We start from the raw sequence: 56,915 nt of genomic DNA on the forward strand, positions 1-56,915 counted from the left end.
AGCAATCCTTTTGGAGTCAGCGAGCGTTGCAGCCATTGCAAGAGCAGGTCGGCGAAGATGGCCAGGAGACTGACCAGCACGGCGCCGACGATCAGCATCGACATGTCGCTGCGGCTGATGGAAGCCAGAATAAGTACACCCAGGCCACCGGCGCCGATAGTGGCGGCGATGGTCATGACACCGATGTTCATCACCACGGCGGTGCGCACACCGGCGAGGATCACCGGCACGGCGATGGGCAACTCGACCATGCGCAGGCGCTGGCCGAAGGTCATGCCGATGCCGCGTGCGGCTTCGCGAATACCCGGTTCCACGCCGGTGAGGGCGAGGTAGGTGTTACGCATGATCGGCAGCAGGGAGTAGAGGAACACGGCGGTGATCGCCGGCATTGGCCCCAGGCCCTGGCCGAACTTGGAGTAGAACGGCAGCAGCAGGCCGAACAGGGCGATGGACGGCACGGTCAGCAGCACCGTGGCGCTCGCTTGCAGCGGGCCGGCGAGCGTCGGGAAACGCGTCATCAGGATGCCCAGGGGCACGCCGATCAGGATCGCGAGGATCACGGCGATGCCGACCAGGGTGATGTGCTGCCCGGTCAGTTGTAGAACTTGGGCCCAATCAAGATGGGAAAAGGCGTTCAGGAATTCCATGTCTTCTCCTCTTATTGATTGATCGGATGTTGGCGCAGGAAGTCGGCGGCAACCGCGGAAGGGCTTTCGTGGTCGACGTCGACCCGCGCGTTCAACTGGCGCATGGTTTCGTCGTCGAACAGATCGGCCAATGGCTTGAGGTCAGCGGCCAATTCCGGGTGGGCGTCGAGATACACCTGACGCACCACGGGGGCGGCGGTGTAGTCCGGGAAGTAATGCTTGTCGTCTGCCAGCAACTTCAATTTGAAGGCGTTCAGGCGACCGTCGGTGGTGTAGACCAGACCGGCAAATACCTGGCCATTACGCAGCGCGGTGTAGACCAGGCCGGCGTCCATCTGCCGGGTGTTTTTGCGGGTCAGGTTCATGTCGTACAGCTTGACCATGCCGGCCAGGCCGTCGGAGCGGTTGGCGAACTCGGTGTCCAGGGCCACCAGGCGGTTGCTCTTGGCGTCTTGCGCGACGGCCTGGGTCAGGTCGCTGATGCTGTTGATCTCGGGATGCTCAGCCGCAACTTTCTCCGGCAGCGCCAGGGCGTAGGTGTTGCTGAAGCGCGACGGCGAGAGCCAGACCAGGCCTTTTTTCGCGTCGAGTTCTTTCACCCTTGCGTAGGACTGTTCGCTGTCGAGTTTCTCGTCGACGTGGTTGTAGGCCACCAGCGACACGCCGGTGTATTCCCAGATCAGGTCCAGTTGCCCGCTTTCCTGGGCACTGCGCGCCAGGTTGCTGCCCAGGCCGCCGGTCACGCGGGTGTCATAGCCCTTGGTGCGCAGGTATTGGGAGGTGATTTCGGCCAGCAGGGTCTGTTCGGTGAACACCCGGGCGCCGATGCGGATCACGGGTTTTTCGGCGGCTTGCGCAATGCCTGCAAAGAGCAGGATGCAGCTCAGTATCAAGGTCAGTTTTTTCATGTCGGTTCCTTAAGACGCACGCAGCCCGCGTTCCAGCCAGAGGCGGCTGGCCAGGGTCACCAGGCCATCAAGCAGCAAGGCCAGCAGCGCGGTACACGCGGCGCCGAGCAGCAATTGCGGCTGGTTGTTCAGGGCGATGCCGGGGAAAATCAGGCTGCCCAGGCTGTTGGCGCCGATCAGGAAGGCCAGTGGCGCGGTCCCCACGTTGATCGCCAGGGCCACGCGCACACCACCGATGATGATCGCCACGGCGTTGGGCAATTCCACGCGAAACAGCACCTGGCGCGGCGTCATGCCGATGCCGGTGGCGGCTTCTTTCAGAGAACCTTGAACGTTTTTAAGGCCTTCGTAGGTGTTGCGCACGATGGGCAGGAGGGAGGCGAGGAACAGCGCGAAGATGGCCGGGCCACTGCCAATGCCGAGGACGCCGAGGGCGATGGCCAGTACGGCCAGGGGAGGGACGGTGTTGCCGATGTTGAAGATCTGCATGAAGCGTTCTGCGCGCCCGACCATATGAGGTCGGCTGAGCAGGATACCGGCGGGGATGCCCACAACGAGGGCCGCCAGCATGGAGACAAGAACGAGGATCAGGTGAGCTTGCAGGTAAAACAACAAATCGTCGCGGTACAGTTCGATCGTGTTGATGCCGATCCAGTGGACCAGCAGGGCCAAGAGGGCGACGACAACCGCTCCTCCTATCAGCCCTTTGCCATAGCGAATAGCCACAGGCGGACTCCTTTTTTCTTCTGTCGGCGTCCACATTTCCGAGCGGCAATGCCATTCCTGGCTGTCGGCAAATGTGGTCGCGAAATGCAGCTCGTCGATACCGGCAACGCGGTAAAAATCCGAGCCATGAGCGCAGCCTCGTCAGGCTAACTTGCTGATTTATCAGCCCCTGTTCCGAGTGCGGTAGCAGGGGAGTGGACGTCTCGACCTTTTAAAAGGTTCCATACTTGGCAGCATTTAGCCACCCCTAATCGGGTGAACGGTGGTCCGGCCCCTGGGGTTTGCGCTATACTCGCCGCCCTTTTTTGACTCACCTGCCAGGCGATTTCCCATGACCCACCAGGCCGCCGAAGTCGCGAAACGCCGCACTTTCGCCATTATTTCCCACCCCGATGCCGGTAAAACCACCATCACCGAGAAACTCTTGCTGATGGGCAAGGCAATCGCGGTGGCCGGCACGGTGAAATCCCGCAAATCCGACCGCCATGCCACCTCTGACTGGATGGAAATGGAAAAACAACGGGGTATTTCCATTACCACGTCGGTCATGCAGTTCCCGTATCGCGACCACATGGTCAACCTGCTCGACACCCCCGGCCACGAAGACTTCTCCGAAGACACCTACCGCACCCTGACCGCGGTGGACTCGGCGCTGATGGTCCTCGACGGCGGTAAAGGCGTCGAGCCACGTACCATTGCCTTGATGGACGTGTGCCGTCTGCGTGACACCCCAATCGTCAGCTTCATCAACAAACTCGACCGCGACATCCGCGACCCGATCGAACTGTTGGACGAAATCGAAGCCGTCCTGAAGATCAAGGCCGCGCCGATCACCTGGCCGATTGGTTGCTACCGCGACTTCAAGGGCGTGTACCACCTGGCCGACGACTACATCATTGTCTACACCGCCGGCCACGGTCACGAGCGCACCGAAACCAAGATCATCGAGAAACTCGACTCCGACGAAGCCCGCGCCCACCTGGGTGACGAGTACGACCGTTTTGTCGACCAGCTGGAACTGGTGCAGGGCGCCTGCCATGAGTTCAACCAGCAGGAATTCCTCGACGGCCAGTTGACTCCGGTGTTCTTCGGTACTGCCTTGGGTAACTTCGGTGTCGACCACGTGCTGGACGCTGTGGTGGACTGGGCCCCGCGCCCATTGGCCCGTGTCGCCAACGAACGCACCGTGGAGCCTGTGGAAGAGAAATTCACCGGCTTCGTGTTCAAGATCCAGGCGAACATGGACCCGAAACACCGCGACCGTATCGCCTTCATGCGCATCTGCTCCGGCAAATACGAAAAAGGCATGAAGATGCGCCACGTGCGCACCGGCAAGGACGTGCGCATCGGCGACGCCCTGACGTTCTTCTCCTCGGAGCGTGAACAGCTCGAAGAAGCCTACGCCGGCGACATCATCGGCCTGCACAACCACGGCACCATCCAGATCGGTGACACCTTCACCGAAGGCGAAGCCCTAGGCTTCACCGGTATCCCGCACTTCGCCCCGGAACTGTTCCGTCGCGTACGTCTGCGTGACCCGCTGAAATCCAAGCAACTGCGCCAGGGCCTGCAGCAACTGGCGGAAGAGGGCGCCACCCAGGTGTTCTTCCCGGAGCGCAGCAACGACATCATCCTCGGCGCCGTCGGTGTGCTGCAGTTCGATGTGGTCGCCAGCCGCTTGAAAGAGGAATACAAGGTGGAGTGCTCGTATGAGCCGATCACCGTGTACTCCGCGCGCTGGATCGATTGCAGCGATAAGAAGAAGTTGGAAGAGTTCTCCAACAAGGCTGTGGAAAACCTGGCGGTCGACGGTGGTGGTCATCTGACTTACCTGGCGCCGACCCGGGTGAACCTGGCGTTGATGGAAGAGCGCTGGCCGGATGTGAAATTCCGTGCGACCCGTGAGCACCATTAAGGTCTGAGCGGAAAAGAAAAGGGCGAAGCTATTATGGCTTCGCCCTTTTTTGTGGCGAGAGTGGCGTATCGGGTCTAGTTTTTTGGGTGCAGGATTTATCCACTGATTGAAAAGGAAAGCGCTGTGCCTAGTGTCAAACGCATCATCTGCTGGGTGCTGTTAGCCGGTCTGGGACTGTCCACGGTCCCGGCACTGGCGGGCGCTGGCGTTCCTCAATGGAAAGACACCGGCCCCGTCACCAAGAAAAAGCAGCAGGAAGTCAACTCCGGCAGTTGGAAACCCCAAGCCCAGCCCGCGCCGAAGGAAGACCAGGAAAACCCCTACAACGAGGGCGAGGACAGTGAAACCTATGACGACGGCGAAACCTGATGCCTGGCGCAAACCCGGCATCGGGACTAGCGTCAAGGCTGGCGGCGGTAAACGGCTGTCGCGTGGGATCTACCTACTGACTGGACGGAATCAACCATGAGTATTTTTCAACGCGTTGTGTTGTTGATAAAAGTGATGGTGTTGTTGTCGTTGGGGATGTCGTCGGCCTGGGCGCATAACCCGGTGCAGAGCGCTGTTGTGTCGTCGGGGCATAGCCAGGATCTGCAACTGGCCAAGTCCGAGGCGGAGCCTGGCGACAAGGGGCAGGGTGGCAGCGAGGACGACGATGACTCCACCACCGACGAGCCGGACAGCGATGATCCGGACGCTGAAGGCGACAGCCAGACGTAGGCTACGTCCACAAGCACATCCGCCCGGCTAGCCGGGCGGAGTACGTTATGCGTTCCAATCGCTTCGATCAGAACGATGTGGTCACCGACGCAAAGTAAGCGCGGCCGGGTTCGTTATAGGTCTGGGCACCGGCGTCGTCGGCGTTGCCTTTGCGGTACAGGCGCTTGTCCAGCAAGTTGTTGATGCCGACGCGTACGCTGAGGTTTTTGTTGAACTCGTAACCGCTGCTCAAGCCCATCAACCCGTACGGGTCGACATCCTGTTGGGCGCTGCGATCGTAGCTGCTGGCGCTGCGCGAGTTGAGCGTCGGCGATTCCTGCTTGCCGTAATAGGTGCCGCTGACCTGGAACGAGAGTTTGTCGGTGGCTTGCCAGTCCAGCGTGGTGTTGACGGTGTACTTGGGAATGATGCTCAGCGGCTCGCCGGTGTCCTTGTCCTTGGAATCGATCATGTAAGTCAGGTTGGTGTTCCAGTCCAGGTCGTTGCGCAGGCTCACGAACAGGTTGCCCTCGACCCCCTGCACCAGAGCCGGCCCGCTGTTTTCCCATTGCAGCACACGACGGCCATTGGCCAGGCGGAACGCCGCCTCGTTGCTGGCATTGATCTTGTTCTTGTAGTCATTGCGGAAGTAGGTCGCGCTGGTGCGCCAGGTGCCTTTGTCGTAGGCCAGGCCGATTTCCTTGTTGACGCTGATTTCCGGCTTCAGGTCCCGGTTACCCACCAGGTAGCAGCCGCCCAGGTTGGCTTCGCTGGCGTTGCACCCGTTGCCACGGCTGTAGAGCAAGTAGTTCGGGTTCGACTGGTACAGGTTGGGCGTCTTGTACGCCCGGGCGATACCGCCCTTGAGGCTCAACTCGTCCGTCAACTGGTGCGAAGCGTTGAGGCTGGGGCTCCAGTTGCCGCCGAACTCTTCATGATCGTCGAAGCGCAGGCCGGGGGTGACGATGGTCTTGCTGCCCACCTCGATGTTGTCTTCGGCAAACAGCGCGTAGCTCGATGCGGTGGTCTTGGTGCTGTTGCGATTGACACCCGGGATGCCCGGCACGCCGCCGGTGCCTGGGTCATAGGTTTGTGGGCGCAACGAGCCAGGGTCGTTCATCGACTCGTAGAGGTACTCACTGCCCAGCGTCAGCACTTGCTCGGCGCCAAAGCTCAGTGGCAGGTTGACCTCGGCGGTGGCTCGGGTGTTACGCAGGCGCGATTCGAAACGGCCGGCTGTGGCGGAGGGCGCACCTTCATTGGCACCGGCCAGCCCTTCATTGAGGCGCTCGTTGCGGGTCAGGTCGTGAGTCAACGAGGCGAGGGTCGAGCCCCAGTCAAATTCGCCACGGTGAGTGGCCGAGAAACTGCTGCGCTGGATCACGCTGGTTTCCTTGCCCACCAGGCTGTTCACGAACGTGCCACCGCCGTTGAGCATGGTGTCGCCGGCGAAGATATTGCCCTGGCGGCTGTAGCTGGCTTCCAGGTCGAGGGTCTGCTCCGGCGTGAATTGCCAACTCAGCAAGCCGTTGACGTCTTTGTTGCGCACGCCTTCGCGGCCGGCCACCAGCGAGTCGGCCGTCGCTTGCTCGGTGCGGTTGATGTCGGAATCGTCGGCGTCGGTCTTGCTCAGGCCGCCGTAGACGCGAAACGCCAGGGCGTCGGTCAATGGGCCGCTGAGGTTGAAGTTGGTGCGCTTGCTCGCGCCTTCGGCGTCGTCTTCGGGAAATGAGGTGTAGGCGGTCAGCGAGCCGTGCAATTGGTCGGTCGGTCGCTTGGTGATGATGTTGACCACCCCGCCCATGGCGCCCGAGCCGTAACGGGCTGCGGCCGGACCGCGCAGGATTTCGATGCGTTCGACTTCTTCGGCCGGCACCCAGTTGGTTTCACCGCGGGTGTCACGGTCACCGCTCCAGCCGTAACGCACGGCGTTGCGTGAGGTCGACGGCTTGCCATCGATCAGAATCAGGGTGTTTTCCGGGCCCATGCCGCGCAGGTCGATCTGGCGGTTGTTGCCACGGCTGCCGCTGGAACTGTTGCCGGTCAGGTTGACGCCCGGCTCGCGACGGATGATGTCCGACAGGTCGTTGGTGGGCGGGCGCTTCTTGATGTCTTCGGCAGTGATGATCGACACGCCGGGGGCTTGTTTGAGTTCTTCAGCCGCCGTCCCGAGTACGCGGGTGACTTCCAGCTCCAAGGCCTGTGGCGTGCCGTCTACGGGAAGATCTGTCGCTTCGATCGGTACTTTGTCGCGTTCTCTGTCCAGGGCATCCGCCAGCAGGGCAGGCGAGGAGAAGGCAGCGATAAACGCCAGGGAGAAATGGCTGAGCCTGAATCGAGACGACATGTCCACAAAGTCCTTTAGGGAGGGGCAGTTGAACGAGATGCGCCTGAGTCGCCGTCTTGCAGCGAACGTATATTCAGGCGCTCTCCATGCGCCGGAATGGTATTGATTCTCAAATAAAAGTAAATTGCATTTACAATCTATACACTTTCAAAATACTGTTTTTCTCATGTTTTCAAGGCGCAAGCCCGCTATAACCAAGGGATTTGAATGTGTATTTTTTGTTACAAATTGATCGGCTGGCCTTTGCGACGAGCACTGCCTGACGCTCTGTTTGCTCCCCACAAAAACAAAAAAGCCCCTCCGGCCAGACTGATGCGCAATCTGGCGGGAAGGGCTGTGGAACGCTGTGAAACTGAGCTTAAGCCACGAACTGCTCCGCATAGTGGCAAGCCACCTGGCGGTTATCCAAGGCGCGCAGTTGCGGCTCCTCGGTGCTGCACCGTGCGGTCGCATACGGGCAGCGCTTATGGAAGGCGCAGCCAGGCGGCGGGTTCAGCGGGTTGGGCAGTTCGCCGACGATCTTGATCTTCGGCTTGTTCGGGTCCGGGTGGATGGTCGGGGTGGCCGACAGCAACGCCTGGGTGTACGGGTGCAGCGGGCGTGCGTAGATGTCTTCCTTGGGACCGACTTCCACCGGGCGACCGAGGTACATCACCATCACGTCATCGGCGACGTGCTGCACCACCGCCAGGTTGTGGGAGATGAACACGTAGGCGGTGTTGAACTCCTGCTGCAGGTCCATGAACAGGTTGAGCACCTGGGCCTGGATCGACACGTCCAGCGCCGAGGTAGGTTCATCCGCCACCAGCACTTTGGGTTGCAGCATCATGGCGCGGGCCAGGGCGATGCGCTGGCGCTGGCCACCGGAGAACATGTGCGGGTAGCGCTGATAGTGCTCGGGGCGCAGGCCCACTTGCTTCATCATCGCCTGCACTTTCTCGCGGCGTTCGGCGGCGGACAGGTTGGTGTTGATCAGCAGCGGCTCGCCGAGTTGATCACCGACTTTCTGGCGTGGGTTCAGCGAGGCGTACGGGCTCTGGAACACCATCTGCACGTCTTTGCGCAGTTGCTTGCGCTGGGCCTTGTCGGCGCCGGCGACTTCCTGGCCGGCGATTTTCAAGGAGCCCGAAGACGGCTCTTCAATCAGCGTGAGCGCTCGGGCCAGGGTGGATTTGCCGCAACCCGACTCGCCTACCACTGCGAGGGTCTTGCCGGCTTCGAGCTCGAAGGACACACCATTGAGGGCACGCACCAACGCGTGGCCCTTGAACAGGCCACGGGACACTTCGTAGTGACGGGTCAGGTCGCGGGCGGTAAGAACGACGGCCATTACGCCACCTCCTGGTTCAAGGGGTAGAAGCAGCGCGCAAGGCTGTTGGTTTTCGGATCAAGCCCCGGACGCTGGGCACGGCAGGAGTCCTGCACATACGGGCAGCGCGGTGACAGCAGGCAACCCTGCGGACGGTCATAACGACCTGGAACGATACCTGGCAGCGTGGCCAGGCGGGTGGCACCGAGACTGTGCTCGGGGATCGCCTTGAGCAGCGCTTCGCTGTACGGGTGCGCCGGAATGTCGAACAGTTGCGGCACCTGGCCGACTTCAACCGCCTGGCCCGCATACATCACACACACGCGCTGGGCGGTTTCCGCCACGACTGCAAGGTCGTGAGTGATCAGCACCAGGCCCATGTTCTGCTCTTTCTGCAGGGCCAGCAGCAGCTCCATGATCTGCGCCTGGATGGTCACGTCCAACGCCGTGGTCGGTTCGTCCGCGATCAGCAGTTTCGGCTCGCCGGCAATCGCCATGGCGATTGCCACACGCTGGCTCATGCCGCCGGACAGTTGGTGCGGGTAGGCATCCATACGGCTGGCAGCGCCCGGGATTTCTACTTTTTCCAACAACTCGATGGCACGCTTGCGCGCTTGTTTGCCGGACATTTTCAGGTGCAGGCGCAGCACTTCTTCAATCTGGAAACCCACGGTGTAGCTGGGGTTCAGCGCGGTCATCGGGTCTTGGAACACCATCGCCAGGTCTTTGCCGACGATCTGGCGGCGCTGGCGGTTGCTCAGCTTGAGCATGTCCTTGCCGTCGAAGTTCAGCGCGTCGGCGGTGACGATGCCGGGGTGCTCGATCAGGCCCATCAGCGCCATCATGGTCACGGATTTACCCGAGCCCGACTCGCCAACGATCGCCAGGACTTCGCCTTTGTCGACCTTGAGGTCGAGGCCATCGACCACCGGGACGGCGGTCTTGTCGCCGAAGCGCACGTTGAGATTCTTGATTTCTAACAGTGACATGGGAATCTCCTCAGGCGGCGTTCTTGAGTTTCGGGTCCAGCGCATCGCGCAGGCCGTCGCCCATCAAGTTGATTGCCAGCACGCTGAGCAAAATGGTCAAACCAGGCAAGCTCACTACCCACCAGGCGCGTTCGATGTAGTCACGGGCCGAAGCCAGCATGGTGCCCCACTCCGGGGTGGGCGGCTGTACGCCAAGGCCGAGGAAGCCCAGGGCTGCGGCATCGAGGATCGCCGAAGAGAAGCTCAAGGTGGCCTGAACGATCAGCGGCGCCATGCAGTTGGGCAGCACGGTGATGAACATCAGGCGTGGCAGGCCAGCGCCGGCGAGGCGGGCGGCGGTCACGTAGTCACGGTTCAGCTCGCCCATCACCGCAGCGCGGGTCAGACGGACGTAGGACGGCAACGACACGATCGCGATGGCGATCACGGTGTTGATCAGGCCAGGGCCGAGGATCGCGACGATGGCAACGGCCAGCAGCAGCGAGGGCAGGGCCAGCATGATGTCCATCAGACGCATGATGGTTGGGCCGAGCAAGCGCGGGAAGAACCCGGCGAACAGGCCCAGCAGGATGCCCGGAATCAGCGACATCACCACCGACGACAAACCGATCAGCAACGACAGGCGCGAGCCCTGGATCAGGCGCGACAGCAAGTCACGGCCCAGTTCGTCGGTGCCCAGCAGGAATTGCATCTGCCCACCTTCAAGCCAGGCCGGCGGGGTCAGCAGGAAGTCGCGGTATTGCTCGCTCGGGTTATGCGGTGCAACCCACGGCGCGAAGATCGCGCAGAACACGATCAGCAACATGAACAGCAGGCCGGCAACCGCGCCTTTGTTCTTGGAGAAGGCTTGCCAGAATTCTTTGTACGGGGACGGGTACAGCAGGCTTTGATCGACTGCTGACACTGGAGTAGGTGTGGTCATGGTCATGATCTCAGCGCTGGTGACGGATGCGTGGGTTGGCGAAGCCGTAGAGGATATCCACCACGAAGTTCACCAGGATCACCAGGCAGGCGATCAGCAGGATGCCGTTCTGCACCACCGGGTAGTCCCGCGCGCCAATGGCTTCGATCAGCCATTTGCCGATACCGGGCCACGAGAAGATGGTTTCGGTCAAAACCGCACCGGCCAGCAGGGTGCCGACTTGCAGGCCGACCACGGTCAGTACCGGGATCAGCGCGTTACGCAGGCCGTGCACGAACACCACGCGCGCCGGCGACAGGCCTTTGGCCTTGGCGGTGCGGATGTAGTCTTCACGCAAGACTTCGAGCATCGACGAACGGGTCATCCGCGCGATCACGGCCAGTGGGATGGTGCCGAGCACGATGGCTGGCAGGATCAGGTGGTGCAGGGCGTCGAAGAAAGCCTCCGGCTCGTCAGCCAGCAGGGTGTCGATCAGCATGAAACCGGTGCGCGGCTCGATGTCGTAGAGCAGGTCGATCCGCCCGGACACCGGGGTCCAGCCCAGGCTTACGGAGAAGAACATGATCAGGATCAGGCCCCACCAGAAGATCGGCATCGAATATCCCGCCAGGGAGATGCCCATCACCCCATGGTCGAACAGGGATCCTCGCTTCAAGGCCGCGATAACCCCGGCCAACAGGCCCAGGATGCCGGCGAACAACAGGGCGGCCATGGACAGTTCCAGGGTCGCCGGGAAGAGGGCGGTGAATTCGGTCCACACGCTGGTGCGGGTACGCAGCGATTCGCCAAGGTCACCCTGGGCCAGTTTGCCGACGTAATCCAGGTATTGCGCATACAGCGGCTTGTTAAGGCCAAGGCGTTCCATTGCCTGTGCGTGCATCTCGGGGTCGACGCGCCGCTCGCCCATCATGACTTCAACGGGGTCGCCAGGGATCATGCGAATCAACGCAAACGTGAGCAACGTGATGCCGAAGAACGTGGGGATCAGTAACCCCAGTCGGCGGGCAATAAAACTAAACATCTTGTCGTGTACCTCAATCAGCCGGTTAGGCAGGTTCGGCACCGTCAGTGTCGACGGTGCCGAGTGTTTTTCTTATTTACTTCACCTGGGTAGTGGCGAAGTTATTTGTACCCAGAGGGCTTTGGGTGAAGCCTTCTACGTTCTTGCGCATGGCGGTGAACAGTTTCGGATAAGCCATGGGAAGCCATGGTTGGTCCTTGTCGAAAACGTCCTGTGCTTGTTCATAGAGTGCAGCGCGCTGGGCGGGTTCAGCGATGGCGCGCGCCTTGTCGATCAAGTCTTGAAACTCCTTGTTACACCAGCGGGCGTAGTTTTCGCCGTTTTTCGCTGCATCGCAACTCAGGTTTGGCGTAAGGAAATTATCCGGGTCGCCGTTATCACCGACCCAACCCGCCGAAACCATGTCGTGCTCACCGTTTTTAGCACGCTTGAGCATTTCGCCCCATTCCATAACTTTGATGTTCACTTTCAGGCCGATCTGCGCCAGGTCCGCCTGCATGCGCTGCGCGCCGAGCATCGGGTTAGGGTTGGTCGGGCCACCACCGTTACGGGTGAACAGGGTGAACTCAGTGCCTTCCGGTACGCCGGCTTCCTTGAGCAGGGCACGGGCCTTGTCCAGATCGCGGGGCGGGTTCTTCAGCTTGTCGCTGAAACCCAGCAAGGTCGGCGGATAAGGGCCGGTGCCCACCACTGCATTGCCTTTGCCGAACAGGGCTTCGGTATAGCCGGCCTTGTCGAACGCGATGTTGATCGCATGACGTACCCGCGCATCGCTCATGTATTTGTGAGTGGTGTTCAACGCGGTGTAACTGGTTGTCATCGCCGCCAGTTCATCAACTTTCAGGTTCGGGTCTTTCTTGATGCTTGGGATGTCATCCGGCTTGGGGAACAACGCGATCTGGCATTCGTTGGCCTTGAGCTTTTGCAGGCGCACGTTGTTATCGGTTGAGATCGCCAGAATCAGCGGGTCTACCTGTGGTTTGCCACGGAAGTAATCAGGGTTGGCCTTGAACCGCGCCTGGGCGTCTTTCTGATAACGGGTGAAGACGAATGGGCCCGTGCCGATGGGCTTGGCGTTGAGGTCTTCGGTCTTGCCGGACTTGAGCAACTGGTCGGCGTATTCCTTCGAATGGATGGAGGAGAACGCCATGCCCAGGTCGGCCAAAAACGGTGCTTCAGGACGGGTCAGGGTAAAGACGACGGTGTGATCGTCGGTCTTTTCTACGCTCTTGAGCAGTTCCTTGAAGCCCATGCTTTCGAAGTACGGGTAGCCCACGAGGGACTTTTTATGCCACGGGTGATTCGGGTCCAGCTGGCGCTGGAAGCTCCAAAGCACGTCGTCGGCATTCAGGTTGCGCGTGGGTTTGAAATAGTCGGTGGTGTGGAACTTGATGTCGTCACGCAGGTGAAAGGTGTAGGTCAGGCCATCGGCGCTGATCTCGGGCAGGTCTTTGGCCAGCGCGGGGATCACTTCGGTGGTGCCGGGCTTGAAGTCCACCAGGCGGTTGAACATGGTCTCGGCGGCGGCGTCAGCGGTCACGGCCGTGGTGTACAGGACCGGGTCGAAACCTTCCGGACTGGCTTCGGTGCAGACCACCAGTGGTTTGGCCGAAACGCCGATCGCCACGCTCAACAGCGCGGCAGCCATGGCGGCTTGTAGTGGGAGCAATTTCATTCGGAGCCCTCTGCAATCGATGGGACCAGACAAGCGTAGACGGCGGGCTCGTCCTGAGCCCGCCGTCTACCTGGCGCTGATTAAAGAATGTTGAACGGGATGGTGGTGACCAGGCGGAACTCTTTGATGTTGCCGTCAGCCTGTTGGGCGCTGGCGCGGTGAGTCACGTAGGTGCCACGGATGGTGGTGGCCTTGAGCGGACCGCTCTGGATCGCGTAGGACGAACCGATACCGTATTCCTGATGCTTCTCGCCATCCATCAGGCGCAGATCGCTGCGCGATGCGCCGGCTTCGCCGTAGGCGGTACCGTTGTAGTGAGTACCGTCGATGCCCCAGCCGCGAGCCGAGTAGATGTTGAACTTCAGGCCTGGCACGCCGTATTCGGCCATGTTGATGGCGTAGGCGACCTGGAACGACTTCTCGTTCGGGCTGTTGAAGTCAGAGGTCAGGGAGTTGGCCAGGTAGATGCCGTTGGTTTCGTGCAGGTAGTCGAAGTATTCGTCACCGTTCACTTCCTGGTACGAGAAGGTCAGGGTATGCGCCTGGTGGGTCAGACCCAAGGACAACGAGTAAGTATCGTTGTCGATGTTGCCCATCTTCTTGCTGCCGGTATCGGTGGTCTTGTAGTAGTTCAGGCCGGTGGTCAGTGCCAGGGTCTGTGCATCACCCAGTTCGTGGGTCGCGCCGAAGTAGTACTGGTTCCAGAAGTCTTCGACGTTAGCCGCGAAAACGCTGGTTTTCAGGCTCTTGAACGGCTGGTAGTTGAAGCCCAGGGTCTTGACCTTGTCGGTTTCCTGGCCGTTACCGTATTCGGAACGGAATTTCGACAGGCTCTGCTCGGTACGCGGCGAAACGCGGTCGAAGATGCCGCCCTGGAACGACAGGTTGCTGAACTCTTCGCTGTTGAAGCTCACACCTTCGAAGCTCGAAGGCAGGGCGCGGTTGCCGATGGTGTCGACGATACCGGTGCTGAAGTTCTGGCGACCGGCGGTCAAGGTCGTGTTCGACACACGGAACTTGACGTTGGCCAGACCCAGTTTGCTCCACTGGCCTACTGCGTCGCCGCCGGAATCGGCCAGGGTACGGTTGGAGCCGCCAGCGATGTCTTTACGGTCGCGATCAAGGGCGATGAAGTTGTAAGCAGCGACTTCAGTGCTGACCCCTACAGTGCCCTGGGTGAAGCCCGAGGTGTAGTTGAGGATGGTGCCCTGGGCCCAGTTGATACGGCGGGAGATCGGTGTTTTCACGCCGTCTTTGCGGTAGCTGAAGCGGTCGTTGCGAAACTTCATTTCGTTCGCATACCAGTTACGCGTGGTACCGCCCAGGCTCTGACCGTCGATAAAGCCCTTGGCCTCGCTTTGGGCGCTGGTGCCGGCCAGTGTGGTAGGAACGAAGTCCTGGCTGGCGGATTCAGCATAGGCGGTTGCCGTGATGGTGCTGATGGCCAGGGCCAGAAGCGCTTTGCTGCTCAGTTTCATGGATGAAGCTCCTTTGGTTCTCTTTTTAATGCCGGTCTTTTTTGGTGATCCGGCTATTGGGTGTGTAACTCGTTCAAGCCATTGCAAACGTTTGGCGTAGGAAATTTCCCAACAAAAGGCCGCACGTTTGCAGCAGGGCAGCGTCCGCCCTGCGCAATCCGGTTATTTTCTTATGGGGTGATACTGACGCCCGAGAACACGTTGCGGCCGAAGGGGCTCACTTTGAAACCTTCGACTTTGGCGCTTAACGGCTGGTTGACCGTCGAGTGGGCGACTGGCGTGATCGGCACCTGCTGCTTGAGCAGTTGCTGCGCCTGTTTGTACAGAACAGTCCTTTGTTCGCGGTCGGTCACGACCTTGGCTTGCTTGATCAGCTTGTCGTACGCCGGGTCACACCACATGGAGTAGTTGTTCCCGCCGATGGCATCGCAGCTGTAGAGGGTGCCCAGCCAGTTGTCCGGGTCACCGTTGTCGCCGGTCCAGCCGATCAGGCTTACATCGTGCTCACCGTTCTTGGTGCGCTTGATGTACTCGCCCCACTCGTAGCTGACGATCTTGACCTTGAGGCCGATCTTGGCCCAGTCGCTTTGCAGCATCTCGGCCATCAGCTTGGCGTTGGGGTTGTACGGACGTTGTACCGGCATCGCCCACAGGGTGATCTCGGTGCCTTCTTTCACGCCGGCGGCCTTGAGCAGTTCCTTGGCTTTTTCCGGGTTGTAGGCGGCGTCCTTGATGCTGTCGTCGTAGGACCACTGCGTCGGTGGCATGGCGTTGACCGCCAATTGTCCCGCGCCCTGGTACACGGCGTTCAGAATGCTCTGCTTGTTCACCGCCATGTCCAGCGCCTGGCGTACTTCGAGCTGGTCGAACGGTTTGTGGCGCACGTTGTAGGCGATGTAGCCGAGGTTGAAACCAGGTTTGGTCAGCAGTTGCAGGTTCGGATCGGCCTTGAGGGCATCGACGTCAGCCGGGCGCGGATGCAGGGTTACCTGGCATTCACCGGCCTTGAGTTTTTGGACCCGTACCGAGGCGTCGGTGTTGATGGCGAAAATCAGCTGGTCCAGCTTGACCTTGCTCGGGTCCCAGTACTGTTTGTTGGCCACATAGCGGATCTGCGAATCTTTCTGATACCGCTGGAATACGAAAGGACCGGTGCCGATCGGCTTCTGGTTGATATCGCTGGGCTTGCCATCCTTGAGCAACTGCTCGGCGTATTCGGCCGACAGGATTGCAGCGAAGCTCATGGCGATGTTCTGGATAAACGCGGCGTCAACCGTGTTCAGGGTCATCACCACGGTGTGCGGGTCGGTTTTTTCGACCTTGGCGATGTTCTTGTTCAGGCTCATCCCGTTGAAGTACGGAAACTCGGTGGGGTAGGCCTTGCGAAACGGGTGATCGGGGTCAAGCATGCGGTTGAAGGTGAACAGCACGTCGTCGGCGTTGAACTCCCGTGTCGGCTTGAATTCCTTGTTGCTGTGGAACTTCACCCCTTCACGCAGGTGAAAGGTGTAAGTCAGGCCGTCTGGCGAAATATCCCACTTGGTTGCCAAAGCAGGGACGACGCCGGTCTCGCCCTTTTCAAACTCAACCAGGCGGTTATACAGCGGCTCGGCCGCGTCGTTGTCGGTGGCGGTGGTGTATTGCGCGGTATCAAAACCGGCCGGGCTGCCTTCCGAGCAGAACACCAGGCTCTGCTTGTCGGCGGCGTGGCCCATGGTGGCCACAGCCAGCAGGCTTGTGGCAAACATTGCGGATAGTACGGTGGTATGGCGCATGACGATCCCGATCCTTGTTTGTAGTTGTCATCAGCGAGCAACCACCCGGGCGTTCTGCCAGGGCGACATCGCTGATCCCACGCGCAGCAAGTGCCTTTCCGCATCAGGAGCCTCTGCTGTCCTACGACGTTATGGGTCGCGGTCCTGGCAGTAAATGCGCCAAATCGGATTGACCTTGTAGGCAACGGCGTCACGCATCGCAGTTCGCTGCTGTAGGAAGCAACGATTGCGAGTGTGGTCTGTTTCCTACGGTCCAGGCGGATGCAATAACGGCGACGTTAGGAAACGTCGCCGTCAATGATCCTTACTTGCCGCTGACGCTCACGCCGTAGAAGGAGTTCAAGCCAAACGGGCTGATCTTGAAGTCCTGCACGGTAGAACGCATGGGTTGATACACCGTCGAGTGCGCGATAGGTGTCATCGGGACAGCATCTTTGAGGATATGTTGCGCCTGCTTATACAGCTCGGTGCGTTTGGCGACGTCCGACGTAGCCTTGGCTTCTTTCACGATGCCGTCGAATTTCTTGTCGCACCATTTGGAGAAGTTGTTACCGGACAGCGAATCACAGCCGAACAGCACGTTCAGCCAGTTGTCCGGGTCACCATTGTCACCGCTCCAGCCAATGATCATGGCCTGGTTCTCGCCACCTTTGGAGCGTTTGATGTACTCGCCCCACTCGTAGCTGGTGATCTTCACGTTCAGACCGATCTTCTTCCAGTCGTTCTGCAGCATTTCAGCCATCAGCTTGGCGTTCGGGTTGTACGGACGCTGAACCGGCATGGCCCACAGGACGATTTCAGTCCCTTCCTTGACGCCCGCTTCCTTGAGCAGCGACTTGGCTTTCTCAGGGTCGTACTTGGTGTCCTTGATGGTGGTGTCATAGGACCACTGGGTCGGAGGCATGGCGTTGACGGCCAGTTGGCCGGCGCCCTGGTACACGGAGTCGATGATCTGCTGCTTGTTCACCGACATGTCCAGCGCCTGGCGTACGCGCAGGTCGGCCAGCGGGTTTGGCTGGTCGCTGCCCTTGACCTTGTCCATGACGTTGTAGGCGATGTAGCCCAGGTTGAAGCCGGCCTGGTTCGGCATTTTCAGGTCTTTGTCTTCGCCCAGCGCCTTCAGGTCGGCCGGACGTGGGAACAAGGTGATCTGGCATTCGTTTTTCTTGAGCTTCTGGATACGTACCGACGGGTCGGTGGTGATGGCGAAGATCAGGTTGTCGATCTTGACGTCTTCAGGTTTCCAGTAGTCTTTGTTGCCGGTGTAACGGATGTTCGAGTCTTTCTGGTAGCTCTTGAACACAAACGGGCCAGTGCCAATCGGCTTCTGGTTGATATCCGTGGCCTTGCCTGCTTTCAACAGCTGGGCGGCGTATTCCGCTGACTGGATCGAGGCGAAGCTCATTGCCATGTTCTGGATGAAAGCGGCGTCCACGGTGCCAAGGGTGAACTTGACGGTGTGATCATCGACTTTTTCGATGTTCTTGATGTTGGTGTCCATCCCCATGTCCGTGAAATACGGGAACTCGGTGGGGGCGGCTTTGCGGAATGGATCGTCCTTGTTGATCATGCGGTTGAACGTGAACAGCACGTCATCGGCATTGAAGGTACGGGTCGGCTTGAAGTACGGGGTGGTGTGGAACTTGACGCCATCACGCAGGTGGAAGGTGTAGGTCAAGCCATCCGGGGACACGTCCCAGCTGGTGGCCAGCCCAGGAACCACAGCAGTGCCGCCGCGTTCGAACTGGGTCAGGCGGTTGAACATGGTTTCGGCCGAGGCATCGAAGTCTGTTCCGGTGGTGTACTGGGCCGGGTCAAAACCCGCCGGGCTCCCTTCGGAGCAGAACACCAGGTTAGTCGCCGCTTGGGCGAAAGGAGCTGCGGCCATAAGGCCAGCGCTAACAATTAACGGAATGACTGCGTGTTTAAGCATGTTGGCCTCATGATTTGTTGTCATTTTTGGTGGTGAGGGCGACCTCGTGAGTCGGCCTGCGGATACTTATGCAGGCGCCATACCCATTGCAAGATGCGGAACCGTTACGAAGGTAAAACAGTGGTACGAACGTACAGGAATGTCGCAATTATGAAAGTTTGTACATATTTGCGCATATTTCGAGGGTTTTTTCGGTGCAGGAGGCGCACCAAAAATGACCAACCGAGGCGTCTAGCGCACTCGGTTGGGGCGTTGCTGTTACTTATCTAGACTCACGCCATAGAACGGCGTCAGGCCGAAGGGGCTGATCTTGAAGTCCTTGACTTCCTTGCGCAGTGGCTGGAAAACCGTCGAGTTCGCAATGGGTGTTATAGGTACTTGTTCCTTAAGGATTTTTTGTGCTTGCTGATACCACTTGATGCGTTGCTCGCGATCATTGCTGACCTTGGCTTGCTGCACCAGCTTGTCGTAGGTCGGGTTACACCATTTGGCGTAGTTGCTGCCCTTGACCGCAGCACAACTGTAGAGCACGCCGAGCCAGTTATCCGGGTCACCATTGTCACCGGTCCAGCCATAAATCATGGCGTCATGTTCGCCGTTTTTGGCGCGCTTGATGTATTCGCCCCATTCATAACTGACGATATTGGCCTTGATGCCGACCTTTTCCCAATCCTGCTGGATCATTTGTGCCGACATGCGCGCGTTCGGGTTGGACGCGCGTTGTACGGTCATTGCCCACAGGTTGAGGGTGGTACCGGGTGCAACCCCTGCTTCTTTTAGTAGCGCTTTGGCCTTGGTCGGATCGTAGGGCGCGTCCTTGATGCTCGGGTCATAAGACCACTGCGCAGGCGGCAGGGCATTCTGCGCCAATTGTCCGGCGCTCTGGTACACAGCCTTGATGATCGCAGGCTTGTCGATGGCCATGTCCAGCGCCTGGCGCACCTTGAGCTGGTCCAGCGGCGGGTGGGTCACGTTGTAGGCCAGGAAACCCAGGTTGAAACCGGCTTGTTGCAAGACACGCAGGTTCGGGTCCTGTTTCATCACCTCGATATCCGCAGGGCGCGGGTAGCCGCTGACCTGGCATTCGCCGGCCTTGAGCTTTTGCAGGCGCGACGCAGCGTCTGGCGTGATGGCGAACACCAGGTTGTCGAGCTTCACATCTTCGGGTTTCCAATACTGTTTATTGGCTACGTAGCGGATCTGCGAATCCTTCTGGTAGCGCTTGAACACGAATGGCCCGGTGCCCACCGGTTTCTGGTTGATCTCTTCGGCCTTGCCTTGCTTGAGCAGTTGCGCGGCGTATTCGGCGGACTGCACCGAGGCGAAGCTCATGGCCAGGTTCTGCACGAACGACGCATCGACGTTATTCAGGTTGAAGCGCACGGTGTGTTCGTCGAGTTTGTCGACGCGCTTGATCGTGGTGTTCAAGCCCATGTCGGTGAAGTACGGCGACTCGGAAGGGTAGGCCTGGCGAAACGGGCTTTGCGCATCCAGCAGGCGATTGAAGGTAAACAGCACATCGTCCGCGTTGAAGTCGCGGGTAGGGGTGAAGAAGTCGGTGGTGTGGAGCTTGACGCCATCGCGCAGGTGGAAGGTGTAGGTCAGGCCGTCTTGGGAGATGTCCCAACTCGTCGCCAGACCTGGCTCGACTTCGGTGCCGCCGCGTTTGAACTGGGTCAGGCGGTTGAACACGGTTTCGGCAGACGCATCAAAATCGGTGCCGCTGGTGTACTGGCTGGGGTCGAAACCAGCGGGGCTGGCTTCGGAGCAGTAGACCAGGGTGCTGGTGGCGTGGGCCAGTGGCATAAACGCCAGCAGGCCGGCAGCGAGGAGGAGCGGTTTTAAGGCGATTCTTTCCATGGAGACCCCTGAAGTGGCAGGCATATATAAGCTGCCCAAACGAAAACGGCGCTACCGAGGGTAACGCCGTTCAGGTCTATCAGGTAGGGGTCACGGCATCTGCACTTCAATCACGCCATCGGCGCTCATATTGACCTGGCTGGTGCCGGCTTCCACTTCAGGTGTCGGTGCCGAATCCGCCATGGCGGCTTTCATCATCATGCCGCCACGGGCGTAGGGCTGTGGATAACCATTGGTGTTGAAGTTCAGGTTGACGATCTTGTAGCCCTTGCCACCCAGCGCATCGGTAGCTAGTTGCGCACGTGCCTTGAAGGCGGTGACCGCGTCCTTGAGCAGCGCATCTTCGCTGGCCTTGCGGGTGGTGTCGGCGATAGCGAAGTCCATGCTGTCCATTTTCAGGGTATTCAGCAGTTCACCGGTAAGCTTGGACAGTGCCGGAAAGTCCGCGCTTTCCAGGCGCAGTTCGGCGCGTTCGCGCCAGCCGGTGATCTTCTGGTTTTTGCTGTCGTAGATCGGGTAGCTGTTGCGGCTGCCCTGGCGCAGGGTCACGCCTTTGACTTCTCGCGCCTGGCCCAGCGCCTTGTTCATGGTGGTGGTGATTTCAGCGGCGAGCTTGGCCGGGTCGCTGTTCTGGGATTCGGTGTACAGGGTCACGATCATCTTGTCGCGGGCCACCTCCTGGCTGACCTCGGCGCGCAGGGAAATCTGGTTGTAGTTCAGTGCGTCGGCGGCCAGTGCTGGCAGGCTGACCAGGGTGCCGACGCTGAGGGTGAGGGCGGCTGCACTGCGAGTGAAACGAGACATGGAAGCTCCTTGAGATAGTCGTGTTGGGTATGACTGTAGACGGTGGCATCGGGTTCTTCGGGTTTACACATTAGCTACAAGTTGTGGTGATGCCGACGAACGGTCGTTTGCCCGGCCTGCGGCAAAGAGCCACACGCGCCGTGCCAGCCCGCCTGCTTCGTTTATACTCCTGCCGATCCGCCTGCAGCGCTCACCGGGAGAGCACATGCTCGCCGCCGTAAAACTGACTTCCGCCACTCGCCAGAACCTCTGGCGCCTGACGTTCATCCGTACCCTGGTCCTGGCCGCACAGGCCGGCTCCGTCGGGCTCGCCTATTGGTTCGACCTGCTGCCGCTGCCGTGGCTGCAACTGGGTGTGACCCTCGGTTTCTCCACCGTGCTCTGTGTGTTCACCGCGATCCGGTTGCGCACTACCTGGCCGGTGACCGAGCTGGAATACGCCCTACAGTTGGCCTGCGATCTGTTTATCCACAGTGTGTTGCTGTATTTCTCCGGTGGTTCCACCAACCCGTTCGTTTCTTATTATCTGGTACCTCTGACCATCGCTGCGGTGACCTTGCCGTGGCGTTATTCGGTGGTGCTGTCGGGCATCGCCTTGACGCTCTATACCTTGCTGCTGGCACGGTTCTACCCGCTGCAAACCTTCCCGATCGCCCGGGAAAACCTGCAGATCTACGGGATGTGGCTGAGTTTCGCCCTGTCCGCTGCGGTAATCACCTTCTTCGCCGCGCGCATGGCTGAAGAGCTGCGCCGCCAGGAAGAGCTGCGCGCCATCCGCCGTGAGGAAGGCCTGCGCGACCAACAACTATTGGCCGTCGCCACCCAAGCCGCTGGTGCCGCCCATGAGCTGGGCACACCCCTGGCCACCATGAGCGTGCTGCTCAACGAAATGACCCAGGACCACCACGACCCGGCGCTGCAAGAAGACCTCGGCGTGCTGCGTGAACAGGTCAAGCAGTGCAAGCAGACCTTGCAGCAACTGGTGCGCGCCGCCGAAGCCAATCGTCGCCTGGCGGTTGAGATGCAGGACGTGACCCAGTGGCTCGACGAGGCCCTGAACCGCTGGCACCTGATGCGGCCCGAAGCCAGTTACCGCTTCCACCTGCTGGGCCAGGGCAGCGTGCCGCGCATGGCACCGCCACCAGACTTGACTCAAGCCCTGCTAAATCTGCTGAACAACGCCGCCGACGCCTGCCCCGAAGGCCTGGGCGTACAGTTGGACTGGGACGCCGAAGACGTGACCATCAGCATTCGCGACCACGGCGCGGGCGTGCCGCTGGCCATTGCCGAGCAGATCGGCAAACCTTTCTTTACCACCAAGGGCAAAGGCTTCGGTCTGGGCCTGTTTTTGAGCAAGGCCAGCGTGACCCGCGCGGGCGGCTCAGTGAAGCTCTATAGTCATGAGGAAGGTGGCACGCTCACCGAGCTGCGCCTTCCCCGTGTCGCACGAGGAGATATCGATGAGTGACGAGATCCAAGTCGAAGGCGAAGAACTGCCGCACCTGTTGCTGGTAGATGACGACGCCACCTTTACCCGCGTGATGGCGCGCGCCATGAGCCGTCGCGGTTTCCGCGTGAGCACTGCCGGTTCTGCCGAAGAAGGCCTGACCATCGCCCAGGCCGACCTGCCGGACTACGCCGCGCTCGACCTGAAAATGGACGGTGACTCCGGCCTCGTGCTGCTGCCCAAACTGCTGGAACTCGACCCGGAAATGCGCGTGGTGATCCTCACCGGTTACTCCAGCATTGCCACCGCCGTCGAGGCGATCAAGCGCGGCGCCTGTAACTACCTGTGTAAGCCGGCAGACGCCGACGACGTACTGGCCGCGTTGCTCTCCGAGCACGCCGACCTGGACACCCTGGTGCCGGAGAACCCGATGTCGGTGGACCGCCTGCAGTGGGAGCACATCCAGCGCGTGCTGACCGAACACGAAGGCAATATCTCCGCCACTGCCCGTGCCCTGGGCATGCACCGCCGTACCTTGCAGCGCAAGCTGCAGAAGCGTCCGGTACGCCGCTGAGGCTGATCTGAACAACAGCTGAACAATCTCCTTCAGGCCGCACGGAGCCTCGAACCGATCAACTATGATCGGTTCGAACGCCTGTCACATTTTCTTACAGAGCCTGAACGATGAATCAGAACGCTGAGTATTCCGCGGTCAACGACGCGGTGCGTGGGCAATTTTTACGGCGGGTGTGGGGGTTGATCACGCCTTACTGGCGCAGCGAAGAAAAGGCCAAGGCCTGGCTGCTGCTGTTGGTAGTGCTGGGGTTGTCGCTGTTCAGTGTCGCCGTGTCGGTGTGGTTCAACAGCTGGAACCGCGATTTCTACAACGCGCTGGAAAACAAGGATTACGACGCCTTTACCCATCTGCTGATGTACTTCAGCGTGATTGCGGTGGTGTCGATCGTGACCGGTGTGTTCACCTCCTACCTGCAACAGATGCTCACCATCCGCTGGCGCCGCTGGCTGACGGAAACCTACTTCGCCCAATGGCTGGGCCATAAGAATTACTACCACCTGGAATACGGCGGCTACACCGACAACCCCGACCAGCGTATCTCCGAAGACCTCAACGCCTTTACCAGCAGCACCCTCACGCTGGGCTTGGGCTTTATTGCCAACCTGGTGAGCCTGGTGTCGTTCTCGGTGATCCTGTGGGGCGTGTCTGGCAGCATCGAAATCTGGGGCATTACCATTCCCGGCTACATGTTCTGGGCAGCGCTGATCTACGCGGTGATTGGCAGTTGGTTGACCCACTTGATCGGTCGAAAACTGATCGGCTTGAGCAATCGCCAACAACGCTTTGAGGCTGACTTGCGTTTCAGCCTGGTGCGCGTGCGGGAGAATGCGGAAAGCATCGCGCTGTTCAATGGCGAGCCCAATGAACATCAGCAATTGAGCGCACGGTTCGGACGGGTGTGGAGCAACTTCTGGAACATCATGCAGCTCAAGAAGCGCCTGAATTTTTTTACTAGCGGTTACTCGCAGATTGCGATCATCTTTCCCTTTGTGGTCGCGGCGCCACGTTACTTTTCCGGCAAGATCGAATTGGGCGTGCTCATGCAGGTGGCCCAGGCGTTTGGCAGTGTGCAGGGCAGCCTGAGCTGGTTTGTCGACGCCTATACGCTGTTGGCCAGTTGGCGCGCTACCTGTGATCGTTTGCTGAGTTTCGGCCAGGCTATGCAGGACAACGAAAGCCGCACCATGGGCATTGGTTTGCAGCATCAGGGCGACGACTTGCAGGTCAAGGACCTGAGCTTGGACCTGGCGGACGGTCGGCATTTGTTGCAAGGCGCCGACCTGACAGTGGCGGAAGGCGAGCGCCTGATGCTCAGTGGGCGTTCCGGCAGTGGCAAGTCGACCTTGCTACGCGCCATGGGCAACCTGTGGCCCAACGGCCACGGCAATATCCGCCTGCCGGCCGAACGTTATCTGTTCCTGCCGCAAAAACCTTACCTGCCGATTGGCACGCTAAAGGCGGTGTTGAGTTATCCACAGGACGCCAGCGTCTACCCGGCAGAACGTTATGCACAGGTCCTGGAAACCTGCCGCCTGCCGCATCTGGTGGGCCGGCTGGAGGAGGCCAATCACTGGCAACGCATGCTCTCGCCGGGCGAGCAGCAACGCCTGGCCTTTGCCCGCGCGTTGCTGTTCGCGCCGCAATGGCTGTACATGGACGAAGCCACGTCGGCCATGGATGAAGAGGATGAAGCGACGCTGTATCAGGCGCTGATCGATCAGTTGCCGGGGCTGAGCATCGTCAGCGTCGGCCATCGCAGCAGCCTCAAGCGTTTCCATGGGCGACATGTGCGGATTGAGGGGGGGATGTTGCAAGAACAGCCGGTGTAAACGCCAGCCAACAAAAAGCCCGGCTGATCATCGATCAGCCGGGCTTTTTAGTGTTTGAGGATCAGTTACTTCTTCAAACCGTAATGCTCATCCAGCATGCCTGGGGCGTTCGGCGTTTTTGGCGCGTAGTCCCGTGGTGGCTCCTGGTTTTCCCGTGGCGGGGTCAGGCGTTCCCGTGGGGTTTGCGGTGCATCGGAATGCAACGCGGCCAGCAGGCGCTGGCGGGTGATGTCGTCGAGTGCCAGGCGGTTTGCGCCATCGGCGAGGTGATCCTGTACTTCCTGGTAGCTCTGGGTGAGCTTCTTGACCAGGGTCGCGGTGCTGTTGAAGTGGGTAACAACCTCGTTCTGATAACTGTCAAAACGTTCCTGGATGTCATCCAACTGACGCTGCGTGCGGTTAGGCGCGGCATTCGGCAGCAAGCGAGCAACCAGGAAACCAATGGCGACACCGGCAACCAGGGCAAGAGTCGGCAACAACCAAACTAAGAGCGAGTGTTCCACGAGTCCTTCCTCTATAAACGGCTTTGCTTTACGTTAACGGCTCAAACCTGCGCTGTATACCGCGATTAAGCTCGCAATGATGCCATGCACAGACTTTTAGCTAGACGAGTCGACCCATTGAGAGGTCACGGAGTTCATCTCTTGCTCATGCGTGAAACCCCTGTTTTGATCGATGGCCCGGTAGGCCAATTGGAAGCCCTGTACCTGGATCACCCCGAGCCACGTGGCCTGGCGCTGATCTGCCACCCCAACCCGGTGCAGGGTGGGACCATGCTCAATAAAGTGGTATCGACCCTGCAACGCACCGCCCGCGACGCCGGATTGATTACCTTGCGTTTCAATTACCGTGGCGTTGGCGCGAGTGCCGGCACCCACGACATGAGCACCGGTGAAGTGGACGATGCCGAAGCGGCCGCCACCTGGCTGCGGGAAAAACACCCGGATCTGCCGATCACCTTGCTCGGCTTTTCCTTCGGCGGCTACGTCGCTGCCAGTCTCGGCGGGCGCCTGGAAGCCAAGGGTGAAAAACTGTCACATCTGTTCATGGTTGCCGCAGCGGTGATGCGCCTGCGCGATACCGATGCGCTGCCCCAGGGTTGCCCATTGACCTTGATCCAGCCGGAAACCGACGAAGTGGTCGACCCACAGACCGTCTACGACTGGTCTGCCGCCCTGAAACGCCCCCATGAGCTGCTGAAAGTGGCAGAATGCGGACACTTTTTTCACGGCAAGCTCACCGATCTGAAGGATCTGGTGCTGCCGCGACTTTCGAATTGATAGCAGTCTGATAAGCGATTACCCATGACGACTCGTACCCGTATCCTCACCGGCATCACCACCACCGGCACGCCGCACCTGGGCAACTACGCCGGTGCGATCCGCCCGGCGATCCTCGCCAGCCAGGACGCCAACGCCGACTCTTTCTACTTCCTGGCTGACTACCACGCCCTGATCAAGTGCGATGACCCGCAGCGTATCCAGCGCTCGCGCATGGAAATCGCCGCGACCTGGCTGGCCGGTGGCCTGGATGTGAACCGGGTGACCTTCTACCGCCAGTCGGACATCCCGGAAATCCCCGAGCTGACCTGGCTGCTCACCTGCGTTGCTGCCAAGGGCCTGCTCAACCGCGCCCATGCGTACAAGGCCTCGGTGGACAAGAACGTGGAGGCCGGCGAAGACCCGGATGCGGGCATCAGCATGGGCCTGTACAGCTACCCGGTGCTGATGGCGGCGGACATCCTGATGTTCAACGCACACAAGGTGCCGGTCGGCCGTGACCAGATCCAGCACGTGGAAATGGCCCGTGATATCGGCCAGCGTTTCAACCATCTGTTCGGCAACGGTAAAGAATTCTTCACCATGCCCGAGGCGCTGATCGAAGAAAGCGTCGCGACCTTGCCGGGCCTGGATGGCCGCAAGATGTCGAAAAGCTACGACAACACCATCCCGTTGTTCACCAGCGCCAAGGACATGAAGGATGCGATTTCGCGCATCGTCACCGACTCCCGCGCGCCGGGCGAAGCCAAGGACCCGGACAATTCGCACTTGTTTACCCTGTACCAGGCGTTTGCCAGCAAGGCCCAGGAAGAAGAATTCCGCGCCGAACTGCTGCAAGGGCTGGGCTGGGGCGAGGCGAAGAACCGTCTGTTCCAACTGCTGGATGGCCAATTGGGCGAGGCCCGCGAGCGTTACCATCAACTGATGTCGCGTCCGTCGGACATGGAAGACCTGCTGCTGGTCGGTGCCAACAAGGCCCGTGCCGTGGCGGCGCCGTTCCTGGCCGAGCTGCGTGAGGCTGTGGGCCTGCGTTCGTTCGTCAATCAAGCCGCAGCGCCAGTCGCGACCAAGAAGAAAGCCGCAAAAGCCGCGCGTTTCGTGAGCTTTCGCGAGGACGACGGCAGCTTCCGCTTCCGCCTGCTGGCGGCCGATGGCGAGCAACTGCTGCTGTCGCGCAGTTTTGTTGATGGAAAAATGGCAGGTACTTTTACCAAGCTCCTCCAGTCGGGTAAACCGATGGAAGTGCGCGTCGAAGGCTTGAGCTTTAGCGTATGGCTCGATAACACTGCCGTCGCTGACAGCCCGCAGTTCGCCGACGCCGCTTCCCGCGATGCGGCCATCGAAGCCCTGCGCATCGCGTTGACCCCCCTCGAGGATTAACCCGACCAAGGGTTGATTGCCATTATCCAGGGCCGTCGTTACAGTGACGGCCCGTTTTTGTTGCCTTGCTAACGAAATTATGACGCCCCTAGAACGATATCAAGCTGATCTGAAACGCCCTGAATTCTTCCATGACGCGGCCCAGGAAAATGCGGTGCGTCATTTGCAGCGCCTGTACGACGACCTGGTCGCGGCCTCGCAAAGCAAGCCAGGGATGTTCAGCAAGCTGTTTGGCAAGAAAGACCACACCCCGGTCAAAGGCCTGTACTTCTGGGGCGGTGTAGGGCGCGGCAAGACTTATTTGGTCGACACCTTCTTCGAAGCGCTGCCGTTCAAGGAAAAGGTGCGGACGCACTTCCACCGCTTCATGAAGCGCGTGCACGAAGAGATGAAGACCCTGCCGGGCGAGAAAAACCCGCTGACCATCATCGCCAAGCGTTTCTCCGAAGAAGCGCGGGTGATCTGCTTCGATGAATTCTTCGTTTCCGACATCACCGACGCCATGATCCTCGGCACCTTGATGGAAGAGCTGTTCAAGAACGGCGTGACCCTGGTGGCCACCTCGAACATCGTGCCCGACGGCTTGTACAAGGACGGCCTGCAACGCGCGCGCTTCCTGCCGGCCATTGCGCTGATCAAGCAGAACACCGAAATCGTCAACGTCGACAGCGGCGTCGACTACCGTCTGCGCCATCTGGAGCAAGCGGAGCTGTTCCACTTCCCGCTGAACGAAGCGGCCCACGAAAGCCTGAAAAAGAGCTTCCGCGCCCTCACGCCGGAATGCACCCAGGCGGTGGAAAACGACAAGCTGATGATCGAGAACCGCGAAATCATCGCGTTGCGTACTTGCGATGATGTGGCCTGGTTCGAATTCCGCCAACTGTGCGACGGCCCGCGTAGCCAGAACGACTACATCGAGCTGGGGAAGATCTTCCATGCCGTGATCTTGAGTGGCGTTGAGCAGATGAGCGTGACCACCGACGACATCGCGCGCCGTTTCATCAACATGGTCGACGAGTTCTACGACCGTAACGTGAAGCTGATCATCTCGGCGGAAGTCGAGTTGAAGGACCTGTACACCGGCGGGCGCCTGAACTTCGAGTTCCAGCGCACCTTGAGCCGGTTGCTGGAAATGCAGTCCCACGAATTCCTGTCGCGCGGCCACAAGCCTTAAGCACTGCCTCACTGTAGGAGCGAGCTTGCTCGCGAAGATCGTTAACGATGACACAGGGAATCTGATTCCCCGCGTTGCCCTTGAGTTCTTCGCGAGCAAGCTCGCTCCTACAGGGGTGTTTCAGGCGGCCTGCTGGAATTGCTGCCGATACTGGTTCGGCGACAGTTCCGTGTGCTGCCTGAACAACCGCGCAAAGAAACTCGCATCGTCATACCCCACCTCATAGCTGATGGTCTTGATGCTCTTGCGGCTGCCCGAGAGCAGGCCCTTTGCCGTCTCGATACGCAGGCGTTGCAGGTAATGCAGCGGCTTGTCACCGGTAGCGGTCTGGAAGCGGCGCATGAAGTTGCGGATGCTCATGCCGTGTTCCCGGGCCACGTCTTCGAAGCGGAATTTGTCGGCGAAGTGCTCCTCCAGCCAATGCTGGATTTGCAGGATGATCACATCCTGGTGCAGCTTCTGCCCGCCAAACCCGATGCGGCCCGGTGAATAGCTGCGTTGCACTTCGTAGAGGATATCGCGGGCAACGGCCTGGGCGATGTTGGCGCCGCAGAAGCGTTCGATCAGGTAGATATAGAGGTCGCACGCCGAGGTGGTGCCGCCGGCGCAATACAGGTTGTCGGCGTCGGTGAGGTGTTTGTCCTGGTTGAGCTGAACCTTGGGGAAGCGTTCGCTGAAGGCGTTGAAGAAGCGCCAGTAGGTGGTCGCTTCCTTGCCATCGAGCAGGCCGGCTTCGGCCAGCCAGAACACCCCGGTGGCTTCGCCGCACAATACGGCGCCGCGTGCGTGTTGCTCACGCAACCATGGCAGCACTTGTGGGTAGCGCGTGCACAAGGCGTCGAAGTCATCCCAGAAGGCCGGTAGCACGATGATGTCGGCGTCTTCCAGGCCGCCGTCCACCGGCATGATCACATCGCTGAAGCTGCGTACCGATTGCCCGTCGGGGCTGACCAGGCGCGTTTCAAACGCGGGGGTCAGGCCCAGGCCTTGTTGCTTGCCGTAACGCAGGCTGGCGAGGTGGAAGAAATCCTTGGCTTGCATGAGGGTTGAAGCGAATACCCGATCAATGGCCAAAATGCTGACGCGCCGCAACGGCGTGGAGATTTGGTTAGACATAATTTCATTTATTCTTATAGGGGAAAGTGGTCACCAGACGGCTGGATCGTCTTATTTTTTGTCGCATGTGTCCAGTGTCCCGTGCTGCCTTCGCGGCATAGTCTCTGTGGGCTCGTCCTTGTCCGACAATCCACGCAGGTGACCCATGATTCCCAGAACCTTGTTCAGCCCGGAACACGAACTCTTCCGCGAGAGCGTGCGCACCTTCCTCGAAAAAGACGCCGCGCCGTTCCATGGGCAATGGGAGAAACAGGGCTACATCGACCGTGGTTTGTGGACCAAGGCAGGGGAGGCGGGGATGCTGTGCCCCCACCTGCCAGAAGAATATGGCGGGCTGGGCGCGGACTTTTTGTACAGCGCGGTGGTGATCGAGGAGATCAGCCGGCTGGGGCTGACCGGCATCGGTTTTTCCCTGCATTCGGATATTGTTGCGCCATATATCCTGCATTACGGCAGTGAGGCGCTGAAACACAAATACCTGCCCAAGCTGATCTCCGGTGAGATGGTCACGGCCATTGCCATGACCGAGCCGGGCGCTGGTTCCGATCTGCAGGGGGTGAAGACCACCGCCGTGCTGGACGGTGATGAGTACGTGATCAACGGTTCCAAAACCTTCATCACGAACGGCTATCTGGCCGAGCTGGTGATCGTGGTGGCCAAGACCGATCCCAAGGCGGGCGCCAAGGGCACTAGCCTGTTCCTCGTGGAAGCCGACACGCCGGGCTTCGACAAAGGCAAGCGCCTGGAGAAGGTCGGCATGAAAGCCCAGGACACCTCGGAGCTGTTCTTCCAGGATGTGCGAGTGCCCAAGGAAAACCTGCTGGGCCAGGCGGGCATGGGCTTCGCTTACCTGATGCAGGAGTTGCCGCAGGAGCGACTGACAGTAGCGATTGGTGCCTTGTCGTCAGCCGAGGCGGCGCTGGAGTGGACCCTGGCCTACACCCGCGAGCGCAAGGCGTTCGGCAAGGCGATTGCGGACTTCCAAAACACCCGTTTCAAGCTGGCGGAGATGGCCACCGAGATTCAGATCGGCCGCGTATTCGTCGACAAATGCATGGCGCTGCATCTGGAAGGCAAGCTGGATGTACCCACGGCGGCGATGGCCAAGTACTGGGCCACGGACCTGCAATGCAAGGTGCTCGACGAGTGCGTGCAGTTGCACGGCGGCTACGGCTTTATGTGGGAATACCCAATTGCACGGGCGTGGGCGGATGCGCGGGTGCAGCGCATTTATGCGGGAACCAACGAGATCATGAAGGAGATTATTGCGCGGGCGCTTTGATCCAGGGTGTGGCTGATGACGCCATTGCCGGCAAGCCGGCTCCTACATTGGCAACGTATTCCCCTGTAGGAGCCGGCTTGCCGGCGATAGCGGTCTAAGGATCAATCAAGGCGCTGGGTTCGGGTGATCCTTCTGAATCGCCTCAATCCCTTCCAATACCTCTTTCGACAGTTTCAGATCCGCACTGGCAATGTTGCTATCCAGTTGCTCCAGCGACGTGGCACCAATGATATTGCTGGTCACAAACGGCTGCTGCGTCACAAACGCCAATGCCATCTGCGCCGGGTCCAGCCCATGCTCCCGCGCCAACGCCACATAACGGCTGCACGCCGCTTCAGACTGCGGGTTGAAGTAACGGCTGAAGCGGCTGTATTCGGTCAGCCGCGCCTTGGCTGGGCGTGCGCCGTTTTCATACTTGCCGCTGAGCATGCCGAACGCCAGTGGCGAATACGCCAGCAAACCGCACTGTTCACGGATCGCAACTTCCGCCAGGCCGACTTCAAAGCTGCGGTTGAGCAGGTTGTAGGGGTTCTGGATCGACACCGCGCGGGTCCAGCCACGGGCTTCAGCCAGGGCCAGGAATTTCATGGTGCCCCACGGCGTTTCGTTGGACAGGCCGATGTGGCGGATCTTGCCGGCCTTCACTTGCTCGTCCAGCGCTTCGAGGGTTTCTTCCAGCGGGGTGAGGTCGTCTTCGTCCTTGTGCTTGTAGCTCAGTTGGCCGAAGAAGTTGGTGCTGCGTTCCGGCCAGTGCAGTTGGTAGAGGTCGATCCAGTCGGTCTGCAGGCGTTTGAGGCTGGCATCCAGGGCGTCGACGATGTGCTTGCGGTTGTGGCGCAGATGGCCATCGCGGATGTAGTCGATGGTGTTGCCGGGGCCGGCGATCTTGCTGGCCAGGATCCAGTCGGCGCGGTCGCCACGGCTTTTGAAGTAATTGCCGATGTAGCGTTCGGTGGTGGCATAGGTGTCGGCCTTGGGCGGCACCGGGTACATTTCGGCCGTGTCGAGGAAGTTAATCCCCGCCGCCTTGGCCCGCTCGATCTGCGCGAAGGCCTCTGCCTCGCTGTTCTGCTCGCCCCAGGTCATGGTGCCCAAGGCTATCGCGCTCACGTTCAGATCCGTACGGCCCAGCTGTCGATAATCCATCGGGTACTCCTTCAGGGAAAACAATCATAAAAGCAGGTTGAATTTTTTTTCGCAATCTGCATAATTGCCCACCTCTTTCTGCAGTGGAAGTGATGCGCCGCCTGCCGAAGAATCTTGCCGTTGAACGGACGCGCCGACCCGAGCCCCCGATAGCGTCTGTATCCGGCTGCCTTTGACTTGTCAAAGTACGCACTATTCAGTAAGATCCGCCGTCTAATTTACAGGGCGGCCCCTGAGGCTATTAAAGAATGACAACTTTTACTGCAAAACCGGAAACAGTTCAGCGCGACTGGTTTGTCGTCGACGCCGCTGGTCAGACCCTGGGTCGTCTGGCCACTGAAGTCGCCAGCCGTCTGCGTGGCAAGCACAAGCCTGAGTACACCCCTCACGTTGATACCGGTGACTACATTGTCATCATCAACGCTGAGCAGGTTCGTGTAACCGGCAACAAAGCAAGCGACAAAATGTACTACCGTCACTCCGGTTTCCCAGGCGGTATCAAGTCTTCCAACTTCGAAGGCCTGATTGCCAAGAAGCCTGAAGCCCCGATCGAAATCGCGGTCAAAGGCATGCTGCCTAAGGGCCCACTGGGTCGCGATATGTTTCGCAAGCTGAAAGTCTATGCGGGCGCTGTACACCCTCATGCTGCTCAGCAGCCCCAAGAACTGAAGTTTTAACGGAATAGTTCATTATGTCGGCGACTCAAAATTACGGCACTGGCCGTCGCAAAACCGCAACCGCTCGCGTTTTCCTGCGTCCGGGTACTGGTAACATCTCGATCAACAACCGCTCCCTGGACAACTTCTTCGGCCGCGAAACTGCCCGCATGGTAGTTCGTCAGCCGCTGGAACTGACCGAGACCGTTGAAAAGTTCGACATCTACGTCACCGTTATCGGTGGCGGTGTAAGTGGTCAAGCTGGCGCAATCCGCCACGGTATCACTCGCGCTCTGATGCAGTACGACGAAACCCTGCGTGGCGCTCTGCGCAAAGCTGGCTTCGTGACTCGCGATGCCCGTGAAGTTGAACGTAAGAAAGTCGGTCTGCGTAAAGCGCGTAAGCGTCCGCAGTACTCGAAGCGTTAATTCGCTTTACGTTCCACAAAAACGCCCAGCCTCCTCACGGAGCTGGGCGTTTTTTATTGCCTGCGATTTATGCATAAAAATCGCCGTGACAACTTGCCACATCCGTAGACCCCCTATACTACAAGGCCTGGAGGCTGAGCTCCCGGCAATTCCCTTGTCAGACGTGGGGCTTTTCATTACCATTCGGCAAAATTTTTATAAGTAAAGATTCAACACTTAGTAGACGCCTGATTTAACAGGCCAAAAAGCTGATGGGAGAGGACTGAATGAGCAATGACGGCGTGAATGCAGGCCGGCGTCGCTTCTTGGTAGCAGCCACATCCGTGGTGGGTGCTGCAGGAGCGGTGGGGGCTGCGGTCCCGTTCGTGGGGTCATGGTTTCCCAGTGCCAAGGCGAAAGCCGCAGGTGCACCGGTGAGGGTGAATGTCAGCAAGATCGACCCAGGCCAGCAGATGATTGCTGAGTGGCGCGGTCAGCCAGTATTCATCGTTCGGCGTACTGAGGAAATCCTGGGGAATCTGAAGAAAATCGAAGGTCAGCTGTCTGACCCCGACTCGAAGAATTCCGAGCAACCCGCTTACGTCGATAAGGAAGTTCGCTCGATCAAGCCGGAAATTCTGCTGCTGATCGGTATTTGCACCCACTTGGGTTGCTCGCCTACCTTCCGCCCCGAAGTCGCTCCAGCCGACTTGGGCAAGGACTGGGTCGGAGGCTATTTCTGCCCCTGCCACGGCTCCCACTATGACCTGGCCGGTCGCGTCTACAAGTCACAGCCCGCACCCTTGAACCTGCCAGTTCCGCCGCATCACTACGAGACTGACAGTGTCATTGTCATTGGCGTCGACGAGGGGGAGAAAGCCTGATGAGCAAGTTCATGGATTGGGTGGATGCGCGTTTCCCCGCCACTAAAATGTGGGAGGACCATCTCAGCAAGTACTACGCGCCCAAAAACTTCAACTTCTTCTACTTCTTCGGTTCTCTGGCACTGCTGGTGCTGGTCAACCAGATCGTCACCGGCGTTTGGCTGACGATGAGCTACACCCCATCGGCGGAAGAGGCGTTCGCCTCCGTCGAGTACATCATGCGTGACGTCGAGTACGGCTCGATCCTGCGCCTGCTGCACTCCACTGGTGCGTCGGCGTTCTTTATCGTCGTCTATATGCACATGTTCCGTGGCCTGCTCTACGGGTCGTACCAGAAGCCCCGCGAGCTGGTGTGGGTGTTCGGCATGCTGATCTACCTGGCGCTGATGGCCGAAGCGTTCATGGGCTACCTGCTGCCTTGGGGCCAGATGTCGTACTGGGGCGCCCAGGTGATCATCTCGCTGTTCGGTGCGATTCCGGTGATCGGCAACGACCTGACCCAGTGGATCCGTGGTGACTACCTGATCTCGGGCATCACCCTGAACCGCTTCTTCGCCCTGCACGTGGTGGCCTTGCCGATCGTGATCCTGGGCCTGGTGGTGCTGCACATCCTGGCGCTGCACGAAGTGGGTTCCAACAACCCGGACGGCGTGGACATCAAGAAGCACAAGGACGAAAACGGCATCCCGCTGGATGGCATTCCGTTCCACCCTTACTACACCGTGAAAGACATTGTCGGCGTGGTGGTGTTCTTGTTCGTGTTCTGCTCGATCGTGTTCTTTTTCCCGGAGATGGGCGGGTACTTCCTGGAGAAGCCTAACTTCGAACAGGCCAACGCCTTCAAGACCCCTGAGCACATTGCCCCGGTCTGGTACTTCACGCCGTTCTACGCGATCTTGCGGGCGATCCCCGACAAGCTTATGGGTGTGATCGCCATGGGTGCGGCCATCGCGGTGCTGTTCGTGCTGCCTTGGCTCGACCGCAGTCCGGTCAAGTCCATGCGCTACAAGGGCTGGCTGAGCAAGATCTGGCTGTGGGTGTTCTGCATCTCCTTCGTGATCCTGGGCGTACTCGGTGTATTGGCGCCGACCCCAGAGCGCACGTTGCTGTCGCAGGTCTGCACCTTCCTGTACTTCGCCTACTTCATTCTGATGCCGTTCTACACCCGGCTCGAGAAGACCAAACCGGTTCCGGAAAGGGTGACTGGCTGATGAAAAAGTTATTCGTTGCATTGATGCTTGCGGCCTTGCCGCTACTGTCCTTCGCTGCCGAGCACGGCGGACCGGAACTGGAAAAAGTCGATATCGACGTGTCCGACAAGGCGGCCATGCAGGATGGCGCGCGCACCTTCGCCAACTACTGCATGGGCTGTCACAGCGCCAAGTTCCAGCGTTACGAACGGGTTGCCGATGACCTCGGCATCCCCCATGAAATGATGCTGGAGAAGCTGGTGTTCACCGGCGCCAAGATCGGCGACCACATGACCATCGGCATGAAGCCTGCGGACGCCAAGACCTGGTTCGGCGCAGCACCGCCTGACTTGACCCTGGTGGCTCGTGTACGCGGCACCGACTGGCTCTACGGCTACCTGAAATCCTTCTACGAAGACCCGGCGCGTCCGTATGGCGTGAACAACCGTGTGTTCCCGAACGTCGGCATGCCTAACGTTCTGGTCGGCCTGCAAGGCAAGCAAGTGGTAGGATGCAAGCAGATCCAGGTCGTTGAAGACGGCAAGAAGCAATACGATCCGTTGACCGGCACGCCTTTGACTCATGAAGCGTGCGATCAACTGAAGATAGAAACCCCAGGTTCGTTGACAGACGAGCAGTTCGACGAGAAGGTCAAGAACCTCGTGACCTTCCTGGCCTACTCGGCCAACCCGGTCAAACTGGAGCATCAGCGCATTGGTACCTATGTGCTGCTGTACCTGGCCTTCTTCTTCGTATTCGCCTATCTGCTCAAACGCGAATACTGGAAGGATGTGCATTGATCCAACCGTAAGCAATTGCTGTTAATCTTGCGCGCCCAGCGGCATCTCTGAATACGTAGCGACCTGGTTTAACCGGTTGTTACAGGGATGCTCTCTGGGCGCGCTCGTTTTTGAGCTTTCGATAATTTCAACAAGCGAGGAGGACCGCCATGGGCGTGACCAATCGGTTGGCCTGTTACTCCGACCCCGCCGACCACTATTCCCACCGAGTGCGCATCGTGCTCGCAGAGAAGGGTGTCAGCGCCGAGATCATCAGTGTGGAGGCGGGCCGTCAGCCGCCAAAACTGATCGAAGTGAACCCTTACGGCAGCTTGCCCACCCTGGTCGATCGTGACCTGGCGCTGTGGGAGTCGACCGTGGTGATGGAATACCTGGATGAGCGTTACCCGCATCCGCCTTTGCTGCCGGTGTACCCGGTGGCGCGTGCCAACAGCCGTTTGCTGATCCATCGGATCCAGCGTGACTGGTGCGGGCTGGTGGATGTGATTCTGGATTCGCGTACAAAAGAAGCGGTTCGGGTGCAGGCGCGTAAGGAATTGCGCGAGAGCCTGACCGGCGTTTCGCCATTGTTCGCCGATAAGCCTTTTTTCCTCAGTGAGGAACAAAGTTTGGTGGATTGCTGCCTATTACCGATACTCTGGCGCTTGCCGATTCTCGGTATTGAACTGCCGCGGCCTGCCAAGCCGCTGCTTGATTACATGGAGCGCCAGTTTGCGCGTGAGGCTTTCCAGGCAAGTCTGTCTGGTGTCGAACGCGATATGCGCTAAGGCTTAAGGAGCCGCTGATGAACTCCAGTCGACCCTACCTGGTCCGCGCGCTCTATGAGTGGATTGTGGACAACGATTGCACCCCGCACATGCTGGTCAATTCCGAATTTCCTGCGGTTCAGGTACCGGAGGGTTTTGCCAGTGATGGGCAGATTGTGTTGAACGTATCGCCGAGTGCCGTGCGCCACCTGCACATGGACAACGAAGCCGTGAGCTTCGAAGGGCGTTTTGGCGGCGTGCCGCATACGCTGTTCGTGCCGATTGGCGCCATCCTCGGCATCTATGCCCGGGAGAACGGCCAAGGCATGGTGTTCGATCTGGAGTCGCCTTTCGAGGGTGACGAATCGATCGAAAACGAAGACGGCGATGATCAGCCGCCACCGGATTCCGAGCCACCGCGCCCTAGCGGCCGGCCGAGCCTGAAGGTGGTGAAATAACGCGCTTCCCTCTCGGGATGAGCTGAGAAAATGCCTCGACCTGTGTCGGGGTATTTTTTTGCGCGAAGGATAGGGATGAAAGTCGCGCCTGGACGGTGATCGTACAACCACCATGGGCTATGATGCGTGCTCAAGCTCACCGAGAAAGATGATCCATCATGGAAAACGCCAACACCGCCCCTCGTCTTCCCCGCAAGCGCCGCAGCCTTGCCCAGGAATTGGTCACGGTGTTGTCCGAGCAAATCCGCGACGGCCAGCTCAAGCGAGGCGACAAGTTGCCCACCGAGTCGGCGATCATGGACGCCCATGGAGTGAGCCGCACGGTGGTGCGTGAAGCCATCTCGCGCTTGCAGGCGGCGGGGCAGGTAGAAACCCGTCATGGTATCGGCACCTTTGTGCTGGATACGCCGAGCCCGAGCGGTTTCCGTATTGACCCGGCCACTGTGGTTACTTTGCGTGATGTGCTGGCGATCCTGGAGTTGCGGATCAGCCTGGAAGTCGAGTCCGCAGGATTGGCCGCATTACGCCGCAGCGACGAGCAACTGGCAGCCATGCGTGCCGCCCTCGATGCCCTGAACGAAAGCGCGGCTCACGCCGGTGACGCGGTGGCCTCCGACTTTGCATTCCACCTGGAAATTGCCCTGTCCACCGGCAACCGCTACTTCACCGACATCATGACCCACCTGGGCACCAGCATCATTCCACGCACCCGCCTGAATTCGGCGCGGCTGGCCCATGATGACCAGCAGCACTACATGGGGCGCTTGAGTCGTGAACATGAAGAGATTTATGAAGCGATTGCGCGTCAGGACTCGGATGCGGCGCGGGCGGCCATGCGGTTGCATTTGACCAATAGCCGCGAGCGGCTGCGCCATGCCCATGAAGAGGCAGAAGCGCAGCGCGGTTGAAGGCTGCACCGACCTAATGTGGGGCCCGGGCTTGCCCGCGATAGTGTCGCCTCGGTATGGCTGATGGACCGAGGTGCCTGCATCGCCGGCAAGCCGGCTCCTACTAGTTGGCGGGTTGGTTTGGCTTGTAGTCCTTGAGCAGCAGGTAAGTGCTCCACCCCCACCAATCATTCGTCCAGTGCTTGTCGTTCAGGTCATTCACGTCCTTGCGACGCAGCACCTTGTCACCCTCCATTTTGAACAACGGCGAGAAGTTGTTCGCCGGGTTCTGCGCAGCATTCAAATCCGGCACATACAACGGCGCCTTGAAATTAGCCGGGGAGGGCGCAACACCGCTGATGAAGGTGTCGAAAATTTCATCCGCCGAAGCCTGCACCGCACGTTTGACCTGCACCCGATTGTCCGCATCAATCGCGTCGAAGTAGCGTTTGTCCCCATACGCGTGCCATTGATCGCCCATGGCGTTACGCACCTTGAGCCCGAACTTGCTGTCTTCGTCGTGCATGAAGCGGCTGATCAGCGAGCCCAGCTCACCTGGCGTCACCACAGCTGCCAGTTGTTTGCGCGGCACACGCAGATGGCCGGCCGAGAACAGGTCGGTCAAAAAGTGATCAGCAAAACTGTTCATCGCATACGCCAGTTCCAGCGCCTGGTCGGTGCCGGTCTGGTGCGCCACGACGGCTTGTTGCAGTGCTGCCGTGTGCCCCGCCAGGTAGGCTGACAGCGCCCATTCACCGAAATGGTCGGCATTGTCCGCCGCCAGTTTCAGGTAACGTCCCAATGGAATCAGCGCCGAAACCGCGCTGCCGCCGCCAGTGATGCGGTTCCATTCCTCGGACAACGTATCACCCAAGGCGTCATAGGCTTCATGAGCTTGTTTGCCATCCTTGATCGCCTGCTTGACCGCGTTGATCTCCTTTTGCATCACCGCGAGGATCTTGTGCGCTTCCTCCCGCGAGGCGGGCAGTACTGCCAGGCTGTTGAAGGCCGCGGTAAAGCGTTGCACGCGGTCGGCAGGGGAGGCGCCATCGCTGATCGGTTGACCGGGGATGCCATAGAAATCACCGCCCAGGGCGATCACTTGGCCATAGGTCAGCGCCAGCCCGTTGGGCAGGTGCAGCTCGACTTGATGGGCGGGAATCGCCGGGGCGTCCTTGGCGAAGCGCAACAGGGTCTCATCGCCGATGGCGGTGTGTTCACCGCCTTCGAAGCGCAGAGTCGGTGGGTTCTTTTCGGGTGCTGCGAGTTCAAGACCTGACATGTTAGCTCCTTGCTATGTCGTAGGAATCTTCCTTGGTAACTGTATGTATATACAGTTAAATCGAGAATAGAGGAAAAATTTCCTACGTCAAGAAGGCGCGCATTCAAAGCGCCCACAATGAAGTCTGATGAATTGCAGTTGACGAATCTTTTTATAGTTGTACGATGACGTACGACATCACCAAAACCAACAACAACCTTTCGATAGAAAGTCTTCGCCCAGGGTGTTCGAATAATGAATCCACAAGAACTGAAGTCCATCCTCTCCCACGGTCTGCTGTCTTTCCCGGTGACCGATTTCAACGCCCAGGGTGACTTTCACCAGGCGGGTTACATCAAGCGTCTGGAATGGCTGGCCCCGTACGGCGCTACCGCCTTGTTCGCTGCCGGCGGCACCGGTGAGTTTTTCTCCCTCGCTGCCAGCGAATATTCCCAAGTGGTGAAAACCGCGGTTGATACCTGCGCCACCAGCGTGCCGATCCTGGCCGGTGTCGGCGGCTCGACTCGCCAGGCCATCGAGTACGCCCAGGAAGCCGAGCGCCTCGGCGCCAAAGGCCTGCTGCTGCTGCCGCACTACCTCACCGAAGCCAGCCAGGACGGCGTTGCCGCCCACGTTGAGGCTGTGTGCAAGTCGGTCAAGATCGGTGTGGTGGTCTACAACCGTAACGTCTGCCGCCTGACCGCGCCGCTGCTGGAACGCCTGGCCGAGCGCTGCCCGAACCTGATCGGCTACAAGGATGGCCTGGGCGATATCGAGTTGATGGTGTCGATCCGTCGCCGCCTCGGTGATCGTTTCAGTTACCTCGGCGGCCTGCCAACGGCAGAGGTTTACGCCGCTGCCTACAAGGCCCTGGGCGTACCGGTGTACTCCTCGGCGGTGTTCAACTTCATCCCGAAAACCGCGATGGATTTCTACCACGCGATTGCCAAGGACGATCACGCCACCGTTTCCAAGATCATCGACGACTTCTTTCTGCCGTACCTGGACATCCGTAACCGCAAGGCCGGGTATGCCGTGAGCATCGTCAAGGCCGGTGCAAAAATCGCCGGCTACGACGCAGGCCCGGTGCGCACGCCGCTGACCGACCTGTTGCCGGAAGAATATGAAGCCCTGGCCGCGCTGATCGACAAGCAAGGCGCGCAATAACTTATCAACAAGGCCGCTGAGAGATCAGCGGCCTTTTGCGTCAGGAGAAGATTCGTGTCCCAAGCTCAACGTTTTGATAACTATATCAATGGCCAGTGGGTGGCCGGTGCCGACTACTGCGTCAACCTCAACCCGTCGGAGTTGTCCGATGTCATTGGCGAATACGCCAAGGCGGATGTTGCCCAAGTCAACGCCGCTATCGACGCAGCCCGCGCGGCATTCCCGGCCTGGTCTACGTCCGGGATCCAGGCGCGCCATGACGCCCTGGATAAAGTCGGCAGCGAAATCCTCGCGCGCCGCGAAGAGCTCGGCACCCTGCTGGCCCGTGAAGAGGGCAAGACCCTGCCCGAAGCCATCGGCGAAGTGACCCGCGCCGGTAACATCTTCAAGTTCTTTGCCGGTGAGTGCCTGCGCCTGTCTGGCGACTACGTGCCGTCGGTGCGTCCGGGCGTGAACGTCGAAGTCACCCGTGAAGCCCTGGGTGTGGTCGGCCTGATCACGCCGTGGAACTTCCCGATTGCCATCCCCGCCTGGAAAATCGCCCCGGCCCTGGCCTACGGCAACTGCGTGGTGATCAAGCCCGCCGAGCTGGTGCCTGGCTGTGCCTGGGCCCTGGCGGAAATCATTTCCCGTGCGGGCTTCCCGGCCGGCGTGTTCAACCTGGTAATGGGCAGCGGCCGCGTGGTTGGCGATGTGCTGGTCAACAGCCCGAAAGTCGATGGCATCAGCTTCACCGGTTCTGTCGGTGTGGGTCGTCAGATCGCCGTCAGCTGTGTGTCGCGCCAGGCCAAAGTGCAGTTGGAAATGGGCGGCAAGAACCCGCAGATCATCCTCGACGACGCCGACCTCAAGCAGGCTGTCGAGCTGTCGGTACAGAGCGCGTTCTACTCCACCGGCCAGCGTTGCACCGCTTCCAGCCGCTTGATTGTCACCGCTGGTATCCATGACCAGTTCGTCGCGGCCATGGCCGAACGCATGAAGTCGATCAAGGTCGGCCACGCGCTGAAAAGCGGCACCGATATCGGCCCCGTGGTTTCCCAGGCGCAATTGGACCAGGACCTCAAGTACATCGACATTGGCCAAAGCGAAGGTGCGCGGTTGGTCAGCGGTGGCGGCCTGGTCACCTGTGACACCGAAGGCTACTACCTGGCCCCAACGTTGTTTGCCGACAGCGAAGCGGCCATGCGCATCAGCCGTGAAGAGATCTTCGGGCCGGTGGCCAACGTTGTGCGCGTCGCGGATTACGAAGCGGCGCTGGCCATGGCCAACGATACCGAGTTCGGTTTGTCGGCGGGCATTGCCACCACCTCGCTCAAATACGCCAACCACTTCAAGCGCCACTCCCAAGCCGGGATGGTGATGGTCAACCTGCCGACCGCCGGTGTGGACTACCACGTTCCGTTCGGTGGCCGTAAGGGTTCATCCTATGGGTCGCGTGAGCAAGGTCGCTATGCGCAAGAGTTCTACACCGTGGTGAAGACCAGCTACATCGGTTCGTAATTCGCAGCCCCCTATGACGGGGGCTGATTCCCTGTAGGAGCGAGCTTGCTCGCGAAAAACGTCAACGAATACGCGGACATTCAGGATGTGCGCGGTGCTTTTGAGGTTTTCGCGAGCAAGCTCGCTCCTACAGTGGGCAGCAACACACCACCATTACCCGCAAAAAAAATAATTAGTGGGAGTACTTCTACATGCAAGCGACCAAGCCGACCCACGTCCGCTATTTGATCCTGCTCATGCTGTTCCTGGTGACCACGATCAACTACGCCGACCGGGCCACCATCGCCATCGCGGGCTCCAGCCTGCAAAAAGACCTCGGTATCGACGCGGTCACCCTCGGTTATATCTTCTCTGCATTCGGTTGGGCCTACGTGGCCGGGCAAATTCCCGGTGGCTGGTTGCTGGACCGGTTCGGTTCCAAGAAAGTCTATGCCCTGAGCATCTTCACCTGGTCACTGTTCACTGTGCTGCAAGGCTATGTCGGTGAGTTTGGTGTCTCCACCGCCGTGGTTGCGCTGTTTATGCTGCGCTTTATGGTGGGCTTGGCCGAAGCGCCATCGTTTCCCGGAAATGCCCGTATTGTGGCGGCGTGGTTTCCTACGGCTGAGCGCGGTACGGCTTCAGCGATCTTCAACTCGGCGCAGTACTTCGCCACGGTGCTGTTTGCGCCGCTGATGGGCTGGATCGTCTACAGCTTCGGCTGGCAGCACGTGTTTATCGTAATGGGTGTGATCGGCATCATTTTCTCGCTGATCTGGCTGAAAGTTATCCACAGCCCGCGCCAGCACCCGATGATCAACGAAGCCGAGTTCAATCACATCGCCGCCAATGGCGCGATGGTCGATATGGATCAGGACAAAGGCAAGGGTAAGAAAACCGACGGTCCGAAGTGGGATTACATCCGCCAGTTGCTGACCAACCGCATGATGCTCGGCGTGTACCTGGGCCAGTATTGCATCAACGGTATCACCTACTTTTTCCTTACCTGGTTCCCTGTGTACTTGGTGCAGGACCGTGGCATGACCATCCTCAAGGCCGGTTTCATCGCCTCGTTGCCGGCGATCTGCGGGTTTATCGGCGGCGTGCTCGGCGGGGTGATTTCGGATTATCTGCTGCGCAAGGGGCATTCCCTGACCTTCGCCCGCAAGGCGCCGATCATTGGGGGCCTGCTGATCTCCAGCAGCATCGTGGCCTGTAACTACGTGGATATCGAATGGATGGTGGTGGGCTTCATGGCCTTGGCCTTCTTCGGTAAAGGCGTTGGCGCACTGGGTTGGGCGGTGGTGTCTGACACCTCGCCGAAACAAATCGCCGGCCTCAGTGGTGGCTTGTTCAACACCTTCGGTAACCTCGCGTCGATCACTACCCCTATTGTGATCGGCTACATCATCAGCACCACCGGTTCGTTCAAATGGGCCCTGGTGTTCGTCGGCGCCAATGCGCTGGTGGCGGTGTTCAGCTACCTGGTCATCGTTGGGCCGATCAAACGTGTAGTCCTTAAAGAGCCGCCTACCAAGGGGCCTGAGTTGACCAACCTAACCGAAGCGCATTCCTGAGGGGCCGTGTGATGCAGTTGATTGAACATGCCGACTCGCCGCGCTCGATTCGTTTGCACGAACGCGACAACGTGGTGATCGTGGTCAATGACCAGGGCGTACCGGCCGGGACCGAATTCCCGGACGGCCTGGTGACCGTGGATTTCATCCCCCAGAGCCACAAGGTGACCCTGGAAGATATCCCCGAGGGCGGCCAGATTATTCGCTATGGCCAGACCATCGGATATGCCCTGGCGCCGATTCCGCGTGGTAGTTGGGTGCAGGAAGATCAACTGCGCATGCCCACCGCGCCGCCGTTGGACAGCTTGCCGCTGTCCACCGAGGTGCCTGAGGCCCAGGCGCCCCTGGAAGGGTTTACCTTCGAGGGTTACCGCAACGCGGATGGCACTGTGGGTACGCGCAATATCCTTGGCATCACCACCACGGTGCAGTGCGTCACCGGCGTGCTGGACCATGCGGTCAAGCGCATCAAGGACGAATTGCTGCCCAAGTACCCGCATGTCGATGACGTGGTGGCGCTGACCCACAGCTACGGCTGTGGTGTGGCGATCACTGCGACCGATGCCTACATCCCGATCCGCACGGTACGCAACCTGGCGCGCAATCCGAACCTGGGCGGCGAAGCCCTGGTGATCAGCCTGGGCTGCGAGAAGCTGCAGGCCGGGCAGGTGATGCACGACAACGACAGCTCGGTCGACCTGAGTGAGCCCTGGCTGTATCGGCTGCAGGATGCCAGCCACGGCTTTACCGAGATGATTGAGCAGATCATGGAACTGGCCGAGACGCGCCTGAAGAAACTCGACCAGCGCCGCCGGGAAACCGTGCCGGCGTCGGAATTGATCCTGGGCATGCAGTGCGGCGGCAGTGATGCGTTTTCCGGTATCACCGCCAACCCGGCGCTGGGCTATGCCTCGGATTTGCTGTTGCGGGCCGGAGCGACGGTGATGTTTTCCGAAGTGACCGAAGTCCGCGATGCTATCTACCTGCTGACGTCTCGCGCTGAAAGCGAGGCGGTTGCCCAGGAACTGGTCCGCGAGATGGACTGGTACGACCGTTACTTGGCCAAGGGCGAGGCGGATCGGAGCGCCAACACCACGCCGGGCAACAAGAAGGGCGGGTTGTCGAACATTGTCGAGAAGTCCCTGGGCTCCATCGTCAAATCCGGTAGCAGCGCGATCAATGGCGTGCTGGGCCCTGGCGAGCGTTTCAAGGGCAAGGGGCTGATCTTTTGCGCCACGCCGGCCAGTGACTTTGTATGCGGCACCTTGCAACTGGCGGCGGGGATGAACTTGCATGTATTCACCACCGGGCGTGGCACGCCGTATGGGCTGGCGATGGCGCCGGTGGTGAAGGTGTCGACGCGCACGGAGCTGGCGCAGCGTTGGCCGGACTTGATCGATATCGATGCTGGGCGCATTGCGACTGGGCGGGCGAGCATCGAGGAATTGGGGTGGGAGTTGTTTCACTTTTACCTGGATGTGGCCAGCGGCAAGAAACAAACGTGGGCGGAGCATCACAAGCTGCATAACGACATCACCTTGTTCAACCCGGCACCGATTACCTGAGACCGAGTCGCCTGCATCGGGGGCTTGCCCCCGATAGCGGTAGACCAGACGAAGCGGCCTACACTGGCTTATCATTAGCCACCTAACGACGCTCACCAAGGTTCTCCCCGGCATGCTGGCAATTTTCCTCACCACCCTCACCATCACCGCGCCGGTGTTTGCCATGCTGTTCCTGGGTGTGGTGCTCAAGCGCATCAACTGGATCAACGACAACTTTATCCACACGGCCTCGTCCCTGGTGTTCAACGTCACCATGCCGGCGCTGCTGTTCCTCGGCATCCTGCATGCCGACCTGCACTCGGCGCTCAAGCCGGGGCTGCTGATCTACTTTGCTGTTGCGACCTTGCTCAGCTTCGCCCTGGCCTGGGGTTGGGCAATCTTTCGTTGCCCGCGTGAAGACCGGGGTATCTACACGCAAGGCGCGTTTCGCGGCAATAACGGCGTGATCGGCCTGGCGCTGGCCGCCAGCATGTACGGCGATTACGGCATCTCCCTCGGCGCGATTCTCGCGGCGTTGGTGATCCTGTTCTACAACACCCTGTCGACCATCGTGTTGGCGGTGTACAGCCCGGTGATCAAGTCCGATCCGTGGAGCATCTGCAAAAGTGTGGTGGCCAACCCGCTGATCATCAGCGTGATCGTGGCGGCGCCGTTCGCTTATTTTCAGATTGGCCTGCCGGGCTGGTTGGAAAAATCCATGCAGTATCTGGCGGATACCACCTTGCCGTTGGCCTTGATCTGCATTGGTGGCACCTTGTCGCTCGCAGCGTTGCGCAAGAGCGGCAATAGGGCGCTGAGCGCGAGTTTGATGAAGATGGTCTGGCTGCCAGTGGCGGCGACCTTGGGCGCATGGTTGCTGGGCTTTCGCGGGCCGGAGCTGGGGATTCTGTTCCTGTACTTCGGTGCGCCGACCGCAGCCGCCAGTTTTGTGATGGCCAGGGCGGCCGAGGGGAATCATGAGCTGGCAGCGGCGATTATCGTGATCACCACCTTGATGGCGGCGGTGACCACGAATATTGGGATTTTTGTGTTGCAGGCGGGCGGCTGGATCTAACCTTCTTTCTGGTAGGTATCGATCACTTCCTGCGCCGCACGGAACGCATCAATCGCCGCCGGCACACCGGCATACACCGCGCAATGCAGCAATGCCTCGCGGATCTCTTCCACGGTGCAACCATTGTTCAGCGCGCCGCGCACATGGCCTTTGAGCTCCTGCGGGCACTTGAGCGCGGTAAGGGCGGCGAGGGTGATCAGGCTGCGGGTTTTCAGCGGTAAGCCTTCGCGGTTCCACACACTGCCCCAGGCGTGCTCGTTGACGAAATCCTGCAGCGGCTGGGTGAACTCGGTGGCATTGCCCAAGGCGCGGTCGACGAACACATCGCCCATGACCTGGCGACGCATTTCAACCCCGGGCTTTTTCTGATCGGTCATTGCGATTCCCTCTTGTGTTGGCGGCGCCAGGCTCGCAGCGTGCTGAACAACAGAAAAGCCACCAGCACTGGCAGGACGTAGTACAGCATCAGTTGTTCAAGCTTGGTGGCCAGGGGCATGCCCGTGGTGAACGCCATTACATGCAGCCCGTACGCCAGGTACAGGCCCAGCAGCACCAGGCCTTCGGCGCGGGTCACGCGGTAGCCGGTGTAGAACACCGGCAGGCACAGCACGACTACGCCGAGCATCACCGGCAGGTCGAAATCCAGGGCATTGGGCGATACCGACAGGGGCGAGGGCGCGAGCAAGGCGGTCAGCCCCAGCACGCCGAGCAGGTTGAACAGGTTGCTGCCGATCACGTTGCCCACGGCGATTTCCCGCTCGCCGCGCAGGGCGGCAATCAGCGAGGTCGCCAGGCATGGCAGCGAGGTGCCCACGCCGATCAGGGTCAGGCCAATCACTCGTTCCGACAGGCCCAGGTCGCCTGCCACATCCACTGCGGCGCCCAGCAGTAAATGCCCGGCCAGCACCAGGATCAGTAAGCCACCGAGCATCAGCAACACGCTGCTCAGCCAGGGCGCGCGGGCGACAGTGTCCAGTGTGCGTGGGCGGCGCGAATGACGGGTCTGGTAGTGCAGCACGCCGAGGTAAGCGACCAGGGCAACGAGCAGCACCAGGCCATCAATCGGCGTGAGTTCCTCATTGGCGGCGAGCGTGAACACCAGCAACCCGGCGAGGATCATCACCGGAATATCCAGGCGCACCAACTGGCGCGAAACCCGTAGCGGAATGATCAGCGCCGACAGGCCCAGGGTCACCAGAATGTTGAAGATACTGCTGCCGATCACACTGCCCACCGCGATATCGGTGTTGCCAGCCAGGGTGGCTTGCAGGCTGACAGTCATCTGCGGCGCGCTGCTACCGAAGGCCACGATCGTCAGGCCGATGATCAGCGGACGCACCTTGAGGCTCGCGGCCAGGCGCACGGCGGCGCGCACCAGGATTTCGGCGCCGATGATCAGCAGCACCAGGCCGCTGACCAATTCCAGCAGGCTCCAGGGCGAGAGGGCGGTTAATCCGAAAATGGCCAGGGCTCCGTCTTTAGTTGCTCAGCGCTTGTACGCGTACACGCGCCGTACCGCTGCCGATCATACCCAGCTGCTCGGCCGCCTTGCGTGAAAGATCGATCAGCCGCCCACGGGTATGCGGGCCGCGATCATTGATGCGGACAACCACGGATTTGTCGTTGTCGAGATTGGTGACCTTGACCTGGGTGCCGAACGGCAATTGCCGGTGGGCGGCGGTCAGGGCGTTCTGGTTGAAGGGTTCACCGCTGGCGGTCTTTTTGCCATGGTGCCGGGCGCCATAATAGGAGGCGGTGCCGGTTTCGTCGTAGCCGTTGGGGTTGATGACGCCGCTGGCGCAGCCGGCCAACAGAGAGAACAGGGCCAGGAGGCCGAGTAGACGCTTCATGCAGGTTGTCCCCGAAAAAGTGCGCCCCCGAAGGGGCGCGTGTCGCTGGTCAGCCTTCGAGCTTGCTTTTCAGCAATTCGTTCACCTGCTGCGGGTTGGCCTTGCCTTTGGAGGCTTTCATCGCCTGGCCTACAAAGAAGCCGAACATCTTGCCGCGCTTGGCTTCGTCTGCCGCACGGTATTGCTCGACCTGCTCGGCGTTGGCCGCGAGCATTTCATCCAATACAGCCGAGATCGCGCCGCTGTCGGTGACCTGCTTGAGGCCACGCTTCTCGATGATCTCGTCCGCGCTGCCTTCGCCTGCGGCCATGGCTTCGAACACGGTCTTGGCGATCTTGCCGGAGATGGTGTTGTCCTTGATGCGCAGCAGCATGCCGCCCAGTTGCTCGGCGGATACCGGGGCTTCGTCGATTTCCAGGCCCTGTTTGTTCAGCAGGCTGCCCAGCTCAACCATCACCCAGTTGGCCGCCAGTTTGGCGTCGCCGGCAATGCTCACAACTTTTTCGAAGTAGTTGGCTTGTTCGCGGCTGGAGGCCAAGACACTGGCATCGTAGACCGACAGGCCGAACTGCTCCTGGAAGCGCTCGCGTTTCTGCTGTGGCAGTTCCGGCAGGGTGGCGCGGATGTCGCTGAGGAACGAGTCCTCCAGCACCACCGGCAACAGGTCCGGGTCGGGGAAGTAACGGTAGTCGTTGGCTTCCTCTTTGCTGCGCATGGCGCGGGTTTCGTCTTTGTTCGGGTCGTACAGGCGGGTCTGCTGGATGACCTTGCCGCCGTCTTCGATCAGCTCGATCTGGCGGCGCACTTCGCTGTTGATCGCCTTCTCGATGAAGCGGAACGAGTTGACGTTCTTGATTTCGCAGCGGGTGCCGAACTCGACCTGGCCCTTTGGACGGATCGACACGTTGCAGTCGCAACGCAGCGAACCTTCGGCCATGTTGCCGTCGCAGATGCCCAGGTAGCGCACCAGTGCGTGGATGGTCTTGACGTAGGCCACGGCTTCCTTGGCGCTGCGCATGTCCGGCTCGGAAACGATCTCCAGCAGCGGCGTGCCGGCACGGTTCAGGTCGATGCCGGTGGCGCCCGGGAATTCTTCGTGCAGGCTCTTGCCGGCATCTTCTTCCAGGTGTGCACGGGTCACGCCGACGCGCTTGATGGTGCCGTCTTCCAGGGGGATGTCCAGGTGGCCCTTGCCAACGATCGGCAGTTCCATCTGGCTGATCTGGTAGCCCTTGGGCAGGTCCGGGTAGAAGTAGTTCTTGCGCGCGAACACGTTGTGCTGGCCGATCTCGGCGTCAATCGCCAGGCCGAACATCACCGCCATGCGCACCGCTTCCTGGTTCAGCACCGGCAGTACGCCGGGCATGCCCAGGTCAACCAGGCTGGCCTGGGTGTTCGGTTCGGAGCCGAACGTGGTGGCGCTACCGGAGAAAATCTTCGATTGGGTGGCGAGCTGGGTATGAATCTCCAGCCCGATCACAACTTCCCATTGCATAGTGTTCTCCTCAGAAGCCGGTAGGGGTGCGAGTGTGCCAGTCGGTGTTCAACTGGTACTGGTGCGCCACATTGAGCAGGCGGCCTTCCTGGAAATACGGGGCGAGCAGTTGCACGCCGACCGGCAGGCCATCGACGAAACCTGCTGGCATGGACAAGCCCGGCAGGCCCGCGAGGTTGGCGGTGATGGTGTACAGGTCTTCGAGGTACGCAGCCACCGGGTCGCCGTTCTTGGCGCCGAGCTTCCAGGCCGGGTTCGGCGTGGTTGGGCCGAGGATCACGTCGACTTGCTCAAAGGCTGCCATGAAGTCGTTCTTCACCAAGCGACGGATTTTCTGCGCCTTGAGGTAGTACGCGTCGTAGTAGCCGGCCGACAGGGCGTAGGCGCCGACCATGATCCGGCGTTGTACTTCGGCACCGAAACCTTCGCCACGGGAGCGCTTATAAAGGTCGGTGAGGTCTTTCGGGTTTTCGCAGCGATAGCCGAAACGCACGCCGTCGAAGCGCGACAGGTTCGAGGAGGCTTCTGCCGGCGCGATCACGTAGTACGCAGGAATCGCGTGCTGGTTGTTCGGCAGGCTGATTTCCTTGATCACGGCACCCAGGCTTTCCAGGGTCTTGACGCTGTTATGCACCAGCTCAGCAATACGTGGGTCGAGACCGGCGCTGAAGTATTCCTTCGGTACGCCAATGCGCAGGCCCTTGAGCGAGGTGTTCAGGCTGGCGCTGTAGTCCGGCACTGGCTCATCGATGCTGGTGGAGTCCTGTTTATCGAAGCCTGCCATGCCTTGTAACAAAATTGCGCAGTCTTCGGCGGTGCGCGCCAAAGGGCCGCCCTGATCGAGACTGGAGGCATAGGCGATCATGCCCCAACGGGAAACGCGACCGTAGGTCGGCTTCAGGCCGGTGAGGTTGGTGAAGGCCGCAGGCTGGCGGATCGAGCCGCCGGTATCGGTGGCTGTAGCGGCGGGCAGGAAGCGTGCGGCAACTGCGGCGGCCGAACCGCCAGACGAACCGCCGGGCACGTGCTCCAGGTTCCACGGGTTTTTCACCGCGCCGTAGTAGCTCGACTCGTTGGCCGAACCCATGGCGAATTCGTCCATGTTGGTCTTGCCCAGGGTCACAGCCCCGGCGGCAGCCAGCTTGGACACCACGGTGGCGTCATAGGGTGCTTTGAAGTTGTCGAGCATCTTCGAGCCGCAACTGGTGCGAATGCCCTGGGTGCAGAACAGGTCTTTGTGGGCGATTGGAGCGCCCAGCAGCGCGCCACTTTCACCGTTGGCGCGACGTACGTCGGCGGCCTTGGCCTGGCTCAGGGCCAGCTCTTCGGTGAGGCTGATGAAGCTGTTGACCTTTGGATCGTGCTCGGCGATGCGCGCCAGCAGGGTCTTGGTCAGCTCTTCGGAAGAAAACTTTTTGTCGGCGAGACCGCGAGCGATCTCGGCCAGAGTCATGTGATGCATTGCAGGCTCTTTCCCTTTAGTCGATGACTTTCGGAACCAGGTACAGGCCGTTTTCGACCGCTGGCGCGATGGACTGGTAGGCCTCGCGATTATTACTCTCGGTCACGACGTCTGCGCGCAGGCGCTGGCTGGCTTCCAGCGGGTGAGCCAGGGGCTCGATACCGTCGGTATTCACGGCCTGCATTTGGTCGACCAGCCCGAGAATGCTGTTCAGGGCTGCGGTGGTCTGTGGAAGATCGGCATCATTGAGGCCAAGCGAGGCCAGGTGCGCGATTTTTTCCACGTCGGAGCGTTCAAGCGTCATGGGAATCTCCAGTGGAAAACAGAACGGAGGCTGTCCGTGTGTTAGATTGTCGGAACACTACCGCATTTCTACGGTCTTACGGCCGCGATTGTGGGGTTAGGTGCACAGAAAGTCGGCCAATTTAGCACATTGGCGCCTTGCCCAAAATCCCTGTCGTTGTTAGAGTTTGCCGCACTTTTTTACCCACGCGTTGCCTAGGGTCCCTTTCCCATGTTCAAGAAACTGCGTGGCATGTTTTCCAGCGATCTTTCCATTGACCTGGGCACTGCCAACACCCTTATTTACGTGCGCGAGCGCGGTATCGTCCTGAATGAGCCATCGGTTGTGGCTATTCGGACGCACGGTAACCAGAAAAGTGTCGTTGCCGTCGGCACCGAGGCCAAGCGCATGCTCGGCCGTACACCGGGCAATATTGCCGCCATTCGTCCGATGAAAGACGGCGTGATCGCCGACTTCAGCGTCTGCGAGAAGATGCTGCAGTACTTCATCAACAAGGTTCACGAAAACAGTTTCCTGCAGCCCAGCCCCCGTGTGCTGATCTGCGTTCCGTGCAAATCCACCCAGGTTGAGCGCCGTGCCATCCGTGAATCGGCCCTTGGCGCCGGTGCCCGTGAAGTGTTCCTGATCGAAGAGCCAATGGCGGCTGCGATCGGTGCCGGCCTGCCGGTTGAAGAAGCACGCGGCTCGATGGTGGTGGATATCGGTGGTGGTACCACTGAAATCGCCCTGATCTCCCTGAACGGTGTGGTGTATGCCGAATCCGTACGCGTCGGCGGCGACCGTTTCGACGAAGCGATCATCACCTATGTACGTCGTAACTACGGCAGCCTGATCGGTGAGTCCACCGCTGAGCGCATCAAGCAGGAAATCGGCACCGCCTACCCAGGCGGCGAAGTGCGCGAAGTCGATGTGCGCGGTCGTAACCTGGCCGAAGGCGTTCCACGTGCCTTCACCCTGAACTCCAATGAAGTGCTGGAAGCTCTGCAAGAGTCCCTGGCCACCATCGTTCAGGCGGTGAAAAGCGCGCTGGAGCAGTCGCCGCCGGAACTGGCTTCCGACATCGCCGAGCGTGGCCTGGTGCTGACCGGTGGTGGCGCCTTGCTGCGCGACCTCGACAAGCTGCTGGCCCAAGAGACTGGCCTGCCGGTGATCGTTGCCGAAGACCCGCTGACCTGCGTTGCCCGTGGCGGTGGTCGTGCACTGGAAATGATGGATAAACACACCATGGACCTGCTCTCCAGCGAATAAGTCATTGCTGGTTAGCCCATGTTTCGCCCGCAGGCAGCACTTTGCAGTGCTGCCTGTTGGCGTTTATCTTCTTCAATCTGCATCCAGGCCGGTTAGATGCCGTATGAATAAAGAGAACATTTGCCTGGGAGGAGCGGCTTATTAAACCGCTTTTCGCCAAAGGCCCCTCATTGGGCGTGCGCCTGTTGGTGCTGGTCGTGCTTTCGGTCGCGCTGATGGTGGTCGATGCCCGCTTTGCACTGCTCAAGCCCGTGCGCAGCCAGATGTCGCTGGTGTTGATGCAGACTTACTGGATCACCGACCTGCCGCAACGTCTCTACCAGGGCGTGGCCAGCCAATTTGGCAGCCGCACCGAACTGGTCGCCGAAAACGAAAAACTCAAGACCGAAAACCTGCTGTTGCAGGGGCGCATGCAAAAGCTCGCGGCCCTCACCGAGCAGAACGTTCGGCTGCGCGAGTTGCTCAATTCTTCCGCGCTGGTCAACGAAAAGGTCGAAGTGGCCGAGTTGATCGGCATGGACCCCAACCCCTTCACCCATCGCATCATCATCAACAAGGGTGAGCGCGACGGTGTGGTCCTGGGCCAGCCGGTGCTCGATGCCCGTGGCCTGATGGGCCAGGTGGTTGAGCTGATGCCCTACACCTCGCGGGTATTGTTGCTGACGGACACCACCCACAGCATTCCGGTGCAGGTGAACCGCAACGGCTTGCGCGCGATTGCCAGCGGCACCGGTAACCCGGAGCGCCTGGAACTGCGCCATGTGGCGGACACTGCAGACATCAAGGAAGGCGACCTGCTGGTCAGTTCCGGCCTGGGTCAGCGTTTCCCGGCGGGCTACCCGGTGGCGACGGTGAAGGAAGTGATCCACGATTCCGGCCAGCCGTTCGCCATTGTGCGTGCCGTGCCGACTGCCGCCCTGAACCGCAGCCGCTACCTGCTGCTGGTGTTCAGCGACAACCGTACGCCGGAAGAGCGCGCCAACGACGCCGCGCAGGCCCAGGAAGCGGAAGACAAGCAAAACGGTACAGCGCCGATCGTTCCGGCGACCGTGCCCAAGCCGGCATTCGTCGGGCCGCCTGCTCCGACGGCGGCTCCGGCAGCGCCTGTAGCCACCCCGGTCAAGCCGGCAGCCCATAACACGCGTCCTGCCAAGCCAACCGTGACTAAACCACCGGCCGCGACCCCGGCTGCCAAGCCTCCGGCAACTGCCCCGGCAACCACGCGGCAGAGGGAGGAATAATGGCCAGTACTCATTCGCGCAACGGCTGGATTGTCTGGCTGACCTTTGCTATCGGCATGCTGCTGAGCGTTTCGCCCTTGCCGCAGTTCATGGAAATCCTGCGCCCGCTCTGGCTGGCACTGTTGCTGGCGTTCTGGTCGCTGAACCTGCCGCATAAGGTCGGCATGGTCACGGCGATGTTCCTGGGCTTGGCGGAGGATGTGCTCTATGGCACCTTGCTGGGCCAGAACGCGTTGATCCTGACCCTGATCACCTTCCTGGTGCTGTCGTTGCAGCAACGCCTGCGCATGTTCCCTATGTGGCAGCAATGCCTGGTGATCCTGGTGATCTTCGGCCTGGCGCAGTTGGTTCAGCTATGGCTGAGTGCGTTGACCGGTAACCGCCAGCCAACCTTGGCGCTGGTATTGCCGGCGCTGGTCAGTGCCTTGCTGTGGCCATGGATCAGCTTCGGTCTGCGTGGGTTGCGTCGTCGCTATAAAATCAATTGAATGGATTGCGAGGCTCTGCCTGGTTATCGAACCCTACAGGGAGAGTCTGCATGAATTCGCTTTACCTGGCCTCGGGCTCCCCGAGGCGGCGTGAATTGTTGACCCAGATCGGTGTGCCTTTCACCGTGGTCAGCGCCGCTATCGATGAAACTCCTCTTACAAACGAACCCGCCGTTGCCTACGTCGAGCGCCTCGCGCGTGGCAAGGCAGCGGCGGGGTTTGCTGCGCTCGAAAATACTGCCGACGCCTGCGTGTTGGGCGCCGATACCGCCGTAATCGTCGATGGCCAGATACTCGGCAAACCCGTCGATCAGGCCGACGCCTTGGCAATGTTGATGGCGCTGGCGGGGCGTGAGCATGAAGTGCTGACCGCCATTGCCCTCACCGACGGCCAACGCTGTGAGACTGTTTGTGTAAGCAGTCGTGTACGGTTTCGCGGGATTTCCGTCGAGGAAGCGACCACCTACTGGCACAGCGGCGAACCCCAAGACAAGGCGGGCGGCTATGCTATCCAAGGGTTGGGCTCGGTCTTTGTCGCCGGGCTCAATGGCAGTTATTCCGCCGTGGTAGGCCTGCCGGTGTGCGAAACCGCGCAACTGCTCGGCCAATTCGGCATACCCTGTTGGCAAAACCTTACCGCGCGCTGAACGCCGTACCCCAGCGCCCAGCCTTAAGCGACCGGTCACTATTGTGAAAACGCCTGAACGAGACCCAGCCATGAGTGAAGAGATTCTGATCAATATCACGCCGATGGAATCGCGCGTGGCGGTGGTAGAGAACGGTGTTCTGCAAGAAGTGCATGTTGAGCGCACCCAGAAGCGCGGGATCGTCGGCAATATCTACAAAGGCAAGGTGGTGCGGGTTTTGCCGGGCATGCAGGCGGCCTTCGTCGACATCGGCCTGGACCGTGCCGCGTTTATCCATGCTTCGGAAATTTCCCTGCGCGAAGGGCCAGCGGTAGAAAGCATCAGCGCCCTGGTACACGAAGGGCAGAGCCTGGTGGTGCAAGTCACCAAGGACCCCATCGGCTCCAAAGGCGCACGCCTCACCACGCAACTGTCGATTCCGTCGCGTTACCTGGTGTACATGCCGCGCACCGCCCATGTCGGCATTTCCCTGAAGATCGAAGACGAAGCCGAGCGCGAGCGCCTGAAAAAGGTGGTCAGCGACTGTGTGGCGGCCGAAGGCATCAAGGAAGCGGGCGGATTCATCCTGCGCACCGCCGCTGAGGGTGCCGGCGCCGATGAAATCCTCATGGATATCCGCTACCTACGGCGCCTGTGGGACCAGATCGGCGCACAGATCAAGACCATCGGCGCGCCCAGTGTGATCTATGAAGACCTCGGCCTGGCCCTGCGCACGCTGCGCGACCTGGTCAGCCCGAAGATTGAGAAAATTCGCATCGACTCGCGGGAAACCTTCCAGCGCACCACGCAATTTGTTGCCGAGTTGATGCCGGAAATTGCCGACCGCCTGGAACACTATCCCGGCGAGCGACCGATCTTCGATCTGTATGGCGTCGAAGACGAAATCCAGAAAGCCCTGGAGCGCAAGGTGCCGCTCAAGTCCGGTGGCTACCTGGTAGTGGACCCGGCGGAAGCCATGACCACCATCGACGTCAACACCGGCGCGTTCGTCGGCCATCGCAACCTCGAAGAAACCATCTTCAAGACCAACCTCGAAGCGGCCACCGCGATCGCGCGCCAACTGCGCCTGCGTAACCTGGGCGGCATCATCATCATCGACTTCATCGACATGGAAGATGAAGAACACCAGCGCCAGGTGCTGCGTACCCTGGAGAAACAGCTGGAGCGCGATCACGCCAAGACCAACATCATTGGCATCACCGAGCTGGGCCTGGTGCAGATGACGCGCAAGCGCACCCGCGAAAGTCTGGAGCAGGTGCTGTGCGAGCCGTGCAGCAGTTGCCAGGGCCGCGGTAAATTGAAGACCCCGGAAACCGTTTGCTACGAGATTTTCCGCGAAATCCTGCGAGAGGCGCGAGCCTACCAGGCCGAGGGGTACAGAGTGCTCGCCAACCAGAAAGTGGTCGACCGGCTGCTGGACGAAGAATCCGGTAACGTTGCCGAACTGGAGGGGTTTATCGGGCGCACGATACGCTTTCAGGTCGAAACCATGTATTCCCAGGAACAATATGACGTGGTGCTGCTCTGATCCCCAATCGTTTTCTTTTTACGAGACGGCAGACCTTGATCTGCCGTCCGACTACTGTCTTGAGGGTCGCCTGACATGGAGCGTCTGATACGCTTTTTTGCCGCTTTGACCCGTTGGGGCCTGGGCCTCTGTGCCTTGCTGCTGGTATTGGCAGCGGTGTATGTGAGCCTGGGGCGCGAGCTGACGCCGCTGGTGGCCGAGTACCGTGCGGAGATCGAAGCCAAGGCCCAGGCCGCGGTGGACATGCCGTTGCACATTGGCAGCCTTGAAGGCCGCTGGAGC

Annotated in this window: 53 protein-coding genes (2 of these 53 running past the window's edge); 29 read left to right on the plus strand and 24 right to left on the minus strand. The window is 60.0% G+C overall.

Annotated elements, in window-relative coordinates:
- The 3 genes in view from CI807_RS10980 to CI807_RS10990 are tightly spaced (at most 11 nt apart) and all read right to left on the minus strand, a layout consistent with a single transcriptional unit that may run on beyond the window.
- Positions 1-647 carry the 5' portion of an ABC transporter permease gene (locus CI807_RS10980; RefSeq protein WP_010213201.1) on the minus strand. The gene continues 7 nt to the left of window position 1, outside the view, so the window shows 647 of its 654 coding nt (coding positions 1-647); it begins with the start codon at positions 645-647; the stop codon falls past the left edge of the window.
- Positions 648-658: 11 nt separating this feature from the next.
- Positions 659-1,555 (minus strand): glycine betaine ABC transporter substrate-binding protein, encoded by an 897-nt coding sequence (locus CI807_RS10985; protein ID WP_095014690.1) that lies wholly within the window; start codon positions 1,553-1,555, stop codon positions 659-661.
- 9 nt (positions 1,556-1,564) lie between these two features.
- Complete coding sequence (locus tag CI807_RS10990) at positions 1,565-2,281, minus strand: ABC transporter permease (RefSeq protein ID WP_095014691.1); 717 nt, start codon at positions 2,279-2,281, stop codon at positions 1,565-1,567.
- A gap of 331 nt (positions 2,282-2,612) precedes the next feature.
- Between CI807_RS10990 and CI807_RS10995 the strand changes: the two genes are divergently transcribed.
- The 3 genes from CI807_RS10995 (at position 2,613) to CI807_RS11005 (ending at position 4,916) form a co-directional block, all read left to right on the plus strand.
- A complete protein-coding gene (locus CI807_RS10995; protein ID WP_010213196.1) occupies positions 2,613-4,196 on the plus strand; it encodes a peptide chain release factor 3 in 1,584 nt (527 codons plus the stop codon).
- 123 nt (positions 4,197-4,319) lie between these two features.
- Complete coding sequence (locus CI807_RS11000) at positions 4,320-4,565, plus strand: hypothetical protein (protein WP_095014692.1); 246 nt, start codon at positions 4,320-4,322, stop codon at positions 4,563-4,565.
- Positions 4,566-4,661: 96 nt separating this feature from the next.
- The gene (locus CI807_RS11005) at positions 4,662-4,916 is read left to right on the plus strand and encodes a hypothetical protein (RefSeq protein ID WP_095014693.1); all 255 of its coding nucleotides are present in this window, start codon (positions 4,662-4,664) and stop codon (positions 4,914-4,916) included.
- A 67-nt stretch (positions 4,917-4,983) separates the two neighbouring features.
- On the opposite strand, the gene CI807_RS11010 is transcribed toward CI807_RS11005, so the two are convergent.
- From CI807_RS11010 to CI807_RS11060, 11 genes are all read right to left on the minus strand, one after another.
- Positions 4,984-7,242 (minus strand): TonB-dependent siderophore receptor, encoded by a 2,259-nt coding sequence (locus CI807_RS11010; protein WP_095014694.1) that lies wholly within the window; start codon positions 7,240-7,242, stop codon positions 4,984-4,986.
- A 358-nt stretch (positions 7,243-7,600) separates the two neighbouring features.
- Positions 7,601-8,572: a peptide ABC transporter ATP-binding protein gene (locus CI807_RS11015; protein WP_016976250.1), complete on the minus strand. Its 972-nt coding sequence runs from the start codon at positions 8,570-8,572 to the stop codon at positions 7,601-7,603.
- Positions 8,572-9,540 carry an ABC transporter ATP-binding protein gene (locus tag CI807_RS11020; protein WP_095014695.1) on the minus strand — a complete coding sequence of 323 codons (969 nt, stop codon included), beginning with the start codon at positions 9,538-9,540 and terminating at the stop codon, positions 8,572-8,574. Before CI807_RS11020 ends, CI807_RS11015 begins: the two co-directional genes overlap by 1 nt.
- 10 nt (positions 9,541-9,550) lie before the next feature.
- Complete coding sequence (locus CI807_RS11025; RefSeq protein WP_010213191.1) at positions 9,551-10,462, minus strand: ABC transporter permease subunit; 912 nt, start codon at positions 10,460-10,462, stop codon at positions 9,551-9,553.
- A 10-nt stretch (positions 10,463-10,472) separates the two neighbouring features.
- On the minus strand, positions 10,473-11,483 hold the full coding sequence (locus tag CI807_RS11030) for an ABC transporter permease subunit (protein WP_016976247.1): 1,011 nt from the start codon (positions 11,481-11,483) through the stop codon (positions 10,473-10,475).
- Positions 11,484-11,559: 76 nt separating this feature from the next.
- On the minus strand, positions 11,560-13,158 hold the full coding sequence (locus CI807_RS11035; protein WP_095014696.1) for an ABC transporter substrate-binding protein: 1,599 nt from the start codon (positions 13,156-13,158) through the stop codon (positions 11,560-11,562).
- A gap of 80 nt (positions 13,159-13,238) precedes the next feature.
- Positions 13,239-14,636, minus strand: a complete 1,398-nt coding sequence (locus CI807_RS11040; protein ID WP_095014697.1) for an OprD family outer membrane porin — start codon at positions 14,634-14,636, stop codon at positions 13,239-13,241.
- A gap of 170 nt (positions 14,637-14,806) precedes the next feature.
- Entirely contained in the window at positions 14,807-16,384 is a 1,578-nt protein-coding gene (locus tag CI807_RS11045; protein ID WP_371858003.1) for an ABC transporter substrate-binding protein, read from the minus strand.
- A 331-nt stretch (positions 16,385-16,715) separates the two neighbouring features.
- Positions 16,716-18,344 carry an ABC transporter substrate-binding protein gene (locus tag CI807_RS11050; RefSeq protein ID WP_016976243.1) on the minus strand — a complete coding sequence of 543 codons (1,629 nt, stop codon included), beginning with the start codon at positions 18,342-18,344 and terminating at the stop codon, positions 16,716-16,718.
- A gap of 258 nt (positions 18,345-18,602) precedes the next feature.
- Positions 18,603-20,204, minus strand: a complete 1,602-nt coding sequence (locus tag CI807_RS11055) for an ABC transporter substrate-binding protein (RefSeq protein WP_095014698.1) — start codon at positions 20,202-20,204, stop codon at positions 18,603-18,605.
- 90 nt (positions 20,205-20,294) lie between these two features.
- Positions 20,295-21,008, minus strand: a complete 714-nt coding sequence (locus tag CI807_RS11060) for an SIMPL domain-containing protein (RefSeq protein WP_095014699.1) — start codon at positions 21,006-21,008, stop codon at positions 20,295-20,297.
- Positions 21,009-21,213: 205 nt separating this feature from the next.
- On the opposite strand from CI807_RS11060, the gene CI807_RS11065 reads away from it, so the two are divergent.
- From CI807_RS11065 to CI807_RS11075, 3 genes are all read left to right on the plus strand, one after another.
- Positions 21,214-22,476: an ATP-binding protein gene (locus tag CI807_RS11065; RefSeq protein ID WP_016976240.1), complete on the plus strand. Its 1,263-nt coding sequence runs from the start codon at positions 21,214-21,216 to the stop codon at positions 22,474-22,476.
- The gene (locus tag CI807_RS11070; RefSeq protein ID WP_003171731.1) at positions 22,469-23,029 is read left to right on the plus strand and encodes a response regulator transcription factor; all 561 of its coding nucleotides are present in this window, start codon (positions 22,469-22,471) and stop codon (positions 23,027-23,029) included. The genes CI807_RS11065 and CI807_RS11070 overlap by 8 nt, the downstream gene beginning before the upstream one ends.
- A gap of 110 nt (positions 23,030-23,139) precedes the next feature.
- Positions 23,140-24,861: an ABC transporter ATP-binding protein/permease gene (locus CI807_RS11075; protein ID WP_095014700.1), complete on the plus strand. Its 1,722-nt coding sequence runs from the start codon at positions 23,140-23,142 to the stop codon at positions 24,859-24,861.
- Between the two features lie 65 nt (positions 24,862-24,926).
- Here CI807_RS11075 and CI807_RS11080 read toward each other — a convergent pair whose 3' ends face one another.
- On the minus strand, positions 24,927-25,364 hold the full coding sequence (locus tag CI807_RS11080; RefSeq protein WP_003171734.1) for a YhcB family protein: 438 nt from the start codon (positions 25,362-25,364) through the stop codon (positions 24,927-24,929).
- Between the two features lie 147 nt (positions 25,365-25,511).
- Between CI807_RS11080 and CI807_RS11085 the strand changes: the two genes are divergently transcribed.
- The 3 genes from CI807_RS11085 to zapE all read left to right on the plus strand — a co-directional run bounded on the left by CI807_RS11085 (position 25,512) and on the right by zapE (position 28,695).
- Complete coding sequence (locus CI807_RS11085) at positions 25,512-26,141, plus strand: alpha/beta hydrolase (protein WP_016976238.1); 630 nt, start codon at positions 25,512-25,514, stop codon at positions 26,139-26,141.
- Positions 26,142-26,165: 24 nt separating this feature from the next.
- Positions 26,166-27,521, plus strand: a complete 1,356-nt coding sequence (locus tag CI807_RS11090; RefSeq protein WP_095014701.1) for a tryptophan--tRNA ligase — start codon at positions 26,166-26,168, stop codon at positions 27,519-27,521.
- 79 nt (positions 27,522-27,600) lie between these two features.
- A complete protein-coding gene (zapE, locus tag CI807_RS11095; protein ID WP_095014702.1) occupies positions 27,601-28,695 on the plus strand; it encodes a cell division protein ZapE in 1,095 nt (364 codons plus the stop codon).
- A gap of 120 nt (positions 28,696-28,815) precedes the next feature.
- Here the strand turns inward: zapE and CI807_RS11105 are convergent, their stop codons facing one another.
- On the minus strand, positions 28,816-29,736 hold the full coding sequence (locus tag CI807_RS11105; protein ID WP_174555873.1) for a GlxA family transcriptional regulator: 921 nt from the start codon (positions 29,734-29,736) through the stop codon (positions 28,816-28,818).
- Positions 29,737-29,956: 220 nt separating this feature from the next.
- On the opposite strand from CI807_RS11105, the gene CI807_RS11110 reads away from it, so the two are divergent.
- Entirely contained in the window at positions 29,957-31,093 is a 1,137-nt protein-coding gene (locus CI807_RS11110) for an acyl-CoA dehydrogenase family protein (RefSeq protein ID WP_095014703.1), read from the plus strand.
- Positions 31,094-31,198: 105 nt separating this feature from the next.
- Here CI807_RS11110 and CI807_RS11115 read toward each other — a convergent pair whose 3' ends face one another.
- A complete protein-coding gene (locus CI807_RS11115) occupies positions 31,199-32,239 on the minus strand; it encodes an NADP(H)-dependent aldo-keto reductase (RefSeq protein ID WP_017138269.1) in 1,041 nt (346 codons plus the stop codon).
- Positions 32,240-32,487: 248 nt separating this feature from the next.
- On the opposite strand from CI807_RS11115, the gene rplM reads away from it, so the two are divergent.
- The 8 genes from rplM to CI807_RS11155 all read left to right on the plus strand — a co-directional run bounded on the left by rplM (position 32,488) and on the right by CI807_RS11155 (position 38,288).
- Positions 32,488-32,916 carry a 50S ribosomal protein L13 gene (rplM, locus tag CI807_RS11120; RefSeq protein WP_003188508.1) on the plus strand — a complete coding sequence of 143 codons (429 nt, stop codon included), beginning with the start codon at positions 32,488-32,490 and terminating at the stop codon, positions 32,914-32,916.
- A gap of 14 nt (positions 32,917-32,930) precedes the next feature.
- Entirely contained in the window at positions 32,931-33,323 is a 393-nt protein-coding gene (gene rpsI, locus CI807_RS11125; RefSeq protein ID WP_002555064.1) for a 30S ribosomal protein S9, read from the plus strand.
- A gap of 266 nt (positions 33,324-33,589) precedes the next feature.
- Entirely contained in the window at positions 33,590-34,186 is a 597-nt protein-coding gene (gene petA, locus CI807_RS11130) for a ubiquinol-cytochrome c reductase iron-sulfur subunit (protein WP_095014704.1), read from the plus strand.
- Entirely contained in the window at positions 34,186-35,397 is a 1,212-nt protein-coding gene (locus CI807_RS11135) for a cytochrome bc complex cytochrome b subunit (protein WP_032877803.1), read from the plus strand. Before petA ends, CI807_RS11135 begins: the two co-directional genes overlap by 1 nt.
- Entirely contained in the window at positions 35,397-36,176 is a 780-nt protein-coding gene (locus CI807_RS11140; RefSeq protein ID WP_010213166.1) for a cytochrome c1, read from the plus strand. The genes CI807_RS11135 and CI807_RS11140 overlap by 1 nt, the downstream gene beginning before the upstream one ends.
- A 149-nt stretch (positions 36,177-36,325) precedes the next feature.
- On the plus strand, positions 36,326-36,943 hold the full coding sequence (locus CI807_RS11145; RefSeq protein ID WP_016971566.1) for a glutathione S-transferase N-terminal domain-containing protein: 618 nt from the start codon (positions 36,326-36,328) through the stop codon (positions 36,941-36,943).
- Positions 36,944-36,960: 17 nt separating this feature from the next.
- Positions 36,961-37,380 (plus strand): ClpXP protease specificity-enhancing factor, encoded by a 420-nt coding sequence (locus CI807_RS11150; RefSeq protein WP_016976231.1) that lies wholly within the window; start codon positions 36,961-36,963, stop codon positions 37,378-37,380.
- Between the two features lie 158 nt (positions 37,381-37,538).
- Positions 37,539-38,288, plus strand: a complete 750-nt coding sequence (locus CI807_RS11155; protein ID WP_016976230.1) for a FadR/GntR family transcriptional regulator — start codon at positions 37,539-37,541, stop codon at positions 38,286-38,288.
- 103 nt (positions 38,289-38,391) lie between these two features.
- On the opposite strand, the gene CI807_RS11160 is transcribed toward CI807_RS11155, so the two are convergent.
- Positions 38,392-39,549: a phospholipase gene (locus CI807_RS11160; RefSeq protein WP_095014705.1), complete on the minus strand. Its 1,158-nt coding sequence runs from the start codon at positions 39,547-39,549 to the stop codon at positions 38,392-38,394.
- A gap of 234 nt (positions 39,550-39,783) precedes the next feature.
- Between CI807_RS11160 and kdgD the strand changes: the two genes are divergently transcribed.
- The 5 genes from kdgD to CI807_RS11185 all read left to right on the plus strand — a co-directional run bounded on the left by kdgD (position 39,784) and on the right by CI807_RS11185 (position 46,370).
- The gene (gene kdgD / locus CI807_RS11165) at positions 39,784-40,695 is read left to right on the plus strand and encodes a 5-dehydro-4-deoxyglucarate dehydratase (protein WP_016976228.1); all 912 of its coding nucleotides are present in this window, start codon (positions 39,784-39,786) and stop codon (positions 40,693-40,695) included.
- A gap of 54 nt (positions 40,696-40,749) precedes the next feature.
- The gene (locus CI807_RS11170; RefSeq protein ID WP_049710003.1) at positions 40,750-42,195 is read left to right on the plus strand and encodes an aldehyde dehydrogenase family protein; all 1,446 of its coding nucleotides are present in this window, start codon (positions 40,750-40,752) and stop codon (positions 42,193-42,195) included.
- Positions 42,196-42,386: 191 nt separating this feature from the next.
- Positions 42,387-43,751: an MFS transporter gene (locus CI807_RS11175; protein ID WP_058423015.1), complete on the plus strand. Its 1,365-nt coding sequence runs from the start codon at positions 42,387-42,389 to the stop codon at positions 43,749-43,751.
- A gap of 11 nt (positions 43,752-43,762) precedes the next feature.
- Positions 43,763-45,316 (plus strand): galactarate dehydratase, encoded by a 1,554-nt coding sequence (gene garD / locus CI807_RS11180; RefSeq protein ID WP_095014706.1) that lies wholly within the window; start codon positions 43,763-43,765, stop codon positions 45,314-45,316.
- Between the two features lie 112 nt (positions 45,317-45,428).
- Positions 45,429-46,370, plus strand: coding sequence for an AEC family transporter (locus CI807_RS11185; protein ID WP_095014707.1), 942 nt, complete (start codon positions 45,429-45,431; stop codon positions 46,368-46,370).
- Here CI807_RS11185 and CI807_RS11190 read toward each other — a convergent pair.
- Genes CI807_RS11190 through gatC form a run of 6 tightly spaced genes read right to left on the minus strand, consistent with a single transcriptional unit; the run spans position 46,367 to position 51,481 of the window.
- Positions 46,367-46,747 carry a carboxymuconolactone decarboxylase family protein gene (locus tag CI807_RS11190; RefSeq protein ID WP_017530104.1) on the minus strand — a complete coding sequence of 127 codons (381 nt, stop codon included), beginning with the start codon at positions 46,745-46,747 and terminating at the stop codon, positions 46,367-46,369. The genes CI807_RS11185 and CI807_RS11190 overlap by 4 nt on opposite strands.
- Positions 46,744-47,790 (minus strand): calcium/sodium antiporter, encoded by a 1,047-nt coding sequence (locus tag CI807_RS11195; protein WP_095014708.1) that lies wholly within the window; start codon positions 47,788-47,790, stop codon positions 46,744-46,746. Before CI807_RS11195 ends, CI807_RS11190 begins: the two co-directional genes overlap by 4 nt.
- Before the next feature lie 58 nt (positions 47,791-47,848).
- Complete coding sequence (locus tag CI807_RS11200) at positions 47,849-48,220, minus strand: septal ring lytic transglycosylase RlpA family protein (RefSeq protein WP_095014709.1); 372 nt, start codon at positions 48,218-48,220, stop codon at positions 47,849-47,851.
- A 49-nt stretch (positions 48,221-48,269) separates the two neighbouring features.
- Positions 48,270-49,715, minus strand: coding sequence for an Asp-tRNA(Asn)/Glu-tRNA(Gln) amidotransferase subunit GatB (gatB, locus tag CI807_RS11205; protein ID WP_095014710.1), 1,446 nt, complete (start codon positions 49,713-49,715; stop codon positions 48,270-48,272).
- 10 nt (positions 49,716-49,725) lie between these two features.
- On the minus strand, positions 49,726-51,177 hold the full coding sequence (gene gatA, locus CI807_RS11210; RefSeq protein ID WP_095014711.1) for an Asp-tRNA(Asn)/Glu-tRNA(Gln) amidotransferase subunit GatA: 1,452 nt from the start codon (positions 51,175-51,177) through the stop codon (positions 49,726-49,728).
- A gap of 16 nt (positions 51,178-51,193) precedes the next feature.
- Positions 51,194-51,481 (minus strand): Asp-tRNA(Asn)/Glu-tRNA(Gln) amidotransferase subunit GatC, encoded by a 288-nt coding sequence (gatC, locus tag CI807_RS11215; protein ID WP_010213142.1) that lies wholly within the window; start codon positions 51,479-51,481, stop codon positions 51,194-51,196.
- A 210-nt stretch (positions 51,482-51,691) separates the two neighbouring features.
- On the opposite strand from gatC, the gene mreB reads away from it, so the two are divergent.
- The 6 genes from mreB to CI807_RS11245 all read left to right on the plus strand — a co-directional run.
- A complete protein-coding gene (gene mreB / locus CI807_RS11220) occupies positions 51,692-52,729 on the plus strand; it encodes a rod shape-determining protein MreB (protein ID WP_002555108.1) in 1,038 nt (345 codons plus the stop codon).
- Positions 52,730-52,869: 140 nt separating this feature from the next.
- Positions 52,870-53,970 (plus strand): rod shape-determining protein MreC, encoded by a 1,101-nt coding sequence (gene mreC, locus CI807_RS11225; protein ID WP_095014712.1) that lies wholly within the window; start codon positions 52,870-52,872, stop codon positions 53,968-53,970.
- Positions 53,970-54,458 (plus strand): rod shape-determining protein MreD, encoded by a 489-nt coding sequence (gene mreD, locus CI807_RS11230; protein WP_016976217.1) that lies wholly within the window; start codon positions 53,970-53,972, stop codon positions 54,456-54,458. Before mreC ends, mreD begins: the two co-directional genes overlap by 1 nt.
- 50 nt (positions 54,459-54,508) lie before the next feature.
- A complete protein-coding gene (locus tag CI807_RS11235; protein ID WP_095014713.1) occupies positions 54,509-55,105 on the plus strand; it encodes a nucleoside triphosphate pyrophosphatase in 597 nt (198 codons plus the stop codon).
- 70 nt (positions 55,106-55,175) lie between these two features.
- Positions 55,176-56,633, plus strand: coding sequence for a ribonuclease G (gene rng / locus CI807_RS11240; RefSeq protein WP_010213134.1), 1,458 nt, complete (start codon positions 55,176-55,178; stop codon positions 56,631-56,633).
- Between the two features lie 75 nt (positions 56,634-56,708).
- Positions 56,709-56,915 carry the 5' portion of a YhdP family protein gene (locus tag CI807_RS11245; RefSeq protein WP_095014714.1) on the plus strand. Its footprint extends 3,609 nt past the window's final position, so only the first 207 of its 3,816 coding nucleotides appear in the window; the start codon lies at positions 56,709-56,711; its stop codon lies off the right edge, out of view.

Source organism: Pseudomonas sp. NS1(2017) (assembly GCF_002269425.1).
Classification (GTDB): Bacteria; Pseudomonadota; Gammaproteobacteria; order Pseudomonadales; family Pseudomonadaceae; genus Aquipseudomonas; species Aquipseudomonas reactans.

Bases quoted from the DNA above. Each gene is read 5' to 3' on its own strand.
- CI807_RS10985 (WP_095014690.1), bottom strand. From the start codon at position 1,555: ATGAAAAAACTGACCTTGATACTGAGCTGCATCCTGCTCTTTGCAGGC.
- CI807_RS10995 (WP_010213196.1), top strand. From the start codon at position 2,613: ATGACCCACCAGGCCGCCGAAGTCGCGAAACGCCGCACTTTCGCCATT.
- CI807_RS11005 (WP_095014693.1), top strand. From the start codon at position 4,662: ATGAGTATTTTTCAACGCGTTGTGTTGTTGATAAAAGTGATGGTGTTG.
- CI807_RS11010 (WP_095014694.1), bottom strand. From the start codon at position 7,242: ATGTCGTCTCGATTCAGGCTCAGCCATTTCTCCCTGGCGTTTATCGCT.
- CI807_RS11015 (WP_016976250.1), bottom strand. From the start codon at position 8,572: ATGGCCGTCGTTCTTACCGCCCGCGACCTGACCCGTCACTACGAAGTG.
- CI807_RS11020 (WP_095014695.1), bottom strand. From the start codon at position 9,540: ATGTCACTGTTAGAAATCAAGAATCTCAACGTGCGCTTCGGCGACAAG.
- CI807_RS11025 (WP_010213191.1), bottom strand. From the start codon at position 10,462: ATGACCACACCTACTCCAGTGTCAGCAGTCGATCAAAGCCTGCTGTAC.
- CI807_RS11030 (WP_016976247.1), bottom strand. From the start codon at position 11,483: ATGTTTAGTTTTATTGCCCGCCGACTGGGGTTACTGATCCCCACGTTC.
- CI807_RS11035 (WP_095014696.1), bottom strand. From the start codon at position 13,158: ATGAAATTGCTCCCACTACAAGCCGCCATGGCTGCCGCGCTGTTGAGC.
- CI807_RS11040 (WP_095014697.1), bottom strand. From the start codon at position 14,636: ATGAAACTGAGCAGCAAAGCGCTTCTGGCCCTGGCCATCAGCACCATC.
- CI807_RS11045 (WP_371858003.1), bottom strand. From the start codon at position 16,384: ATGTTTGCCACAAGCCTGCTGGCTGTGGCCACCATGGGCCACGCCGCC.
- CI807_RS11050 (WP_016976243.1), bottom strand. From the start codon at position 18,344: ATGCTTAAACACGCAGTCATTCCGTTAATTGTTAGCGCTGGCCTTATG.
- CI807_RS11055 (WP_095014698.1), bottom strand. From the start codon at position 20,204: ATGGAAAGAATCGCCTTAAAACCGCTCCTCCTCGCTGCCGGCCTGCTG.
- CI807_RS11060 (WP_095014699.1), bottom strand. From the start codon at position 21,008: ATGTCTCGTTTCACTCGCAGTGCAGCCGCCCTCACCCTCAGCGTCGGC.
- CI807_RS11065 (WP_016976240.1), top strand. From the start codon at position 21,214: ATGCTCGCCGCCGTAAAACTGACTTCCGCCACTCGCCAGAACCTCTGG.
- CI807_RS11070 (WP_003171731.1), top strand. From the start codon at position 22,469: ATGAGTGACGAGATCCAAGTCGAAGGCGAAGAACTGCCGCACCTGTTG.
- CI807_RS11075 (WP_095014700.1), top strand. From the start codon at position 23,140: ATGAATCAGAACGCTGAGTATTCCGCGGTCAACGACGCGGTGCGTGGG.
- CI807_RS11085 (WP_016976238.1), top strand. From the start codon at position 25,512: ATGCGTGAAACCCCTGTTTTGATCGATGGCCCGGTAGGCCAATTGGAA.
- CI807_RS11090 (WP_095014701.1), top strand. From the start codon at position 26,166: ATGACGACTCGTACCCGTATCCTCACCGGCATCACCACCACCGGCACG.
- zapE (WP_095014702.1), top strand. From the start codon at position 27,601: ATGACGCCCCTAGAACGATATCAAGCTGATCTGAAACGCCCTGAATTC.
- CI807_RS11105 (WP_174555873.1), bottom strand. From the start codon at position 29,736: ATGCAAGCCAAGGATTTCTTCCACCTCGCCAGCCTGCGTTACGGCAAG.
- CI807_RS11110 (WP_095014703.1), top strand. From the start codon at position 29,957: ATGATTCCCAGAACCTTGTTCAGCCCGGAACACGAACTCTTCCGCGAG.
- CI807_RS11115 (WP_017138269.1), bottom strand. From the start codon at position 32,239: ATGGATTATCGACAGCTGGGCCGTACGGATCTGAACGTGAGCGCGATA.
- rplM (WP_003188508.1), top strand. From the start codon at position 32,488: ATGACAACTTTTACTGCAAAACCGGAAACAGTTCAGCGCGACTGGTTT.
- rpsI (WP_002555064.1), top strand. From the start codon at position 32,931: ATGTCGGCGACTCAAAATTACGGCACTGGCCGTCGCAAAACCGCAACC.
- petA (WP_095014704.1), top strand. From the start codon at position 33,590: ATGAGCAATGACGGCGTGAATGCAGGCCGGCGTCGCTTCTTGGTAGCA.
- CI807_RS11135 (WP_032877803.1), top strand. From the start codon at position 34,186: ATGAGCAAGTTCATGGATTGGGTGGATGCGCGTTTCCCCGCCACTAAA.
- CI807_RS11140 (WP_010213166.1), top strand. From the start codon at position 35,397: ATGAAAAAGTTATTCGTTGCATTGATGCTTGCGGCCTTGCCGCTACTG.
- CI807_RS11145 (WP_016971566.1), top strand. From the start codon at position 36,326: ATGGGCGTGACCAATCGGTTGGCCTGTTACTCCGACCCCGCCGACCAC.
- CI807_RS11150 (WP_016976231.1), top strand. From the start codon at position 36,961: ATGAACTCCAGTCGACCCTACCTGGTCCGCGCGCTCTATGAGTGGATT.
- CI807_RS11155 (WP_016976230.1), top strand. From the start codon at position 37,539: ATGGAAAACGCCAACACCGCCCCTCGTCTTCCCCGCAAGCGCCGCAGC.
- CI807_RS11160 (WP_095014705.1), bottom strand. From the start codon at position 39,549: ATGTCAGGTCTTGAACTCGCAGCACCCGAAAAGAACCCACCGACTCTG.
- kdgD (WP_016976228.1), top strand. From the start codon at position 39,784: ATGAATCCACAAGAACTGAAGTCCATCCTCTCCCACGGTCTGCTGTCT.
- CI807_RS11175 (WP_058423015.1), top strand. From the start codon at position 42,387: ATGCAAGCGACCAAGCCGACCCACGTCCGCTATTTGATCCTGCTCATG.
- garD (WP_095014706.1), top strand. From the start codon at position 43,763: ATGCAGTTGATTGAACATGCCGACTCGCCGCGCTCGATTCGTTTGCAC.
- CI807_RS11185 (WP_095014707.1), top strand. From the start codon at position 45,429: ATGCTGGCAATTTTCCTCACCACCCTCACCATCACCGCGCCGGTGTTT.
- CI807_RS11190 (WP_017530104.1), bottom strand. From the start codon at position 46,747: ATGACCGATCAGAAAAAGCCCGGGGTTGAAATGCGTCGCCAGGTCATG.
- CI807_RS11200 (WP_095014709.1), bottom strand. From the start codon at position 48,220: ATGAAGCGTCTACTCGGCCTCCTGGCCCTGTTCTCTCTGTTGGCCGGC.
- gatB (WP_095014710.1), bottom strand. From the start codon at position 49,715: ATGCAATGGGAAGTTGTGATCGGGCTGGAGATTCATACCCAGCTCGCC.
- gatA (WP_095014711.1), bottom strand. From the start codon at position 51,177: ATGCATCACATGACTCTGGCCGAGATCGCTCGCGGTCTCGCCGACAAA.
- gatC (WP_010213142.1), bottom strand. From the start codon at position 51,481: ATGACGCTTGAACGCTCCGACGTGGAAAAAATCGCGCACCTGGCCTCG.
- mreB (WP_002555108.1), top strand. From the start codon at position 51,692: ATGTTCAAGAAACTGCGTGGCATGTTTTCCAGCGATCTTTCCATTGAC.
- mreD (WP_016976217.1), top strand. From the start codon at position 53,970: ATGGCCAGTACTCATTCGCGCAACGGCTGGATTGTCTGGCTGACCTTT.
- CI807_RS11235 (WP_095014713.1), top strand. From the start codon at position 54,509: ATGAATTCGCTTTACCTGGCCTCGGGCTCCCCGAGGCGGCGTGAATTG.
- rng (WP_010213134.1), top strand. From the start codon at position 55,176: ATGAGTGAAGAGATTCTGATCAATATCACGCCGATGGAATCGCGCGTG.